Origin of the sequence: Nonomuraea sp. NPDC049649 (assembly GCF_040675175.1) — a bacterium.
Taxonomy (GTDB): domain Bacteria; phylum Actinomycetota; class Actinomycetes; order Streptosporangiales; family Streptosporangiaceae; genus Nonomuraea.
In genome coordinates this window covers 111,039-166,400 of sequence record NZ_JBFAOH010000008.1, presented here as the reverse complement: position 1 = coordinate 166,400, position 55,362 = coordinate 111,039, and the positions used below count along the sequence as shown (strand labels likewise).

The following is a 55,362-nucleotide window of genomic DNA, read 5'->3' as shown; positions in this document are numbered from 1 at the left end:
ACGCCAAGTCGCCGACGGCGCAGCGGATGCTCAAGTTCGCCTTCAACCTGATCGACGACGGGCTGGTGGGCCAGCAGGTCTTCGCCGGCGAGGCGACCCGGCTCGCCTACATGACCGACGAGGCCGCCGAGGGCCGCGACGCGTTCCTGGAGAAGCGCGACCCCGACTGGTCGCCGTACCCGTACCACTACTGATCATCGGGCGCCGGCCGTCGCGGCGATGCGAGCTCGTGGGTGCCCGGGGCGCGGACCCGGCCGCCGTTCATCACCACGATCTGGACAACCAGATGGTGACGAACCGGCAGACTGGTGCCGTGGAGATCCTGGTGCCGGACGCGCTGAGGGCGTCGCACGCCAAGCTCGCGGAGGCGGGGGCCTCGTGGTCGGCGGGGCTGCCTGCGCTGGCGCGGCGCTACCTGGAGGAGTGGGGGCTGCGTCTCGACGGCGCCGCCATGCACGGGATCGTGTCGCTGGTGCTGCCGGTCGTACGGGACGACGGGACGCCCGCCGCGCTCAAGCTGCAGCCCGTCACCGACGAGAACGAGAGCGAGCCGGTGGGGCTGCGCGCCTGGGCCGGCGACGGGTCGGTGCTGCTGCTGGAGCACGACCCGGACACCGGGACGATGCTGCTGGAGCGGCTGGACGGGCGCCGGACGCTGTCGGCGGTGCCGGACGACATGGCGGCCATGGAGATCCTGGCCGGGCTGCTGGCTCGGCTGGTGGCGCGGCCCGCGCCTGAGGGGCTGCGGCGGCTCGGCGACATCGCCGGGCGGATGCTGGAGGACGTGCCCGCGACGCTGGGGAAGCTGGGCCGGGCGGAGGACCGGGCGTGGGTGCGGCGGTGCGCGGCGGCGGTGGCCGAGCTCGTCGGCGAGCCCGGGGACCGGCTGCTCCACTGGGATCTGCACTACGACAACGTGCTGGCCGCCTCGCGGGAGCCGTGGCTGGCGATCGACCCCAAGCCGCTGGCCGGTGACCCCGGGTTCGACCTGCTGCCCGCGCTGGACAACCGGTGGGACGAGGTGGTGGCCTCCGGTGACGTGCGGCGGGCCGTGCTGCGGCGGTTCGACCTGCTGGTGGAGGCGCTGGAGCTGGACCCGGCGCGGGCGGCCGGGTGGACGCTGGGGCGGGTGCTGCAGAACTCCCTGTGGAGCGTCAAGGACGGGGAGGACCGCCTCGACGACGTGCAGCTCGCCATCGCCGAGGCGGTGACTCACCGCCAGTAGGCCGGATACTTCCGGCCCGGCAGCACCTTGCCCAGGGCCGCTCCCCCGGCGATCACCAGGACACTGGCGATCAGCACCGGGTTGAGCAGGTAGATCGGGTCCGGCGCGGTGAGGCCGATCAGGGCCGCCGTGGCCGCGGCGGGCGGGTGCGGGGCGCGGAGCAGCAGCATCGGCCCGATCGACAGGGCGGCGGCCACGGACGCCGTCCACACCGACGGGCCGGCCAGCGCCGTGGCGATCAGGGCGAGCAGCGCGGCGCTCGCGTGGCCGAGCACGATGCTGCGGGGCTGCGCGAACGGCGCCGCCGGGGCCAGCGCCACGATCCCCGCGCTGGCCACGAACGGCAGCGCGAACAGGCCGGGGTCGATGGTCCCGGCCACGGCGAGCAGCGTCAGCGCGGCCAGCGCCGCCACGGTGGCGAGAGCCGCGTCCTTGACCGGGTGGACCGCCGCACGCGAACCGGCCTCTGGGGCGACCTCGGCCCCTGGCAGGACACCGGACCTCCGGTGGCCCCCAGAGCCTGAGGGCATCCCGGACCCCGGCTGGACGTCCGGGCCCCGATGGGTCCCGGACTCCCGGTCAGTCCCAGACCCGAGGTGGGTGCGCGAGCCCCGGTGGGTCCCAGCCCCTGGATGGGGGTTTGGTGTCGGGGAAGAGTGGGGGTGGGGCATGGGTCAGTCCGAGAGGCCGTGGAGGAAGGCGCGGGTCAGGGCCGCGGTCTGGGTGAGCCTGGTCTCCAAGGGGACATAGCCGAACGCGGCGGGCGCCGAGCTGGGGCCGAACCCGGGGTAGTCCGGCGCGATCGGGTGGAACTCGTCCTGCAGTTCGCCGATCAACTCCTGGTGGGCGATGGACGAGGTCGGGAACCCGTGGAGCAGGACGAGGGTGGGCGCGGACGGGTCGCCCGCCTCGCGGTAGAAGACGTCGAGCCCGTCGATGCCGACGGTGCGGTAGCGGATGGTCACAACAAAACCCCTTAACCATCTACAAGCAATTAGACGGTTAAGTGATAACATGGTCTTCAGCAACCGGTCAAACTGATTTCAGGGGTTAAGCAGCGTGAGACTCCGTCCGCTGAGAACCGAACCCGTGGGGCTGGACCTGGTCGACACCGTGTGGATCGACAACGACACGCTGGTCGACCAGTTCGACGACCCCGACGGCGTGCGGGCCTGGCTGGCGGATCATGATCTGCCGGGCGGCGACGACCTGGAGCGGGTCCGCGACCGGCTGGTCCAGACCCGTGACGCGATGCGCGCGCTGCTGGAACGGGGCGAGGACGCGCCGCTCAACGCGGTGCTGGCGCGGGGCGCCCGCCGTCCCCAGGTGAACGGCATGGAGCCGTACGAGGTCGTCGTGCTGGACGACCCGGCCTGGCACGCGGCCTGGGTGGCGGCGGCCGATCTGGTGCGGGTGCTCGGCGAGCGCCCGGAACGGGTGCGCAAGTGCGCCAACCCGCGCTGTGTGCTCTGGTTCTGCGACGTGAGCAAGAACGGCGGCCGCCGCTGGTGCTCGATGGAGGTGTGCGGCAACCGGGCCAAGGTGGGCCGGTTCCACCAGCGGCAGCGCGCCCGCTCCTAGGAGACCGTCAGGACGATCTTGCCGGCGCCGTGGCGGGTCTCGATCTCGCGGTGTGCGTCGGCCGCGCGGTCCAGCGGGTACGTGCGACGTACCGGGAACTTCAGCCTGCCCTCGGCGTACAGGGCGGCGTAGCGGGCCAGGCGGTCGGCGCGGCGGGTGCCCCGGGTGATTTGAACGCCCAGCTCGGCCGCCCTGTCGTGCTCCACCAATGTGAGGATGCGGTCGCGGTCCTTGACCAGTTCCAGTGAGACCTCCAGGGCCTCGCCGCCCGCGCCGTCGAGCGCGGCGTCCACGCCGCCGGGCGCGAGGGCGCGCACCCGGTCCGCCAGGCCTTCGCCGTAGGCGACCGGGATGGCGCCGAGGTCGCGGAGGTAGGGGTGGTTCACCTCGCGGGCGGTGCCGATCACGGTGACGCCGCGCATCCGGGCGACCTGGACGGCCACCGTGCCGACCGCGCCCGCGGCGGCGTGCACCAGCAGCGTGTCGCCCTCGCCCACGGCCAGCGCGTCGAGGGCCGGCTCGGCCGTCTGAGCCCCCGCTGTCAGACCGCCGGCCACCTCCCACGGCATCGAGGCGGGTTTCCCCGTCACGTCACCGGCGGGGACCACGACGTACTCGGCGTAGCACTTCAGCAGCGAGAACCCGAGCACCTCGGCCCCCGCCGAAACCCCGGTCACGCCCTCCCCACCTGGTCCACCACCCCGGCGAACTCGTTGCCGGGGATGCGCGGCAGGCCGCCGGTCAATCCCTGCGGGACCCAGCCGGCCCGCACCGCGGCGTCGAACGGCTGCACCCCGGCGGTTCTCACCCGTACCCGGACCTGGCCGGGACCCGCCTGCGGGGCCGGCAGTTCCGTCACCCGCAGCACCTCGGGACCGCCGGGTTCGGCGAAGGCGGCGGCCCGCATCATCTCGTCGTTCATGCGGGCCAGCCTGGGTCCTCAAGCTCGGTTGAGGTCAAGCGAGGTAACCGGATGGAACTTATGTCTAACTATCCGGGAACTTTTCGCTTTACTTGTTCTTTATCTGTATATAGTCCGAGCTTGACGAGCACCGGGGGACGGGGCGCCGGGTATTGAGTGAGTTCTTGCGGGTCGCGCTGAGCTTCCCGACTGCCGTTTTCAGCTTCCTTCTGATCGTGGTCGTCGGGTACTGGGTCGTGGTGATCACCGGCCTTTTCGATCTGGAAGGCGACGCGCCGTGGCTCGGGTTCGGCGGGGTGCCGGCCGGAATCACGATCTCTCTGTTCATCGCCCTGGCGTGGCTGCTCACCCTGGCCGGCAGCGTGTTCGCCGCCGGTCCCCTGCTGTGGGCCGTGCCGGTGATCGCGCTCGGCGCGGCCTGGTTCGCCACCCGGGTGCTGATCGCCCCGCTGCGGAAGCTCCTGCCGGACGGACCGCAGCCTTCACGTGGGGATTTCGTCGGCCGGCGGTGCGTCGTCCGCACCGGGCAGGCGACCCCCGACTTCGGCCAGGCCGAGGTCACCGCCGCGGACGGGTCCACCGCCGTCGTCCAGGTCAGGACGACCGGCCAGGACCGGCTGAACCGCGGCCAGACAGCCCTGATCTTCGAGTACGACGCAGACGGCGAGTTCTTCTGGGTCATGCCTTACGAAAGTGAGCACTGAATGGATGTGATCTCCACCGGGTTCGGCGTCTTCGTCGTCGTCGTCCTTGTGATCGTCATCGGTCTGCTGATTCTGCTCAGCCGGCTGTTCCGCAAGGTCGAACAGGGCAAGGCGCTGATCATTTCGAAGGTCAACAAAGTCGACGTGACCTTCACCGGCGCGGTGGTGCTCCCTGTCGTGCACAGGGCGGAGACCATGGACATCTCGGTGAAGACCATCGAGATCGAACGGACCGGCCGCGAGGGGCTGATCTGCCGGGACAACATCCGGGCCGACATCAAGATCACATTCTTCGTACGGGTGAACAAGACGGCGGAAGACGTCATCAAGGTCGCCCAGGCCATCGGCACCGAGCGGGCCAGCGACGAGGTGACCCTCCAGGAGCTGTTCAACGCCAAGTTCTCCGAGGCGCTCAAGACCGCCGGCAAGCAGCTCGACTTCGTCGACCTCTACACCAAGCGCGACGAGTTCCGCGACGAGATCATCCGGCTCATCGGCACCGACCTCAACGGCTACAGCCTTGAGGACGCGGCCATCGACTACCTGGAGCAGACCGCGCTGCACCAGCTCGACAAGAGCAACATCCTCGACGCGCAGGGCATCCGCAAGATCACCGAGCTGACGGCTCTTGAGCACGTGCGGACCAACGAGTTCCAGCGCACCGAGGAGAAGGAGATCACCCGCCAGAACGTGGAGGCCCGCGAGGCCATCCTCGAACTGGAGCGCCGCCAGGCCGACGCCGAGATCAAGCAGAAGCGCGAGATCGAGACGATGAAGGCGCGCGAGGAGGCGGAGACCTTCCGCGTCCAGGCGGAGGAGCGGCTGCGCGCCCAGAGCGCCGCCATCAAGACCGACGAGCAGCTCGGCGTGCAGCAGGAGAACCGGGCCCGCGAGGTCGCCGTCGCGGAGAAGAACCGCGAGCGCGTGATCGCCATCGAGTCGGAGCGCATCGAGAAGGACCGCCTGCTGGAGGTCATCGCCCGCGAGCGGGAGACCGAGCTGTCGCGGATCGCGAAGGACAAGGAGGTCGAGACCGAGAAGCGGTCGATCGCCGAGGTCATCCGCGAGCGCATCGCCGTCGACAAGACGGTGGCCGAGCAGGAGGAGTCCATCAAGCGGCTGCGCGTGGTCGAGGAGGCCGAGCGGACCCGCCAGTCCGTCATCATCGCCGCCGAGGCCGAGGCGCAGGAGAACCTGGTCAAGGACATCAAGGCCGCCGAGGCCGCCGAGGCCGCGTCGAAGCACAAGGCCCGCGAGGAGCTGGTGCTGGCCGAGGCCAGGCAGCAGGCGGCCGAGCTGGACGCCCGTGCCAAGATCCGGCTGGCCGAGGGCCTGCAGGCCGAGGCGGCGGCCAACGGCCTGGCCGAGGTCCAGGTCAAGGAGCGCGACGCGGAGGCGATCGAGAAGGTCGGCCGCGCCGAGGCGCTGGTGCTGAACGAGCGGCTGCAGGCCGAGGCCGCGGGCGCCAGGGCGATGGCGCTGGTCGAGGGCGAGAAGCTCAAGGCGCAGGCCGAGGGCGAGCAGGCGATGGCGCTGGCGAACGCCGCCGCGGTGGGCGAGAAGCTCAAGGCCGAGGCGGAGGGCCTCACCGAGAAGGCCGCCGCGATGGCCGCGCTGGACGAGGCCAGCCGGGCGCACGAGGAGTACCGCCTGCGCCTGGAGGCCGACACCGAGGTGCGGCTCAAGCAGATCGACGTCACCCGTCAGGTGGCCGAGTCCCAGGCCGAGGTGCTGGCGGCGGGTCTGTCCAGCGCCAGCATCGACATCGTGGGCGGCGACACCATGTTCTTCGACAAGGTGGTCGGCTCGATCTCCGCGGCCAAGTCGGTCGACGGCTTCATGAACCACTCCGAGGTCGCGGGGGCGCTCGCGGCTCCGTACCTGAACGGCAACGCCAGCCTGATCGAGGACCTCAAGGGCGTGGTCGGCGCGGTCAGCAGCGAGGACCTGAAGAACCTGACCGTGTCGGCGCTGCTCATGCGGCTCATCCAGCAGGGCGGGCCGGAGTCGGGGCCGCTCGGCGAGCTGCTGGACACGGCCCGCCGCCTGGGCGTGGCCGACCAGCCGGTGGCCGCCCTGGCCGCGGCGAAGGCCTGACGCGTGACGGAGCAGGTCGACCTGGAGGCCGGCACCTACGAAGTGCTGCGGAACCGGCTCGGCGCCCAGGCCAGGGCGCTGGCCGGGGCCGCCGAGGCGGTCAACGCGGCCCGGCTGGAGGTGTTCGGCGGGGCGGAGCTGCGGCTGCTGGGCACCGAGCGGATCCGTACCGAGAACAACTGCGTGCCCAGGGACATCGTGTCCCTGGGCGGGGTGATGCTGTTCGGCTACAACGTCTTCATCGGGCTCCGGCCGGAGACGTCGGTGTCGGACGTGTTCGCGGTGCACCGCTTCGCCCGGGAGGGCGACGGGTTCCGGTTCGAGCAGGGCAAGCTGGAGGCGCTGGACGATCCGGCGTTCCGCAAGGACTTCGCCGAGCTCTACCGCTATTACAAGGAGACCCGGCTGAAGACGCTGCGGCGGGTCGAGGGCAAGCTGCTGGCGGTGTTCAGTACCGGGCCGGGTGACGTCCGAGTGCTGCGCTGGGCGGTCAGCCCCACCGGAGTCACGAAATATCTGGACAACAGGGGGGAGCGTGACCACGTCTTCCCTCCGTCCCACGACTTCGAGTGGACGCCGACCACCCGCGACGACCACGTCCTCGGCCGCCACCCGCACATCTCCATCGAGGACGAGGTCTTCGTCGAGACCATCGGCGGCAACCTCACCATCAAGATCGAGAACAACACGGAGACCGGCGAGGGCATCTACAGCGAGCCAGTCGACGAGCCGCTGCAGAGCCTGGCCGACGCCGACGTCGAGCACGCCCGCGTCGGCCCGCTCATCCTCATGCGGATCCGGCCGTACAAGGAGGACGCCTGGCGTCACCTGGTCTTCAACACCCGCACCAAGGACGTGACCAGGCTGGACGGCATCGGCCAGGCGTGCCAGCGGCTGCCCGAGGACCAGGGCCTGATCTTCCCCGGCGGCTACTACCTGACCACCGGCGTCAGCAAGACGTTCGACACGGACGTGACGGACCTGGAGTTCGAGCGGGTCGTGCGCGCCCCCAACGGCGAGGACGCGCTCTACGTCTTCCACGCCCGGGGCGACGGCCGCTCGCTGCTGCTCCCGTACAACGTGATCAGGAAGGAGGTGGCCAACCCGATCGTCTGCCACGGCTACTCGCTGTTCGACGACGGCACGATGGTGATCTTCCGGGCCACCTCCGACGAGCCGACCCGGGTCCACCCGATGCAGGTGTGGCAGACCCCGTACGTCTCCGACACGTACGCGGCCGCGCAGCCCGCCGGCACCGGCCCGCTGGAGCGGATCGGCAACGCCGAGCTGGTCCGGGGCATCTCCGACTGCCTGTCGGTCACCCGCATGGTGGAGGAGATGGCGCCGTCGGCGGCCACGTTCGAGGCGCTGATCGCCGCCTGCACGCGCGCCTTCGACAGCTACCACTGGCTGGGCGAGCACGGCCTGAGCGACCCGCTCGCCGCCGTGCGCGCCACCGCCGAGCAGGTGCTGGACGAGTACGAGCACGTCGAGCAGCTCACCGCCCAGGCCGCCGCCACGCTCGCCGAGGCCGACGCGGAGGTCACCCGGCTCGTCCGGCGGGCCCAGGCCGACGAGCCGGACGGCGCCGACGGATGGGTGAGCCTGCTGGCCACGCTCCGCCGGGCCCAGGGCCACCTGATGACCCTGCGCGAGGTCCGCTACATCGACCTGGACCGGCTGGACGAGCTGGCCGACGCCCTGACCTGCGAGCTGGACGAGGCGGGCAAGCGAGCGGTGGCGTTCCTGGAGGACGCCGAGGCGTTCACCGGCTACCACGCGGCCGTCGAGGCGCTGGCCGCCGAGGCCGCCGCGATCACGACCGCCGCCGAGGCCGAGCCCGTCGCCGACCGGCTCGCCGAGCAGGCCGAGGGCCTGGAAGTGGTGACCGAGGTGGTCGGCTCGCTCGACATCGCCGACGCCACCGTGCGGACCGCGATCCTGGGCCACATCGCCGAGGTGCTCGGCGGGGTGAACCGGGCGCGGGCGGTGCTCGACGGCCGCCGCCGCGAGCTGCTGAGCAGCGAGGGCCGGGCCGCGTTCGCCGCCGAGTTCGCGCTGCTCGGCCAGGCCGTCACCGGCGCGCTGGCGATGGCCGACACCCCCGCCCGGTGCGACGAGCAGCTCGGCCGGCTGATGCTGCAGATCGAGAACCTGGAGTCGCGCTTCGGCGAGATCGACGACTTCGCCGAACAGCTGGCCGGCAAGCGCGACGACGTGTACGAGGCGTTCTCGTCCCGCAAACAGAGCCAGCTCGACGCGCTCGCCCGCCACGCCGACCGGCTCTTCGCCTCCGCCGACCGCATCCTGGCCGGCGTCACCCGCCGGATCGGCACGCTCGGCTCCCCTGACGAGATCAACACGTACTTCGCCACCGACCCGATGGTGGCCAAGCTCCGCGCGGTCGCGGCCGAGCTGCGCGAGCTCGGCGACTCCGTACGGGCCGAGGAACTGGACGGGCGGGTCAAGGCGGCGCAGCAGGAGGCCGGGCGGGCGCTGCGCGACCGGCTCGACCTGTTCGCCGACGGCGGCGAGACGATCAGGCTGGGCCGCCACCGGTTCGCGGTGAACACGCAGCCCATCGACCTCACGCTGGTGCCCCATGACGGCGCGATGCAGCTCGCCATCACCGGCACCGACTTCCGCTCCCCCGTGCCGGCCTCGTTCGCCGACACCCGGCCCTACTGGGACCAGCTCCTGGTCTCCGAGACGGCCGAGGTCTACCGGGCCGAGTACCTCGCGGCCTCGCTGCTCGACCGGGCCGCGCCCGGCGACGACCTGGCCGAGCTGGTGCGGCAGGCCGCCGGGACCCGCTACGACGAGGGCTACGAGCGGGGCGTGCACGACCACGACGCCGCCGCGATCCTCGACGTGCTGGTCCGGCTCCGCGACGGCGCCGGGCTGCTCCGCTACCTGCCCGAGGCGCGGGCGGCGGCGCAGCTCTTCTGGGCGCACGGCGTCGACGAGGTTTCACGTAAAACATTGGCCACCAGGGCCGCGTCGCTGGTGCGGGCCCGCGAGGTCTTCGGGCCGGGACCGGCGCTCGCCGCGCTCGCCGCCGAGCTGGGCGCGCTCATCGCCGCCTTCCTGGCCACGGTCGGGCTGCCGGACACCGACGCCGCGCTCGCGGGCGAGTACCTGGTGGAGGAGCTGGCCGGTCAGCCCGCCGGATTCGTCACCGCCAAGGCGGCGCGGGAGCTGCTGGACGGCTTCCACGACACGCTCGGGCCGGCCAGGTCGCGCGAGTTCGCCGCCGACCTCAAGGCCGTCGCCCTGCCGGAGCGGGTGCAGCTCGCCCGCGCCTGGCTCGGCTCGTACGCGCGAGGCCCCGAGCTGGACGAGGCCGTGGCCGTACAGCTCTGCGAGGACCTCGGCAGGTACGACTCCAGCGCCGCGGTGACCGCGACCGTGGAGGGCCTGCTGGGCATGCATCCGCGGATCTCCGACCGGAAGCTGGAGATCCGGCTGGACGAGCTGCTGGCCAGGACCCGGCGCTTCGCGGCCGAGCGGATCCCGGGCTTCCGCGCGTACCAGAAGCGGCGCACCGAGCTGGTCGCCGCCGAGCGGGAGCGGCTGCGGCTGGAGGAGTACAAGCCCAAGGTGATGAGCGCGTTCGTGCGCAACCGGCTGCTGGACGAGGTGTACCTGCCGCTGATCGGCGACAACCTGGCCAAGCAGCTCGGCGCGTCGGGCGAGGGCAAGCGGACCGACCAGATGGGGCTGCTGCTGCTCATCTCGCCGCCCGGCTACGGCAAGACGACGCTGATGGAGTACGTGGCCAGCCGGCTCGGGCTGCTGCTCGTCAAGGTGAACGGGCCCGCGCTGGGGCACGACGTGACCTCGCTGGACCCGGCCGAGGCGCCCAACGCCACTGCCAGGCAGGAGGTGGAGAAGATCTCGTTCGCGCTGGAGTCGGGCAACAACACGCTGCTGTATCTGGACGACATCCAGCACACCTCGCCGGAGTTGCTGCAGAAGTTCATCTCGCTCTGTGACGCGCAGCGGCGCATCGAGGGTGTCTGGAACGGCCGTACCCGGACGTACGACCTGCGCGGCAAGCGGTTCGCCGTCTGCATGGCGGGCAACCCGTACACCGAGTCGGGGCAGCGGTTCCGGATCCCGGACATGCTCGCCAACCGGGCCGACGTGTGGAACCTGGGCGACGTGCTGTCGGGCCGCGACGAGCTGTTCGCGCTCAGCTACATCGACAACGCGCTCACCTCCAACCCGGTGCTCGCGCCGCTCTCGGCCCGGGACCGGTCGGACGTGGAGCTGCTGGTGCGGCTGGCCAAGGGCGACGCGACGGTCCAGCCGGACCAGCTGAAGCACCCGTACACCGGCACCGAGCTGGACCAGATCCTCAGCGTGCTGCGGAAGCTGGTGCGGGTGCAGGAGGTGGTGCTGGCCAACAACCGGGCCTACATCGCCTCCGCGGCCCAGGCCGACGCCTCGCGCACCGAGCCGCCGTACCGGCTGCAGGGCTCGTACCGGAACATGAACAAGCTGGCCGAGCGGATCGTCCCGGCGATGAACGACGACGAGCTGGAAGCGCTCATCGACGACCACTACCTGGGCGAGGCGCAGACGCTCACCGCGGACGCGGAGGCGAACCTGCTCAAGCTGGCGGAGCTGCGCGGCCGCCTCACCCCGGAGCAGGCGGCCCGCTGGGCCGAGATCAAGGCCGCCTACCTGCGGGAGAAGGCGCTGGGCGGCGACGCGGACGACCCGATGGGGCGGGCGGTCGGCGCGCTGGGCCTGCTCGCGGACCAGGTGCGGGACGTGGGCTCGGCGATCAGGGATCGCTGACGGCTTCCTGCCGGGTCAGGGCGGCGGTGGCGTCGCGCTGAATCGCCGTGGCCCGGTTCAGGAAGTCGAGGATGACCTCCAGTTGCTCGTCGGTGTAGCGCTCGTACAGGGCTTCCAGGCCGGTCACCATGGGCGCGAACAGCTCGTCGAAGCCGGCCAGCCGCTCCCAGTCGATCTCCACGATGACGCGGCGGCGGTCCTTGGGGTGACGGGCCCGCCGTGCCAGCCCTTTGGCCTCCAGCCGGTCGATCAGGTTGCTGACGGTGGCGGGGGCCAGGCCGGTGTGCCTGCCGATCTCCCCCGCCGTCAGCGGGCCGAGGCGTTGCAGCAGGTCGATGGTCTTCTCCTCGCTGGGGCCGAGGCCCATCCGCTCGCCCATGGCCGTGTGGTACATGACGGCGGCGTTGCTGTTCTCCCGCCCGGCCGTGGTCAGCGCGGCGAGCAATTTCTTTCGATGCTCCGAAATATCTCTGGACACGCGTCCCGTCCCCGCATATATTTCGTTCGGTCGAACGAAAGGTTATCACGATGAAGGCTCTCATCACAGGGGGCGGGATCGGCGGCCCCGCCGTCGCCGTCGCGCTGCGCGAGGTGGGCATCGACGCCGAGATCTACGAGGCGTACGGTGCCGGAGCCGAGGGCATTGGAGCGTTCCTCAACGTCGCCTCCAACGGGATGGCCGCGCTCCGCGTGCTCGGGCTCCACCAGGAGGTGGCGCGGGCAGGCATCCCCACCCCCGACATGGTCATGTGGAACGGCGCCGGCAAGCGCCTGGGCCGGGTGCCCAACGGGATGGCGCTGGACGACGGCACGGTGAGCCACACGATCCTGCGCTCCGACCTCTACCGGATCCTGCGGGACGCGGCCGCCGTTCCGATCTCGTACGGGAAACGCATGGTCTCCTTCGACGACAGCGGCTCCCAGGTCGTCGCGCGGTTCGAGGACGGCACGAGCGCGGCGGGCGACGTGCTGATCGCGGCCGACGGCGTGCACTCGCGCGCCCGGCGGCTGCTCGGCGGGCCCGAGGCCCGGTATGTGGGCCTGTACAACTGCGGCGGGATCGTCAAGGACCCGGACATCACCGGAGAACCCGGTGTTTATCACATGGTGTTCGGCAAGCGGGCGTTCTTCGGCTACACGGTGACCGGCGACGGCGAGACGTGGTGGTTCGCGAACCTGCCGCGCGGCCTCGGCGACGAGCCGGCGGACTGGCGGCCGGTGCTGGCAGAGGCGTTCGCGGACGACGCCGGGATCGCCGCCGGGCTGGTCCGGCACGCCGAACTGGGCCGGGTACTGCCTATCCACGACCTGCCGCCGGTGCCCACGTGGCACCGCGGCAGGGTGGTGCTCATCGGCGACGCCGCGCACGCCACCTCGCCCAGCTCGGGGCAGGGCGCGTCGCTGGCGCTGGAGGACGCCGTGGTGCTCGCTCGCTGCCTGCGCGACGTCCCCTCCCATCGGGAGGCGTTCCGCCGGTACGAGAGCGAACGGCGCGAACGGGCCGAGCGGGTGGTCGCCTACGCCAGGAGGATCAGCGACAGCAAGGCCGCCGGGCCGGTCGGCCGGATCGTCCGGGACGCGCTGCTGCCGATCATCCTCAGGCGTCAGGCGAGCCGGGAGTCACTGGCCTGGATGTACCGCCACGAGGTCAGCCTGTGACACCGCTGCCGACACCGCCTCCGGGCTCGCCGGGAGCAGCGGGAGGCGCACGCCGGGGGTCGGGATGAGGCCGCGGGCGTGCAGCACGCCCTTGATCACGGTCGGGTTGGGCTCGGCGAACAGCGCGGCCGACAGCCGGGCCAGCCGGTGTCCCAGCGCCCTGGCCCGGGGCACGTCGCCCTCCCGCCAGGCCGTGACCAGCTCCGCGAAGGCGTCCGTGGCCAGGTGCGCGGAGGCCAGGATGCCGCCGGACGCGCCCAGGGCCAGCAGCGGCGAGATGTACGGGTCGTCCCCGGCGAGCACGTCGAACCCGCCCGTCACCCTCACCCCCGCCGGACGCCTGCTCGTCGAGCACGCCCAGGCCGTGCTCGAACAGCTCGAACGCGCCTCCGCCGCGCTCGCCGCCGTCCGCGGCGGCCCCTACGGCCCGCTCCGCGTCGGCGCGTTCCCCTCCGCCGCCCGCGTCCTGCTGCCGCCCGCGCTCACCCGGCTCGCCGCCGCCCACCCCGGACTCGTGCCGATGATCTCCGAGATCGACCCCGCCGACGTCTCCGCCGCCCTGCGCGCCGGGGAACTCGACGTGGCGCTCGTGCACGAGTACGACTTCGTGCCGCCGGTCACCGACGACTCCCTGGAGACCGAGCCGCTCTTCGCCGAGACCATGTACCTCACCGACCGGGCCGGGATCGCGGAGGCCTCCGGCGACCCGTGGATCGCCGCCACGCCCGGCACCCTCTGCCACACGATGACGATCCGGGCCTGCCAGGCGGCCGGGTTCGAACCCGACGTGCGGCACCACATCGACGACTTCGACACCGTGCTGGCGTTCGCGGCGGCCGGGCAGGGCGTGGCGCTGGTGCCCCGGCTCGCCGCCCGCACCCCGCCGCCCGGGGTGCGGCTCACGCCGCTGCCGATAGAGCGGCGTACGCTGGCGGCCTTCAGGCGGGGGTGCGGGGAGCATCCAGCTGTTCGGGCGGCCATCGCCGCCTTCCACCAGGCCATCAACGCCTGAGTACGGCCGGCGCGATCCCGTACAGCACACGCTCTTCGCGATGCGATGACGACCTCCAGCGCCCAACTGTGTCAGAGCCCAGCGGGTGGGTAGCTGCACTCGACGCGCGCGCGAGCAGTCAGGCGAGGCGACATGCAGAAAACAGACCCCTTTCCCTTCGAACTCTCCGTCACCGTCAGCGAACGGAACCCGGCGGCCATCGAAGCGGCGGCCTACCCACTGGCGGAACGGTTCTTCGGCGCGGACGCCGAAGTCCACGTGGTCAGCGCCAAAGTCCACCCGGACCCGGACCACGTCGGCCACTTCACCGCCACCATCGTCTTCCGCCAAGTAACCACCTGAGAAGCCCCTCCCCGCAGGAACAGCGCTTACCCCCTCACTCACGGCACTCCGCTACTTCCGGTGCTCCGCTACAGCGCCGGCCGTGGGCGGTAGTCGGCGCCACCGCTTCGCTACTTCCGGCGCTCCGCGCAAACACAGCGCTCCGCGCAAAGGGCTCGCCCATACAGGCGCTTCGCGCACACGCAAGCTCGGCGCGCTCCCCGGGCCTCCGGCCCTCCTATGTGCGAGGGCAAGCCCTCGCGCTCCCGCTTCGCCGCACTGTTGAGCAGGGAAGATAGGGCCCACGAAACGCAGGAACATCGGCAGAACGCCCACCAACCCACCAGCAGACCACCCACGCCCCCATCGGCAGAACGCCCACGGAGATATCGGCAGATCGCCCACGAAGGTGTCGGCAGAACGACCACGGACCTATCGGCAGAACGACCACGTAACCGCTCTGAGCTGCACCGATGTATAACGACAACCATGATCTCACCTCAGCGACCTGGAGTCGTGACAGACTGAGAGACGTTCGGCCTGCGCAAGTCCCTCTTAATGATTGAGGAGGCAGCAAATCAATGGAGCCGGAAAATTTTACCGCTAAAGATCTCGCCGGAGCTGTGTGGAAGAAGAGCTCCCGTAGCGGCGGAAACGGCGGGAATTGCGTCGAGGTAACCACCGACTTCCCCGGCTTCATCGCCGTCCGGGACAGCAAAAACCCCCACGGCCCAGCACTTATCTTCACCCCAGGCGAGTGGCGAGCCTTCCTCAGCGGCGTCAAGCTCGGCGAGTTCGACGAATAGTCCCACTACCGGACTGCCCGGCGGGCCATACAAGTTCTCCGGACCTCATAAAAGCACTATCCAGCGGACGGCCTGCCGCCCCATAGTGCGCCTGCCTGTCGGGCCAACGAGCGGCGAAGCGGGAGCGCGAGGGCTTGCCCTCGCACAAAGAGGGCCGGAGGCCCGGGAAGCACGCCGAGCTTTCGAGTGGCGCGGAGCGCCTGGACGAGCGAGCCCTTTGTCCAAGCCCTGGACGTTCCGCATAGGAGCGTGGAACCCGGATGGCGACCGGTTGCTACAGCTCGGGTGACCGTGGATCCAGGCCCGCGCCCCGTACAGAATCTCCCGACATATCCGGATGCGGACCCAGCGATACCCCGGCCAGAATCGTCCGCATGACAGCGAAGATCACCCGAATCAACCCCGACGACCTCCACGAAACGGCCGGCTACCACCACATCACCATCGTCGAAGCCGGACGAACCGCGTACCTAGCAGGCCAGTGCCCCCTCGACCCCACCGGCGCCCTCGTCGGCCCCGGAGACCTCGACGCCCAGATCGACCAGGTCGCGGCCAACGCCCTCGCCGCCCTCACCGCCGTCGGCGCCCGCCCCGAGCACGTCGTCCGTTCCGTCATCTATGTGGTCAGCGACGAGAACCCGATGCTGACATCCGCCTGGGATCGCCTCAACAAGTCGGTCATCGCCCCGGCGTTCACCACAGCGAGCACCCTCCTGGGCGTCGCCCGGCTCGGCTACACCGGCCAGCTCATCGAGGTGGACCTGACGGCGGCGCTCCCCGACTGATCGGGCTTGCGATTCCCAAAATGATGTGCACGAAGAGTAATGACTTCGGTACGGTGCCATGACGTGCGGCCCTTGTGGCGCCGCCGGATATCAGGTTGATCCACTTCGTGACGTTACGGTTGAGCAGGGTCCACCGCAGGAGGAGGGAGCGCCCTATGTACTCGACAGCGCTGGCCGCAGCGCTCTCCGGCGCCTCGGTGGGCCAGCTGCGACACTGGCGGCGCCGGCCACCGGTGTTCTCACCGGAGTATTCGACCCCTCACAAGGTCCTGTACTCCTACAGGGACGTGGTCGCGCTCCGGTCGATCGTCTATCTGCGCGAGAACGACGTGACGTCGCTGCAGAGCATCCGCAAGTCGATCAAGAACTTGCGGGCTTTGGGCAAGAGCGAACACCTGTCGGAGTACAAACTGGTGCGGAGTGGAAGCACCATCATCCTCGTGGACGGCGCCGAAGCCATCGACCTGCTGCGCCGGCCGGGCAACACCATGCTGGCTCGCATGGTGGACGTCTTCGGCGAGTTCGACGGGCGGGTGGGGCGCGTCCTGCCCTTTCAGCAGCCGGTGCCGGGCGTGGTCGTCGACCCCGAGATCCGCGCCGGCTTTCCCGTGGTCGAGGGCACCCGGGTCGGCTATGACCAGGTGGCGGGGCTCATGGCCGACGACGTTCCGGCCGAGGACATCGCACGCTTCTTCCCCTCGGTCAACGCCGAAGGCGCCCGCGCCGCCCAGCGGTTCGCGACCTACGTCAGCCAGTACGCCGTCTCCGGGTCGAGCGACCGAGTCGCTTGATGAGGATTCTCCTCGACGAGAACGTCCCCGAACCACTGTCCGAACCGCTGACGTGGCTCCTGCGCGGACACCCGATGTCGCACGTCAACAAACAGTGGAAGAGCATCAAGGACCAGCAGCTCTACGAGAAGGCGAAGCGGCACGGCTACGACATCGTCATCTCCAACGACAGCCGGCAACTGTACGACTGGGAGATCTGCAGAGCGATCCAGCGGTCCAGCAGGCACGTGGTGTTCGTGGAGACCAGCAACGGCGGCCTGCGCTCCCTGTCCTCCGCTGCGGGCGCGCTGATTCACTGCATTCGTGACATCGTCGCCGAGTTGGAGAAGGCGGAGACACAGCGCATCGTCATCGTGCCGATGCTGCACGGCGAGCCCCGATTCAAGCCGTACGATCCACGTAAGGAAGCCCCTTCTCCGATGTGGCCCCGAAAGCAGCACGGCGACCACAAGCCAAGCCGCACAACCCGTTGAGCGCTCTCATGAAGAGAACCGCCTGTTCAGGATGATTCCTGCAAACCGGCCGCCGACAACGGCGCGGCGATGTCTTCGAGGCCGCGCCGTTCCGCCTTCACCCCGAAGATCAACTCGACGATCCCGCCGAGGATCATCAGGGTGGCGCCGATGGTGAAGGCGAGAGCCGTGTCGCCCGGCACCCCGCTCGACACCAGGCTGGCGAAGATCAATGGCCCGGCGATGCCGCCCGCCGCCGTGCCGATGGCGAAGAAGAAGGCGATGGCCATCGCCCGCGTCTCCATGGGGAAGATCTCGCTGACCGTCAAGTACGCGGAGGCGGCCCCCGCCGACGCCACGAACAGCACCACGGACCAGCAGGCGGTCAGGGTGACGGCGTTGAGCATGCCCTGGTTGAAGAGCCAGGCGGTGCCGAGCAGCAGCACGCCGGACCCGATGTAGGTGCCCGCGATCATCGGAACTCGCCCGACCGTGTCGAAGAGGGGCCCGAGGATCAGCGGGCCGAGGAAGTTGCCGACGGCGATGACGGCGAAGTAGTAGCCGGTGTGGGTGTCGATCTGGAAGAACGTCGAGAGGATCTGCGCGTACCCGAAGGTGATCGCGTTGTAGAGGAACGCCTGCCCGATGAAGAGGGAGAGCCCGAGCACGGTCCTGGTCGGGTAGAGGGCGACCATGGTGTGCGCGATGCGGACGAACCCGATGGATTTGCGGGTGTGGATCGTCATGGCCTGCCCAGCCGCGGGCAGCGGGCGGCCGGTTTCGCGTTCGACCTCGTTCTCGACGCCGCGGACGATGGTCTCCGCCTCGTCGCCGCGCCCGCGGATGAAGAGCCAGCGCGGGCTCTCCGGTACGTGCCGGCGGACGAGCAGGATGGCGAGCCCGAGGACGACGCCGAGCCCGAAGGCGACGCGCCAGCCGATGTTGACGGGCAGGTCGTTGAGCAGCGGCACGGTGAGCAGGGCGCCTCCGGCGGCGCCGAGCCAGTAGCTGCCGTTGATGAGGATGTCGATGCGGCCGCGGTGCTTGCTGGGGATGAGTTCGTCGATGGCGGAGTTGATGGCCGCGTATTCGCCGCCGATGCCGAACCCGGTCAGAAACCGGAACAGGAAGAACCACCACACGCTGAACGAGAACGCGGTGGCGAGGGTGGCCGCCAGGTAGACGACCAGGGTGATGATGAAGAGTTTCTTCCTGCCGTACCGGTCGGTCAGCCAGCCGAAGAAGAGCGCGCCGGAGCAGGCTCCGGCGACGTAGAGGGCGGCGGCGAGGCCGGCGACCTGTTCCTGGGTGATGTCGAGGCCGCTGCCGGGTTTGGCGAGCTGGGCCGAGAGGTTGCCGACGATGGTGACTTCGAGCCCGTCGAGGACCCAGACGGTGCCGAGACCGATGACGATCATCCAGTGCCAGCGTGACCAGGGCAGCCGGTCCAGGCGGGCCGGCACGCGGGTGGTGATGGTGCCGGTCTCGACGTCGCTCATGAGCACATCGGGTTTCCCCGCGGCCGGCGCTCAAACCTTGTGGACTTCCACCATGCGGGTCCGGCCCCACGGCCCGCCGTGCCAGTAGCGCCAGCCCAGTTCGCGGCCGTGGACGTCGCGGGCGCCGAGCTTACGGAGTACGGCTTCGTACGCGTGGGTGTGTTCGACGTCGGCGATGAGCAGCAGCCCGCCGGGGCGCAGGACCCGGAACGCCTCGCTCAGCGCCTGTTCGCGTTCGCGGGCGCCGCGGAGGCGGTGCAGGGCGAGCGCGGACACGACGACGTCGAACCGTTCGTCGTCGAAGGGCAGTTCGGTCAGGTCGGCGCTGACCAGGTCGACGCGGTCGGAGACGCCTTCGGCTTCGGCGTTGGCCCTGGTGGCGGCGTCGGTGCCGCGCCAGCGGTCCACTCCGGTGGCCCGCCCGGTGGTCAGCCGGGCGGCGGCGAGGAGGAGGACGGCGCCGCGCCCGCAGCCGAGGTCGAGCACGTCCTCGCCGCCTTCGAGCCGGTCCAGTTCGGCCCGCCAGACGGCGAACCGGCCGCGCCGGGTGGTGTAGAGGTGGCTGGCCACGCTGGCGAGCGTGTAGACGGCGCCGGCGAGGAAGGCGACGCCCGCGGCGAGGATCTCGTTGGCGAAGGCGACCGCGGCCAGCGCGAGCAGCAGGATGGTCCCGAGGATGAGACCGGTCAGCGCCCACGGCGCGTCCCACTCGTACTTTCCGCGTCGATCGCCCACATAGACGTTATAACGCACACGATCTCTTGACTTCATGTTGAAAGAGTCGAACCCCCAGGTGAGGGCAATCGACCGCGCCGCTGATTAGCGTTGGTGGGATCTGCGTACTCCGGGGGGTTTGACCAGGGATGACAGACAGGAAACGCAGCTTCGGACTCGGCGCCAGCCTCGGGCTGACGCTGGGGTCCGCCCTGTTGTGGGGAGTCGCCCATTTGGCGACTTATCGGCATCGGACCGCGTTCGTCCTTATGGGTGCGCAGATCGTGCTGATCGGCGCGATCCTCACCGTGGTGACCGCGTTCAGCACGCAGTTGCTGTCGCTGGCCGTGCAGCCAGGATGGATGACGGTGCTGGCGCTGATCCTGGCCGCCGTGGCGATCGCCTGGACGACCGTGATCATCTGGTCGTACATGCTGGTCCGGCCCGCCGCCTCCGGCGTGCCGGGCCGCGCGCTGTCCGCGGCTCTGACCGTCGCGCTCTGCGCGCTGGTGCTGGCTCCGACGGCGTACGCGGCGCGGCTGGCGTACGTGTCGCGCGACCTGGTCCAGCACCTGTTCGCCGGGAACTACGGCCCGGTCCTGGCCGAGGACCCGTGGAGCGGCGCCCAGCGGGTGAACTTCCTGCTCATCGGGGCCGACTCGGCGCCGAACCGGCCCGGGGTGCGCACCGACAGCATGACCGTGGCCAGCGTGGACACCGCCACCGGCGCCACCACGCTGCTCGGCCTGCCGCGCAACCTGGAGGAGGTGCCGCTGCCGCCCGGCCCGGCCCGCGACCGGTTCCCGTACGGCTTCACCGGCGACGGCACCATCAGCAGCCCCGGCCTGCTCAACGAGGTCTTCCAGTACGCGGAGAACCACCCGGAGGTGGTGCCGGGCGTGCCGGACGGCCAGCGCGGCCCGACGCTGCTGAAGGAGACGGTCAGCGGCGTGCTCGGCATCCCGGTCCGCTACTACGCGATGGTCGACATGGCGGGCTTCGCCGCGATGATCGACGCCGTGGGCGGCGTGCGGATCACCGTCACGGAGCCGATCGTGTACGGGAAGTACCGCGAGGGCCTGCTGCCCGCGGGCACCCGGGTGCTGAGCGGCGAGGAGGCGCTCTGGTACGGCCGGTCCCGCACCGACAGCGACGACTACGTGCGCATGGGCCGCCAGAAGTGCCTCATCAACGCGGTGGCCAGGCAGGCGGACCCGGTCACGCTGCTCAACAGCTTCGAGCAGCTGGCCTCGGCCACCAAGCGGGCCATCTCCACCGACGTCCCGGCGGACCTGCTCCCGGCCCTGGTGGAGCTGGCGGAGAAGGTGCGCGGCAGCCGCATCAAGAGCCTGAACTTCGTCCCGCCCCTGATCAACACCGCGGCTCCGGACTGGCGGTTCATCAGGCGCAAGACCGCGGAGGCGCTCTCCCCGGCGCAGCGCAAGCCACCGCCCGCGGCGGCCTCCGCCGCGACGCCGGCCGCGCCCACGGTGGACCCGGTGACCCTGGACAAGACCTGCGGCTAACCGGGTGACACCGCCGGCGCCTCGCGGCGGATGTGCATGCGCAGCCGGGAGTTCTCGACGGCCACCTCGTCGCAGATCCTGCGGATGATCCAGAGCCCGTAGCCGCGCGAGGCCGCGGGCGGCGGGTCGGCGCCGTACCGGTAGAGGTGGCCCGCAGTCAGCGTCCCGGCCGTGTCGGCCACGTCGATCCAGATGCCCCGGTCGTCGGCGCGGGCGCTCAGCGTCCCGGCCCCGCCGCCGTGTTCGAGCACGTTGTCGGCCGCCTCGTTGACGGCGATCACCAGATCGTCGAGCCGTTCGCCGGTCACCCCCGCGGCGGCGGCGAAGGAGCGGACGCGGTCGCGCAGCAGGCCGAGGTCGGCGGTGATGGGGCAGCGCAGCGCTGTCTCCTCGCCCATGATCATCTCCCGGCACGGTTCCCGGCCCGGCTGCGTGCTTCCCGCTTCCCGGCGGGTGCATACCTCAGACCACAGCGGAAGCTACACGCTCCGCCCCGGGATTACCCCCCAATGCCGGAGAACGCGGTCGTATCGACACATTCCAGAGACCCGACACGGGGTCGCCGATTGCCCCGTCCCACCGGCCTCTCCTGTGGCATGATGGTCACGCCAGATGGAAATGGTTTTCATAATCGTACTCAGAAGGGACAAAACGTGAGAGTGGCGTTCGTCGGCAAAGGCGGCAGCGGGAAGACCACGATGTCGGCGCTGTTCGCGAGATACGTGGCGAGCCGCGGCGCCCCGGTGGTCGCCGTCGACGCCGACATCAACCAGCACCTGGCGCTGGTGCTCGGCGTGGACCGCCCGCCCGAGCCGCTGGGCGCGCACCTCACCGAGATCAAGGACCTGCTGCGCGGCGACAACCCGCGCATCCCCTCCGCCGACGTCATGGTCAAGACCACCCCGCCCGGCCGCGGCTCGCGCCTGCTGCGCTTCCGCGACCTCGCCGCCTACGAGCACGGGGTCACCACCGCCGAGGGCATCCGGCTCATGGCCACCGGCCCGTTCGAGGAGGACGACCTCGGCGTCGCCTGCTACCACTCCAAGGTCGGCGCGGTCGAGCTGCTGCTCAACCACCTGGTCGACGGCCCCGGCGAGTACGTCGTGGTCGACATGACCGCCGGTTCCGACTCGTTCGCCTCCGGGCTGTTCACCCGCTTCGACCTGACCTTCCTGGTCGCCGAGCCGACCCGCCAGGGCGTCGGCGTCTACAAGCAGTACCGCGACTACGCCGCCGACTACGGCGTGGCCCTGGCCGTCGTCGGCAACAAGGTGCACGGCCCGTCCGACGTCGAGTTCCTGCGCGAGCACGTCGGCTCCGGCCTGCTCACCTGGATGGAGCACTCCGCGGCGGTGCGGGCCATGGAGCAGGGCCGCCCGTTCGCCCTCGACGACCTGGAGCCGGCCAACTCCGACGCGCTCACCGTGCTGCTCAAGCACCTCGACGAGCAGGAGAAGGACTGGGAGCGGTTCGGCAGGCAGACGGCCGAGTTCCACCTGCGCAACGCCCAGGCGTGGGCCAACGCCAAGACCGGCGCCGACCTGGCCGCGCAGATCGACCCCGAGTTCGTCTACGGGCCCTGACCACACGACTGTCGCCCTCGGGCCATCTGGAGCGTTTCCGGATGTCCACCTAGCGTCAACAAGGCGATGTCCTTCCTGAAAGGAGACAGCATGTCGCTGACCGTTCCGAACGATCTGCTCGACCGGGCCCAGGCGGGCGACGTCGACGACGCGGCCTTCGTGGCCTGCGTGCGCGACTCCCTGCCCTACGCCTGGTCGGTGATCAGCGAGCTGGTCGAAGAGCGAGACAAGACGGGAGCCGAGTTCGCCGACAACCAGGTGCCGCCACCTGACGAGAAAGCCCGCGGGGAGCTCCTGCGGTGCCTGGCCAGCGACGCCATGCGCGGCGCGCTGGAGCGCCACTTCGGCGTCCGCCTCGCCTTCCAGAACTGCCATCGGGTGGCCGTGTTCGCGCCGTCCGCCGGTGAGGCGCTGCGCGAGTTCGTCACGCCACGCGCGCAGATCCTCAACCAGAAGCCGGAGCTCGTCGACTGCTAGCTCCGCTCACGGCCACCCGTCGCGCCTGAGGGCGGGTGGCCCCGGAGGCGGGGCAGCACCTCCGCGCCGAGCCTCCGCACGTTCTCCAGCACCCGCTCCGGGTCCCCGGCGCCCTCCACCATGAGCAGGAACCGCTCCACCCCCGTCGCCGCCGCCGTGCGGGTCAGCCGCTCGACGCACAGGTCGGGCGAGCCGACCGGATGGATACGGGTGAGCAGGTCCACGTACGCGGCCACGTCCCGAGGGGGCCGCGCCCGGCCGTCCACCGGCACGTAACCGGCCAGCCCCGGCTCCAGCCAGGCGGGCATGGCCCGTTTCAGCTCCCCGGCCGCCTCCGCCGTGCTGTCGGCCACGTGCGCCACCGCCGCCGCCACATGCCCCGGGTCCGCTCCCCCGGCGCGCTCCGCGTAGCCGCGGACCATCCCGGCCTTCTCCTCGTCGCCGACGTGCAGCCCGAGCAGCATGGGCAGTCCCCGGTCGGCCGCGAGCGCGGCGGTCCCCGGCGAGGTGCAGGCGACGACGGGCCGCATCCGGGCGGCGGGCACCACGGTCACCTCGCGGAAGGCGAAGAACTCGCCGCCGGCCTTGACCGGCCCGCCGGACAGCGCGGCGACGAGCAGGTCCAGCGACTCGGGGAAGCCGCGCTCGAACCGCGCCAGGCCGGTGCCGAACACCTCCAGGTCCACCCACGGCCCGCCCCTGCCGACGCCCAGCGTGAACCGGCCGCCCGACAGGTGGTGGAGCATCGCCGCCTGCTCGGCCAGCGCGATCGGGTGCTGGGTGGACAGCACGCTCACCGCCGTGCCGAGCCCGATGCGGGAGGTCCGGCCGGCCGCCACCGCGGCGAGCGTGGTGGGCGACGGGCAGACGCCGTAGGACATGAAGTGGTGCTCGGCGATCCACGCCTCGTCGAAGCCCGCCTGCTCGGCCGCCACGATCAGGTCCACCGTGTCGGTCAGGACGCGGCCCGGTTCCCGCCCGGGGAAGCCGGCCGCGATGAGGAAGATGCCGATGCGCACCCCTCCGATGATGTCAGCCGAAGAGGCTGACCTGACCCTCTCCCACGGCGGGATCCCGGTGTCGTCTCAGATGCCGCCACTGCGGCAGGTCGTCGAGGTAGGACCAGGAGAGCCGGTGGTGCGCTGTCGGCCCGAGCCGGGCCAGCGCCTCCTGGTGGAGCGGCGACGGGTAGCCGGCGTTCTCCGCGAACCCGTACTCCTCGCACCCCAGCCCCGCCATGTGGGCGTCCCTGCGCACCTTGGCCAGCACCGACGCGGCGGCCACCGACACACTGGCCGCGTCGCCCCGGACCTCCAGCCGCACCCGCCAGGGCGGGCCGATGTAGTCGTGCTTGCCGTCCAGGATCACCGCGTCGGGCCGCACCGGCAGCGCCTCCAGGGCCCGCCGGGCGGCCCGGCGCAGCGCCTCGGTCATGCCCAGCTCGTCGATCTCCCGGTGGGACGCCTCGCCGAAGCCGACGCCCGCCGCCCACGACCGGAGCTCGGCCGACACCGCCTCGCGCTTGGCGGCGGTGAGCTTCTTGGAGTCGGTCAGCCCGGACGGCGGCGGCTCCGCGCCCGCGACCACGGCGCACACGGTGACCGGGCCCGCCCAGGCGCCCCGGCCCACCTCGTCGACGCCCGCGACCGTGCGGATGCTCGGCTGGGACAGCAGCAGGTGCTCGATCTCGTACGAGGGCGGCATGGCCCCAGACGTTACCGCGCGGCGAGCCGTACGGAGGGGTGGTCCGCGGCGATGAGCCGGGCGGCGACGTGCATCGCGCGGAGCGTCACCGAGACCGACGGCCGGTTCACGCTGGAGGCGCGGGCCACGGCCAGCACCTCGCGGCCGACCGGATTGCCGGGGAAGTGGCGCACCGCGATCCCGCGGACCCCGGCGGCCAGCGCCAGCGCGGGCACGGCCGCGATGCCGATGCCCTTGGCCACCAGCGACAGGATCGTGCCCAGGCCCTCGAACTCCCACGGGACCGGTTTGGTGCCGCCCACGTCTATCAGCAGCCGGTCGACGGCCAGCCGGGACGGTTCGCCGTCGGGGGTGGCCATCCACGGCTCGTCCCGGAGTTCTTCCAGGTTGAGCGGCACCTCCGGGTCGGCGAGCGGGTGCTTGCGCGGCACCACGAGCACGAGCGGGTCGGACAGCAGCGGGAAGACGCGCAGGTTGTCGCTCTCGGAGGCGCGGCCGTACCAGTCGTCGACGAGCGCGATGTCGACCTCGCCCGACTGGACTTCTCTCATGCCCCTTCCGGAACGGCTCTGCCGCAGGCGGAGCGTGAGTTCGGTGTGGCGGCGGAGCGAACGGGCGAGCGCCGGGGCGAATGCCACCGCCGCTGTGGGGAAGGCGGTGACGACGACTCGCCCGGCGGGGCTCCCCGCGTGGGCCGACAGGTCCGATTCCGCCTCTTCGACCAGGGAAAGGATGCGTTCCGCGTGGGAGACGAGCCGCCGTCCGGCGTCGGTGAGTTCGGCGCTTCTGGCCGTCCGGTCGATGAGGGCGACCCCGGCCTCGCGCTCCAGCGCGGCCAGTTGCTGGGAGACCGCCGACGGACTGTAACCGAGAGACTCGGCGGTCGCGGCGATACTCCCCCGACGTGCGAATTCGCAGATCAACACCAATCGCCGCAAATCGAGCATCAGACTTCCTTACGCCTACCCACAACAAGCCTCGCTTGTGCTGATGCCTTCATCCAACCACTCTGGGAACGTGACAAACATGGCTGTGAATCTCTCCGCAACGCTCGCTGCGAACGAAGACATCGAGCGAAGACGCCGCGCCGGGCAGCACGTGGTGAACCTGGCCTTCGGTGAGGCCGGTCTCCCCGTCCACCCGGCGCTGCGCGAGAAGCTGGTCGCCGCGTCAGGACGCAACGGCTACGGGCCGGTCGCGGGGGCGGCCGAGCTCCGCGACGCGGCGGCGGGCTACTGGACACGACGGAGGCTCATCACCGAACCCGCACAGGTCGTCTGCGGACCCGGCAGCAAGTCGCTGCTCTACGGGCTGCTGCTGGCGATCGGCGGCGACGTCGTGCTGACGAAGCCCAGTTGGGTCAGTTACGCCGCGCAGGCCGATCTGGTCGGCTCCAGCCCGATCCTGGTCCCCCCGCCCCCCGGCGAGGGCGGCACGCCCGACCCCGAGCTGGTCGCCGAGGCCGTGCTGGCCGCGCGCGCACTGGGCCGGACCGTGAAGTCCGTGCTCGTGACGCTGCCCGACAACCCGACGGGGCTGCTCGCGCCCGAGCGGACTCTCCGCCGCCTGGTGGAGGTCGCCCGCGAGCTGGACCTCTACATCATCTCCGACGAGATCTACCGCGACCTGCTCCACGACCCCGGCCTGTCGTACACCTCCCCGGCCGACCTGGCGCCGGAGCGCGCGCTGCTCACCACCGGGCTCAGCAAGAGCCTGGCGCTGGGCGGCTGGCGGATCGGCGTGGCCAGGCTGCCCGACGGGGCCGACGACCTGCGCCGCAGGCTGCTCGCCGTGGCCAGCGAGATCTGGTCCGCACCGGCCGCACCGGTGCAGGAGGCCGCCGCGTACGCCTTCACCGACCCGCCCGAGCTGACCGAGCGCATCGCGATGAGCCGGCGCCTGCACGGGACGCTGGCGAACGCGGTCCGCGACCGGTTCCTGGCGATCGGCGCGTCCGTGCCGGCCCCGCACGGTGGTTTCTACCTCTACCCCGACCTGGGTCACCTGGGGCTCGGCGGCGCGGCGGAGGTCACCCGGCTGCTGCTCGAAAGGCACGGCATCGGCGTGCTGCCCGGCCACGCGTTCGGCGACGATCCCGCCGCCGCCCGCGTCCGCGTCGCGGTCAGTCTCTTGTACGGGGACACCAACGAGGAGCGGACGGCCGCGCTGAACAGCACCGACCCGCTCTCGCTGCCGTGGGTCAAGGCCAGCCTCGACCATGTGGCCCTCGGCCTGGCCGAGCTGGCGGTGAGCTTCCCCGAGCCCAGCCACGCCCTGGCCATCTGATCCTCCAGACCCCGAGACGTACGAAGGCCCCGCCCTGTCCCCCCAGGGCGGGGTCTTCGGCGTCTCGGCGGTGTCCCGGATGTGGCCGCCCCCGCGTGCCACGTCCCGGCTATCTACAGAGTCGCCTGCCGTGCTCAACGGGGAATCAACGCCGGATCAACGGAACAATTAACGAATCCGCGCGTTCCTAGGTACGAGCAGAGGTTGGACCTATCATTTGGTAACAAATCGTTCCATTGCTGTGGGGACTGGCGGCATGGCTGGTGAGGGCGTCGAGGCTGGATTACGGTTCGCCGTGCTGGGTCCTGTCCGGGCCTGGCGCCACGGACAGGAGCTCGACCTGGGCACCCCGTTGCAGCGTTCCATTCTCGGGATGCTGCTGCTCAAGGAGGGGCACGCGGTCACCCCGGCCGAGATGATCGACGCCGTCTGGGGCGAGGAGTCGCCGCCTCGCGCGCTCGGCGCGCTGCGCACCTACATCTCCCGCCTGCGTACGGTCCTGGAGCCGGACCGGCCCGCCCGCACCCGCCCCGAGCTGCTGACCTCCGTCGGCAAGGGCTACGCGCTCCGGCTGCCTCCCGGCTCGCTCGACCTGACCCGGTTCGAGCAGGCCGTCGCCGACGCCGAGACCGCCCGCCGGGCGGGCCGCCTCCCCGTCGCCGCCGAGCGCATGCGGGCCGCGCTCGCCCTGTTCGAGGGCGAGCCGCTGGCCGGAGCCGTCGGCCCCTACGCCGAGCACCAGCGCGACCGCCTCGCCGAGCGGCGGCTGGGCGTCATCGAGGCGCTGATGGACGTCGACCTGGAGCTGGGCGGCCACGCGGCGGTCGTCTCCGAGCTGGTCGCGCTGGTCGCCGACCATCCGCTGCGCGAGCGGCTGCGGGCCCAGCTCATGCTCGCGTACTACCGCTGCGGGCGGCAGGGCGACGCGCTGGCGGTGTTCACCGAGACCCGCCAGGCGCTCATCGACGAGCTCGGCGTCGAGCCGGGGCCTGAGCTGGCCGCCCTGCACCAGCGCATCCTGGCCGCCGACCCCACGCTGGCCGCGCCGCCCCAGGCCGAGACCGCGCAGGAGACCCCGGAGCCCGGGGACGAACCGGCCCTCGACCTGCCCAGGCCCGCCCAGCTCCCGGCCGCGGTGAACGACTTCACCGGACGCGAGGAGGTCGCCGGGTGGCTGCGCTCGCTGCTGTCGGCCCCGTCGTCGGCCGAGGGCGTGCCGGTCGCGGCGATCTGCGGCATCGGCGGCGTGGGCAAGACGACCCTGGCGGTGCACGTGGCGCACCTGCTGGACGAGGTCTTCCCCGACGGCCAGCTCTACGCCGACCTGCGCGGCTACACCGACGAGGCCACCGACCCGGCCACGACGCTCGGCTCGTTCCTGCGCGCGCTGGGCATCCCGGCCGACGTGATCCCGGAGAGCCCGGCCGACCGGTCGGCGCTCTACCGGTCGATCCTGGCCGAGCGGCGCATCCTCGTGCTGCTCGACAACGTCCGCGACGCCGCCCAGGTGAGCCCGCTGCTGCCGGGCTCGCCGGGCTGCGCGGCGATCGTGACCAGCCGCTCCAAGCTGGCCGACCTGCCCTCGGCCAAGCTCGTCGACCTGGACGTGATGGAGCCCGACGAGGCGCTGTCGCTGTTCGCCGCGGTGGCCGGTCCCGAGCGGGTGGCGGCCGAGCACGGCGCCGCCATGGACGTGGTGGCGGCCTGCGGGTTCCTGCCGCTGGCGGTGCGGATCGTGGCCGCCCGGCTGTCCGCCCGGCCGTCGTGGACCGTGGCCTCGCTGGTGCCCCGGCTGGCCGACGAGCAGCGCCGGCTGGACGAGCTGCGGGTCGGCAACCTGGCCGTGGAGGCCACCTTCGCGCTCGGCTACGGCCAGCTCGACCCGGTCCAGCAGCGCGCCTTCCGGCTGCTGTCGCTGCCCAACGGGCCGGACATCTCGGTCGGGGCGGCGGCCGCGCTGCTGTCGACCACCGAGATCGAGGCCGAGGACGTGCTGGAGTCGCTGGTCGACGCGAGCCTGGTGGAGGCGCCCGCGCCCGGCCGCTACCGCTTCCACGACCTGCTCAAGCTGTTCGCCCGGCGGGAGCTGGAGAAGGCCGAGCGGCAGCAGGCGCGCACGCTCGCGCTCCGGCGGCTGCTCGGCTTCTACCTGGCCTCCACCCAGTCCGCGCACCGGCTGGCCTACGAGGGCAGCATGATCTCCGACAACCTCGTGGTGGTCGGCAGCGGGCGCACGTTCGCCACCGCCGAGGAGTCCGTCGCCTGGCTGATCGTGGAGGGCGACGCGCTGTTCGCCACCATCAACCAGGCCGCCGCCTCCGCCCGCGCGGGCGACGAGCTGCTGCCCGCCGGTGACCTGCTGGTGGCGATGGAGCCGCTGCTGGAGTCCGGCACCCACACCCGCGAGTTCGACCACGGCACCCGCGCCGTGCTGGCCGCCGCGCTGCGGCTCGGCGACCGGGCCTGTGAGCTGCGGGCCCGGTACGTGCTGGGCCGGGTGCTGTTCGCGGGCAACCGGCTGCCCGAGGCCGAGGAGCAGTTCCTGCGGGTGCACGAGCTGTCGGCCGAGCGCGGCGAGAAGATCGTCACCGGCGAGGTGCTGAACGCACTGGCCGTCGTGGTGGGCCGGCAGCGCCGCCACACCGAGGCGCTGTCCTGGTTCGACGCGGCCATGCGGTGGTACCGGGAGAACGGGGTGCCGGCCGGGGAGGCGCTGGTGCTCAGCTACTCGGCCCGCGAGTACCTCGGCCTGAACCGGCCCGAGGACGCCATCGCGGCGGCCGAGAAGGGCCTGGCCCTGTTCACCGAGATCGGCAGCGGCGCCGGCACCGCCAGGGCCCGCTACCACCTGGGCATCGTGCTGTCACGGGTCGGGCGGCTCACCGAGGCCGTCCACCACCACGCCGAGTGCCTGGCCTTCTTCCGCGCCGGCAAGCAGCGGGTGTGGGAGCAGCGGGTCTGCTCGCGGCTGGCCGAGACGTTCATCGCCGCCGAGCGCTACGAGGACGCGGTCCGCCACGCCGAGCAGGCGCGGGCCGTCGCCCGCGAGATCGGTCATCCGTACGGGGAGGCGCTGTCGCTGACGGTGCTCGGCCGCGCGCTCAAGGAGCTGGGCAGCACGGACCGGAGCGCCGACTGCCTACGGCAGGCCCTCGGGATCTTCACCCGGCTCGGCGCGCCCGAGGCCGGCGACGTCAGGACCCTGCTCGACAGCCTCCCCGTCGGGGGGAAGGTCGTCGAGACCTGAGTACAGCTCGTCGTCCAGACGGGTCATCCACACATGGTTGAACACGGCTGTCCTTCGGGAGTCACGAAGGTCGAGTGGACGGCCCGACCGGCCGCCTGACCACCGCGCGTCGCTAGGGGGCCCGGTTATCCGGATGCTCCGCGCGGCGGCTAGCCGCCTCACAACGGCGGCCGGCCGGACCTGACACGGTCCCTCGAACCCCCCAGGGCCGTGCCGTAGTCAGCAGCTTCCACCCTGGGGATTGACAGCCAATCAACGCCCGATAAACGGCCTCACAGGAGGAAAAATCCCTCGGCGATGAGCGGGCGGATCGCCTCCGTCTGCAGTGCCGCGCCGTCGCCGACCAGCTCGGCGATCACGTTGAGCAGCGGCCCCAGCGCCAGCTCGCCGTCGCAGACGCCGGCCAGCGCCGCCTCGACCGTGCCCACCTCGCGGGTACGGCGCAGCCCGGTGGTCTGGCGGAGCACGATGCGCATCGGATCCTCGGCACCGGGCAGTCCCACCCGCTCGTCGAGCAGCCCCTCGGCGGTGCGCAGCCGGGCCGAGGCGAGGTCGCGGACACGGTGGGCAGCGGCGATCGCGTCGAGCACCCCGTCGACGTACTCGCCGACCGGCAGCGCCACCTGATGGGTGAGCTGCTCGACGCGGATCACCGGGTCGAGGCTGCCGGAGTTGCGCATGCTGATCCAGCCGAAGCCGACCGCCTCGACCTTCTGCTCCTCGAACCAGGCCAGCCACCGGTCGTAGTGCCCGGCGTATCCGGGGGTGCCCTGCTCGGCGGCGTCGCGCAGCCACAGCTCGACGTACTCCGCCGGGTCCTGGACGTCGCGCTGGACCACCCAGGCGTCGCAGCCGCCGTCGCGCAGCCAGCCGCCCACCCGGTCGCGCCAGTCTTCGCCCTCCACGTGCAGCCAGCTGGCCAGGAAGTGGGCCTGGCCGCCGGGGCTGAGATGGCGCGGGGTCGCCCGTACGAGATCGCGGCAGAACGCGTCACCGCCGGCGCCCGTCTCGCGGTAGGTCAGCCTGCCGCCGGGAGAGATCACGAACGGCGGGTTGGCCACGATGAGGTCGTACTGCTCGTCCTCGACCGGCTCGAACAGCGAGCCCACCCGGGCGTCCACGCCCGGGAGCCCGGAGAGCCGCCAGCTCAGCCGGGCCAGCTCGATCGCGCGCGGGTTCACGTCGGTGGCGGTCACGTGCTCGGCCCGGCCGCCCAGCGACACCACCTGCACGCCGCAGCCGGTGCCGAGGTCGAGCGCCCGGCCGACGGGGCGGCGGGTGACGAGCTGGGCGAGGTTGGCGGAGGCGCCGCCCGCGCCCACCACGTGGTCGGGGCGGAGCGCCGGGTCGCCGGGGCGCACCTTGCGGTCGGAGACCACGTAGCCGTCGGTCTCCCACGGCTGCAGATGCACGTCGGCCCGGACCGTGTCACCGTCGGCGGTGACCAGCCCCGACTCCAGGACCGCCGCGGGCAGGCGCCCGGCCTCGACGGGGACGCCCAGCCACCAGAGCCGGATCAGCGCGGCGAGCGGGTCGCCGTCGGCCGTGGCACGCAGCGCCGGGACCAGCTCTTCGCGGGAGAGCGCGGTGGCGGCGACGTCGCCCAGCCGCTCGCGTACGCCGTCGACGGTGTAGCCGGTCTCGAGGAGATGATCGCGCAGTCGTTCCACGACCCCATCCTTTCACCGCGTAACCACATTCATGATCCGATACCGTAAGTGATCATACTGTTACCGAGATGAACCGGCATTCTTCAAGCGAAGGACAAGTAAGCGCGATATCTCTTGTCCTGCCCCCGCCGTTCGAAGAGGAGCGGATCCCCGTGCTCATCCCCTGCCTGGCCTGTGAGGCGCGTTTCCTGCCCGACGAGTACTTCGGGGCCTGCTCCGACTACGACCGGGGCCTGGACCGGGTGTCGTGGACGTGCCCGAGCTGCGGCAACCACGACGATCTGCGGGTGCTGCCCGGCGAGCTCGGGTTCGGCTATCCGCACGGCCGCCGCTTCCACGTGCAGGACCGGGTGCGCGTGCCGGGGCTGCGGCGGCAGCGGGGAGAGCTGCGGCTCGACATCACGCTCGACGCGGGAAACTGGAAGGTGCGCTCGCGGCCGCGCCAGCCCGTCTAGTCGTCGTCGCGCTGGCGCAGGCTGTGCCAGGCGGCCTCGGCCAGGCCCTTGACCTCTTCGTCGGTGGGGGTGTGCGCGCCGGCGAACCAGAGCCGGCAGATCTCCTGCGCCGGGCCGAGCCAGAGCACGTAGCACATGGTCGGGGAGACGGGCTGGAGGCGGCCGTTCTCGATGTGCGGGCGCCACCAGTCGGACACCTTGCGGAAGAACTCGCGGCGGGCGTCGGCCACCTCGGCGCCGCCGGGTTCGTGCTTGCGCGGCGGGCGCTCGCTGACGAGGAGCCTGGCCCGCTCGGGGTGCTCGCCGGACCAGCGCATGTGGAAGGCGACGACCGCCTCCACGCCGGCGCGGGCGTCGTCGTGCCGCATGAGCTCGGCGAGGAACTCCTGCTGGTAGGCCCGGAGGGTCTCGGCGTAGAGGACGCCGAAGACGTGCTCCTTGCTGGCGAAGTGATGGTAGAAGCTGCCTACGCTCACTCCGCTCTCGTCACGGAGGCTGGCCAGGGTGGTGGCCGACACCCCATCCTGGCTGAACCGCCGGAGCGCGCCTTCGATGATCCGGGTCCGGCCGTCGCGTCCGTTCTTGGCACTCTTCACACTGTCAATGGTGAGCCACCAGAACCTTGTTCCGCAAATATCAGGGCCTCTCGGATCATAGCGGTCACCTCCACCGTTCCGGCGGATACTTTCATTTTCGCGTCCGGCCAGAATCTGCGGATCATGCCGAGCGCCCGGCGATTATCACCCAGGACGTCCATCCCGACCGTGCGCGCCCCGCGGGCGGCCGCCCGGCCCAGCAGCGCGTCGACCAGCCGGGTCCCGAGCCCGAGCCCCTGCCACCGGTCGGTGACCACCACCGCGATCTCCACGTCTGCCGGGCCGCCCCGGTAGCTCATGGCATGCCCGACGATCTCTCCCCCGTACACGGCGACGAGCGCGTCCTTGACGTCGTCCACCTCGACCAGCGCGCGCACCATGCTCGCCGCGGGACGGCTGACGCCGGTGAAGAAGCGCAGGGTCTGCGTGCCCAGGGAAAGGCCCGTGAGAAAGCTCCGGACGCGCTCGGCGTCCTCGCACGCGGCGGTACGGATCAGCACCCCGCTCAGGGAATCCCCCTGGGTTCCAGACATGAACTCAGCTTGCTCTCGAACGCCTGAGTCTGTCAAATGAACTCAGGTAGACTATTCGCATGAGAGTGCCTTTCCGGGTGAACAACTGCTCGATCGAGCGCACCCTGGACGTCGTCGGGGAGAAATGGACCTTCCTGGTGCTGCGTGAGGCATTCAGCGGCGTGAGACGCTTCGCCGACATGCAGGCGAACACCGGCGCGCCGCGCCAGGTGCTCAGCGCCCGGCTGGCGCGCCTGGTCAACGAGGGGCTGCTGCGCAAGGTGCCCTACCGCGAGCCGGGCCAGCGCCAGCGCGACGAGTACCGGCTGACCGAGAAGGGGCGCGACCTCTACCCCCTGCTGGTCGCGCTGATGCACTGGGGCGACAAGTACCTCGCGGGCGAGGAGGGCCCGCCCGTGCTGCTGACCCACCGCGACTGCGGCGCCCTGGTCGAGCAGCACTTCCGCTGCGCCGAGGGCCACGAGGTCGGCGGGCCCACCGAGATCACCCCGCTGCCGGGCGTGACCGGCAAGACCGCCTGAGCCGCGTGCGGGAGCACCCCACGCGGTGCCTACCCTTGAAGCGTGTACCGGTTCCTGCTCACGCCCCGGTGGATCGCGCTCCACATCGTCGTGCTGCTCGTGATCCCCGCCTTCGTGCTGCTGGGGCAGTGGCAGTTCGGCCGCTTCGAGGAGCGCTCGGCCAACAGCGACGTGGTCACCCGCAACCTCGAAAGCCCGCCGGTGCCGCTGGACACCCTCGTCCAGCCGGGCAGGCCGGTCGCGGAGTCCGACCGGTTCAGGAACGTCACGGTCTCCGGCACGTACGACCCCGCGCAGGAGCTGGTCGTCCGCAGGCGGCCGCAGAGCGGGCGGCCGGGCTACTACGTCCTCACTCCCCTGGTCACCGGCGGCGGCCACGCCGTGCTGGTGAACCGGGGCTGGGTCAAGGCCGGCGCCACCGCCGACGAGCATCCGGAGGTGCCGCCGCCGCCCACGGGTGAGGTAACTGTCACCGGAAGGCTACGGCTGAGCGAGACCACGGAGAACAGCGGCATCCGGGAGCGGCCCGGGCTGCCGCCCCGGCAGGTGCTGCTCATCAACCCGGCCTCGATCGGCCCGAACCTGCCGTACCCGCTGCTCGACGGGTTCGTGGAGCTGACCGGGCAGGAGCCCGCGAGCGCCACCGCCCCCGAGCCGGTGATCGAGCCCGACGTGGGCTCCGGCGGCGGGCTCAACCTGGCCTACAGCGTGCAGTGGTGGCTGTTCATCGGCATCGCGGTCGGCGGCTGGGTGCTGCTCATCAGGCGCGAGGTGGCCGACCGGAAGGCCCAGCAGGCGGAGGCCGGGCAGGAGGAGGTCCCCACCGCTTAAGGTGTGGACGTGATCAGGCATATCAAGTTCGCCAACATCCACAATTTCCGTGACCTTGGCGGGTATGCCACCGCCGACGGCCGCTCGGTCCGCTGGCAGCGCCTCTACCGCGCCGACTCCCTCGGCTGGCTGGCCGGCGACGACGTCGAGAGGTTCCGGGCGCTCCGCGTCCGCACCGTGATCGACCTGCGCCACGCCTACGAGACGGAGAAGTACGGCCGTGTCCCCGACGACCACGGGCTGGCCTACCACAACCTCCCCATCGAGGGCCGCCGGTGGGACGTCGACGTCTTCGACGCGGACCAGGGCGTGGCCCGCTTCCTGGCCGACCGCTACCTGGAGACCGCCGAGGACGGCGTGGAGAACCTGCGCGTCGCCCTGGAGACGATCTGCCGCGCCGACAGCGCCCCCGTGGTCGTCCACTGCGCCGCGGGCAAGGACCGAACCGGCCTGCTCTCGGCGCTCGTGCTGTATCTCCTGGGCGTGTCCGAGGACGACATCGTCGCCGACTACGCCCTGACCGGTCTGGCCACCGACCGGTTCATCGCCGACTGGCAAGCCCGCCACCCGGGCGCCGAGGCGTGGACCGGCTTCGGTCAGGCCCCCGCGGAGGCGATGCGTCTCTTCCTCGCCGACCTCCGCGCCCGCCACGGCTCCGTCGAGTCGTACGTGACGGAGAAGATCACCCTCTCGCCGGAGGCCGTCGCCGCCCTCCGCGCCCACCTCCTGACGGACCCGGAAACCGCTCACCAGGCGTGACTCCGTGATCACGCAACCCGCAGGATCGCCATGGACACGCCATAAGCGCTCAATTAGATACACCGCAGCTTGTTAGCCGTTATGCAGGCGTCGTACGGTTACCAGCGTGACTACGCCGCTGCTTCCCGACCCAGAGCCGAGGCGGCGCGACTACGTGATCATTTCCGCCGACGATCACCTGATCGAGCCTCCGGACCTCTTCGAGGACAGGGTGCCGGAAAAGTACGCCGACGTCGCGCCGAAGGTGGTGGAGACCGAGGCCGGTCACCAGGTGTGGCGCTACGGCGGCGCCACCTATCCGTGCGCGGGGCTCGACGTCGGTGCCGGCCTGCCGCGCGAGCAATGGACGCTCGACCCGGTCAGGTTCGAGCACATCCGCCCCGGCTGCTACGACATCGACGCCCGCATCAAGGACATGGACGCCGCCGGCATCTGGGCCGCGCTCTGCTTCCCCGGCATGGTGGCGGGCCAGGCCGGCATCGCCTTCGCCAGGACGCGCGACCAGGAGCTGGGCCTGGCCCTGGTCAAGGCCTACAACGACTGGCAGATCGACGTCTGGGCCGGCACGTTCCCGGAGCGGATCATCGGGCTGCAGCTGCCCTGGCTGCCCGACCCCGACCTGGCGGCCAAGGAGATCAGGGCCAACGCCGCGCGCGGCTTCAAGGCCGTGGTGTTCCCCGAGTTCCCGACCCGGCTGCGGCTGCCGTCGATACACAGCAACCACTGGGACCCGTTCTTCGCGGCCTGTGAGGAGACCGGCACCGTCGTCTGCCTCCACACGGGCGCGTCCAGCTGGTCGCCGGTGCCGTCGCCCGACACCCCCATCGAGGCGATAACGACGCTGATGCCGGCCAGCGCCATGTTCGCCTGCGCCGACTGGCTCTGGTCCGGGCTGCCGCTGCGCTTCCCGAACCTGCGCATCCTCATCGTGGAGGGCGGGGTGGGCTGGCTGCCGATGCTGGCCCAGCGGGCCGACTACGCGCTCGACCATCCGGTGTCGAGCGGGGAGACGACGTGGGAGGGCGGGCTCAAGCCGAGCGAGGTGCTGCGCCGCAACTTCTACTTCGGCACGCTCAACGACCACTCGCTGTCGGGCGTCAGGCTCGCGGTCGGGCTCGACCACGTACTCCAAGAGAGCGGTTACCCGCACTCCGACTCGACCTGGCCCGACACGCAGCAGGCGGTCGCGCGCAACCTGGGCCCGCTGCCGCCCGCCGACATCGCCAGGGTCGCGTACGGGAACGCGGCCCGCCTGTTCGGTCACCCGCTCCCGTCACGGGCCTGGCTGCGGATGGAGGAGATCTAACTTTCCTGGGGCCGCGCCTCGACGCGGCCGTCGATGACCTTGCGCTGCCAGTCGACGTACCGGCCGCTCTCGCCGAGCAGCGACGCCATCAGCCAGAGGAACACCCCGAAGTCGTCGGCGACCCCGATGAGGACGAGGAAGTCGGGGATCAGGTCGATGGGCGAGATGATGTAGACCACGCCCATCGCCATGAGCCCGAGCTTGCCCTTGCCGAGCCCCGCGTACCGGCCGCGCATCACGTCGCCGATCATGCACGGGATCGCCCGTACTCTCGTCATGAGCGGCGGCGAGCCCGGCTTGCTCACCTCGCGGTAGGTCCGCCAGGCCGCGGCGGCCCGTGCTGCTTTCGGCTTCATGAGATCCCCTTTACCCCGATCCACACGACATAACGTGTTACCGGAGGGGATTCGTTCCTAGCGATCACATCGCCGGGTGCGCGAACGGCGCGGCGGCCTCGATCTGGGCCGCCACCCTGACCAGCAGGTCCTCCCGGCCGGGCGCGGCGACAAGCTGGACGCCGACGGGCAGCCCGGCGGCCGTCCGATGCAGCGGCAGCGAGATCACCGGCTGGCCGGTGGCGTTGAAGGGCGAGGTGAAGGCCACCACGTGCGCCGTCCGCTCCATGGCGAGCCCCGGATCGCGGGACGGGATCCAGCCGAGCGGGAACGGCTCCACGGCCATCGTGGGGGTGAGCAGCAGATCGTGCTCCGCCCACCAGGGCGCCATCCGCCTGCGGAAGGCGTCGATCCACTGCGCGGCCAGCAGGTAGTCGGTGACGCTGTGCCGCCGCGCGGCGTCCACCAGGGCGGCGTTGTGCGGCTCCAGCTCGTCGAGCCCGACCTCCCGGCCCCTGATCCGGCCGGCGTTCTCGACCGTGGCGGCCACGTGGGCGGCCACGACCGCGCCGAAGACCCGCGGGAACCGGGGATCGCCGAGCGCCTCGGGGAAGCCCGGCTCGACCTCGTGCCCCAGCGTCTCCAGCAGCGCCGCGGCCCTGGTGACCGCCTCCGCCGGTGCGGCGTCCACGGCCACGTCCGGCCGGGGGTGGGCGGTGGCGAACCCGATCCGCAGCCGCCCGGGGTCGCGGCCCGCCTCGGCCGCGAGCGGCCCCGGCAGCGCGGGCGCGTCGTACGGGTCGCCCGGCACGAAGCCCGCGATCAGGTCGAGCGCCGCCGCCGCGTCCCGGACCGTACGGGTGACGAAGCCGGACGTGGAGAACCCGTTCCAGGAGTCGCCCAGCGCCGGCCCGCTGCTGACCCGCCCGCGCGACGCCTTCAGCCCCACCAGCCCGCACGCCGACGCCGGGACGCGGATCGACCCGCCGCCGTCGCTCGCCGTGGCCAGCGCCACCATCCCGGCCGCGACGGCCGCCGCCGACCCGCCGCTCGACCCTCCCGCCGTGTACGCGGGGTCGTACGGGTTGCGGGTGGGCCCGGTCGCGGCCGGCTCGGTGGTGATCGTGGTGCCGAACTCGGGGGTGCTGGTCCGCCCCAGGAAGACGAACCCGGCCTCCCGCAGCCGGGTCACCCCGTAGGAGTCCCGCCGCATCGGCACGCCCTCGTACACCCGGGAGCCCGCCGCGTACGGCTCGCCCGCCTGCTCCCAGCCGAGGTCCTTCAGCAGGATCGGCACGCCCCGGAACGGCGCCCCGGCCGGGACCGCGTCCGCCTCCGCCAGCGCCCGCTCGAACCTGCGGTGCACGACACAGTTCAGCGCGCCGTCGCGGGCCTCGATGGCGGCGATGGCGGCCTCGGTCAGCTCGCGCGGCGACACCCGGCCGTCGCGGACCGCCTGGGCCTGCGCCGTCGCGTCCAGACTCAGCAGATCCATCTCAGGCCTTCGGCGCCAGCTCGCGGACGGCCTGGTCGATCGGGGTCTCACCGGGCAGGGGCGCCAGCACGGGCGTGTCGAGCCCGTTGTCCACGTACTCCTGGATCCTGGCCCGGCAGGTGGCCGCGTCGCCGTGCACGATCAGCGCGTCCACGACCTCGTCCGGGATGGCGCGGAGCGCGGCCTTGCGGTCGCCGGCGGCCCACGCCTCGTGCATCGGCCGCAGCACTTCGCCCCGGCCCAGCCAGTCGTGGAAGGCCGCGTAGGCGGGGACCGTGAGGTAGCTGGCCAGCATCCAGCGGCCCCGCTCCCGTACCGCCTCCGTGTCCTCGCTGACGCAGACGAACAGGCGCGCGATCAGCTCGGTGTCCGGCCCCAGCTCGGCGCGGACCTTCCGCACGTCGGCGGGCGAGAGCCAGTTCGTGATCGCGCCGTCGGCCTCCTCGGCGGCCAGGCGCAGCATGCGCGGCCGGAGCGCGGCCAGCACGATCTTCGGCGCGGCCTTCGGCGCCCGCTCCAGCTTGAACCCCTTGACGGTGAACGTCTCGTACGTCTCCGACACCTTCTCCCCGGCCAGCGCCTTGCGCAGGAAGCGGAGCGTGTCGCGGGTGCGCGCGAACGGCTTGGTGAACTCCATCGCGTTCCAGCGCTCCACGATGGCGGGCGAGGACGAGCCGATGCCCAGCACGAACCGCTCCGGCGCCAGATCGGCCAGCGTCGCCGCCGACATGGCCAGCAGACCGGGACCGCGGGTCGAGACCGGCACGATCGCGGTGCCGAGCCGGGTCCCGGGGGCCCACTGGGCGGCCAGCGCCAGTGGCGTGAACCCGTCGATGCCGTTCACCTCGGCCGACCACAGGTCGGTGTAGCCGAGCGACGGCAGCTCTTCCATGAGCTCCCGCGACGCCGCGAGCGAACGGTCGTAGAAGGGGATGGTCATGCCCCAGTTCTGCGTCATGCTCCGCACCATACCAACCGGTATGTCGTCCGCCTACGCCCGGAGCTCCTGCACCGCTGCCAGGAAGTCCGTGGTGATCCCGCGCAGCCCCGGCAGGTGCGAGAGCCCCACCAGCCGCTCCACCAGCGGCACGGTCACCTCGATCAGCCGGTAGGTGCGCGCGCACCCCGGCGAGGTGTCGTGCACCCAGAACAGCACCATGCCCATCGACAGCAGCCACAGCAGCTCGGGCAGCTCCTCGCGCAGCTCGGGGTCCATGCGGTCGGCCGACCCCTCCACCACCTGCCGGTAGAGGGCGATCGACGCCTCCCGGGCCGGGGAGGACTCCGCGCTGAACGGGCTGAGCGGGTTCGTCGGCTCGGCCGCGTGCTTGAAGAACTTCACCGCGAACGCGTGATACGGCTCCGACACCCGTACCCACTCCCGCAGCACGCCACTCAGGCGGGCGCCGAACCCGCTCTCGGCGGCCAGCAGCGCCCGGCACGCCTCCTCGTGCTCGGCCTGCGCGCGGTCGTAGTACGTCTGGATCAACGCCTCCTTGCCGGAGAAGTAGTAGTAGGCGTTGCCCACGGACACCCCGGCCTCGGCGGCGATGGCCCGCATCGTCGTCGCCTCGAAGCCGCGCTCCCGGAACAGCCGCAGGGCCGTCGCGACGATGACCTCCCGGGTGCTCTCCGCTCCACTGTTCTGGGCTTCGGACACGTTCGTCACTTTACGGCTTGATGCGAGTTAGGTCATGGACCCGCACGTTGATCGCAGAAGCACGGCAAAGATGCGGGTGCGACAGGGGTCATCTGGTGTGAACCGTGGGATTGATGATTCCAGAGCGGAAGGGCTATTCCGCGAATAGGCACAGACATGTGGATACGTAGGACAGTGCGGCTCTGCGTGGTCGCGCTCTTTGCTATCGAGATCTCCATAATCGCCATGGCAACCGCCGCCTCGGCCACTCCGATCACACCAGGAGAGGACCCGGAGGACGAGCAGGTGCCGATCACCTACTTCGAGGACGACGTCGAGGCTCCCCGCTGGCTCGTCGTGCTCGAACACACCCTGGACGAGGCGTACGGCGACATCCGCCCGTACGACGAGTACCAGGACTACGACGACGAGGGCCCGGCCTACGAGGCCGACGAGCCCCGGCCGTCCCGCGAGTACCGCGCGTACGAGCTGTTCGACGCCACCGGCAAGGCGGACAAGCGGAAGAGCAAGAAGGCCAAGGTGAAGCTGCGCCGGGCCAGGCCCAGGCACGCCACCCTGCACCTGACGCACCGCGCCGCCACCCGCTGGCTCAAGGAGGCGGGCCTGCGCTGGACCTCCTCAGGAGGCTGCACGAACCGGAGCGTGCGCCACTGCACCTCGCTCGACTCCGTCCGCACCGGGACGGTGGAGCGCATGGTACGGCTCAAGAAGCGCAGCGGCTGCCCCGTCACCGTCACCGGCGGCACCGAGACCGGGCACGCGCACGGCCGCTTCAGCCACGGCAACGGCTACAAGCTCGACATCGGGCACAACAAGTGCATCGACCGCTACATCAAGAAGAACACCAAGCAGGCCGGGGTGCGGAGCGACGGCTCGCGGCTGTACCGCTCGCCGTCAGGCACCGTCTTCGCCGACGAGGGTGACCACTGGGACATCCTCTTCAAGTGACGGCGCCCGCACCCCGGCCGCTTGATCAGAACTCGGCGGCCACCAGCTCCGCGATCTCGGCCGCGTTCAGCGCGGCGCCCTTGCGGAGGTTGTCGCCGCAGACGAACAGGTCGAGGGTGTTCGGGAAGTCGAACGCCTGGCGAATCCGGCCCACGTAGGTGGGGTCGGTGCCGACCACGTCGGACGGGGTGGGGAAGACGCCGTTGGCGGGGTCGTCCATCAGGACCACCGTCGGCGCCGCCTCCAGCAGCCGGTGCGCGTCCGCCACGGTGATCTCACGCTCGAAGCGGGCGTGCACGGCCAGCGAGTGGGTGGTGACCACCGGCACCCGGACACAGGTCGCGGAGACCTTCAGCCCGGGGATGCCGAGGATCTTGCGGGACTCGTCGCGGAGCTTCATCTCCTCGGAGGCCCAGCCGCCGTCCCGGTAGGAGCCCGCCCACGGCACCACGTTGAACGCGATGGGCGCCGGGAACGGCGACTCCGGGGGCAGCTTGTTGGCCAGCGCCTTGCGGACGTCGCCCGCCACCTGCCCGACCGACCGGTCGCCGGCCAGGGCCTCGACCTCGTCGTAGAGCCTGGCGGAGCCCGCCACGCCGGCGCCGGACACCGCCTGGTAGGAGGCCACCACGAGCTCCTGGAGGCCGTACTCGGCGTGCAGGGCGCCCATGGCCGCCATCATCGACAGCGTCGTGCAGTTGGGCGTGGAGATGATGTTGCGCGGCCGGTTGCGGGCGTCCTGCGGGTTGACCTCCGGGACCACCAGCGGGACGTCCGGGTCCATCCGGAACGTGCCGGACTTGTCGATCACGATCGCGCCGCGCTCCGCCGCGATCGGCACCCACTCGGCCGACACCTCGTCGGGGACGTCGAAGATGGCGATGTCGATGCCGTCGAACACCTCGGGCGCGAGCGCCCGCACGACGACGTCCTCGCCGCGGACCTGCAGCGTCTTGCCCGCCGAACGGGGGGAGGCCACCAGGCGGATCTCGCCCCAGATGTCGTCACGCGCCGACACGATGCCGCGCATGACGGTGCCCACGGCGCCGGTCGCGCCGACCAGGGCAAGGTTGGGCCTGCTCATCGTCCAGTACCTCCATACACAACGGCTTCGACCTGGTCGGCGTCGAGATCGAAGGCACGGTGGGCGGCGGCGACCGCCGCGTCCACATCGTCCTGCCCGACGACGACGGAGATGCGGATCTCCGAAGTGGAGATCATCTCGATGTTGACCCCCGCGTCGGCGAGCGCCGCGAAGAACGTGGCCGTGACGCCGGGGTGGGAACGCATGCCCGCGCCGATCAGCGACACCTTGCCGATCTGGTCGTCGAAGAGCAGCGACTCGAATCCGATCCGGGACTGAATCTTCTTCAGCGCCGTGAGCGCGGCCTGGCTGTCGGCGGTGGGCAGCGTGAAGGAGATGTCGGTGCGGCCCGTCGCCGCCGCCGAGACGTTCTGCACGATCATGTCGATGTTGATCTCGGCGTCAGCCAGAGTTTTGAAGATCGCGGCAGCCTCACCGACCTTGTCGGGAACCCCGACAACAGTGATCTTGGCCTCGCTCCGGTCGTGTGCCACGCCGGAGATGATCGGCTGCTCCATCTCGGTTCCTTCGGAGTAGGGGTCGGAGACGACCCACGTGCCTTCCCTGTTGCTGTACGAGCTGCGTACGTGAATCGGCAGGCCGAACCTGCGCGCGTACTCGACGCACCGCAGATGCAGGATCTTCGCGCCGCAGGCCGCCATCTCCATCATCTCGTCGTACGAGATGCGCGGGATCCGGCGCGCGGCCGGGACGATGCGCGGGTCTGCGGTGAAGATGCCGTCGACGTCGGTGTAGATCTCGCACACGTCGGCCTCGAGCGCCGCCGCCAGCGCGACCGCGGTCGTGTCGGAGCCGCCCCGGCCGAGCGTCGTGATGTCCTTCGTGTCCTGCGACACACCCTGGAAGCCGGCCACGATCGCGATGTGGCCCTGGTCGATGGCCTCCTGTATGCGGCTCGGCGTCACGTCGATGATGCGCGCCTTGCCGTGGATCGAGTTGGTGATCACACCCGCCTGCGAGCCCGTGAAGGAGCGCGCCTCGTGGCCGAGGTTGGCGATCGCCATCGCCAGCAGCGCCATCGAGATGCGCTCGCCCGCCGTCAGCAGCATGTCGAGCTCACGGCCCTGCGGCAGCGGCGACACCTGCTCGGCCAGATCGAGCAGCTCGTCGGTGGTGTCGCCCATCGCGGAGACGATGACGGCTACGTCGTTGCCGGCTTTTTTGGTCGCCACGATCCGCTGCGCCACGCGTTTGATGGAAGCAGCGTCAGCGACGGACGAACCACCATACTTCTGCACAACGAGGGCCACGAGAGTCTCCCGGTCTGGACTGTGAAAGGCCAGTCTACTTGGGACTTCTCATGCCATGGATGCGCCAACCACTATGTGGACACCTAAACGGTCGGGGCCTCTTCCGCCACGTCGAGCCGCGAATGCGCGGCCAGGGCCTGCAGCGCGCGCATGGCCGCGCCCGCGTGGTTGCCCCAGGTGTTGAAGTAGGAGTACTGCCACCACCACAGCGCCTCGTGCGGCCGGCCCGCCTGATAGTGACGCAGCCCGTGGATGAGGTCGGCCGCGACCGCCGTCAGGTCGTCGGAGAGCCGGTAGTGCGTCACACCCGTGTCCTTGTACGGGTCGAACACCTCGGCGTAGTCGTCGACCGGGCCCAGCCGCTCGGACAGCGCCGTGCGGACCTCGTCGATGTCGGGCCCCTCGCTCAGCGGCGGCTCGTAGTTGCCCGACAGGATCACGTCGCGGTTGGCGCCCAGCTTGGCGCCCGCCAGGCTGACCTGGGCGACCTCGACCAGGAGCAGCGACCACATCGCGTCGCCCCCCTCGCCGCCGGCGACCCTCGCCAGGCCGTCCACGTAGTTCTGCACGTGGCCGGCGATCTCCTCCGCCAGCGCTCCCCAGTCATCAGACATCCAGCAGCCTCCGTCCTTCGAACGCGCGGCCCAAGGTCACCTCGTCGGCGTACTCGAGATCGCCGCCCACCGGCAGACCGCTGGCCAGTCGTGTCACTTTCACGCCCATCGGCTTGACCAGACGGGCGAGGTAGGTAGCCGTCGCCTCACCCTCGAGATTGGGGTCCGTGGCGAGGATGAGCTCCGTCACCCGGCCGTCGGCCAGCCGGGTCATGAGCTCGCGGATGCGCAGGTCGTCGGGGCCGACACCGTCGATCGGGCTGATGGCCCCGCCGAGCACGTGGTAGGTGCCGCGGAACTCGCGCGTCTTCTCGATCGCGACGACGTCCTTCGACTCCTCCACCACGCAGATCACGTGAGTGTCGCGGCGCGGGTCGCGGCAGATGCGGCACTCCTCCTCGGAGGCCACGTTCCCGCACACCCGGCAGAACCGGACCTTCTCCTTGACCTCCAGCAGCGCGTGCGCCAGCCGCTTGACGTCCGCCGGATCGGCCGACAGCAGGTGGAAGGCGATGCGCTGCGCGCTCTTGGGACCGACGCCGGGCAGCAGGCCCAGCTCGTCGATCAGATTCTGGACGACCCCTTCGTACATCGCTAGAACCCTGGCAACTGACCGAGACCGCCGCCGCCCAGCCCCTGGGCGAGCGGCCCGAGCTTCTCCTGCTGCAGGTCGCCGGCCGCCCGGACGGCGTCGCGGACCGCGGCGATCACCAGGTCGGCGATCGTGTCGGCCGTGTCCTGCGGGTCACCGGCGTCGATGACGTCCGGATCGATCTTGAGTTCGAGCAGCTCGCCTGAACCGTTGACGACGGCGGTGACCACCCCGCCGCCGGCCGAGCCCTCGATCTGCGCGTCGTTGAGCTCCTGCTGGGCGCTCACGAGCTGCTGCTGCATGAGCTGGGCCTGCTCCAGCAGCTGCTGCAGGTTGACATCCCCTGGGTTCACCGTCGTGCGCTCCTCGTGGCTCCGCGTTCTTGACTGCCACGAGCCTACGGTGTTTGGGCGTCGGCATGTACTGGCGGCATACAGGTGTTCCGTGATTCAGAGCACGATCATGGCCGGGTCCCGGCCCCCCTCCAGCGTCCAGGACCCGGCCAGACGCGCCGGCCGGAGCGGCCGCACCACGCCGACGCGATACAGGGAAACGCTATGCGCCGGGACGTTGCACACAGGTTGCGACCATTCAATCACCCTCGGCAATCCCCCGAACGACTTGCGCGGGCGCACCCCAGCACGGATGCTCGCCCCTAGGGGACGACTACTTGGAGTGTCCGATGAGTTACGCTCACCTTGACGCATACTCCCGCCGGTTGCGGGCCGCCCACGAGACGGCGACGGCTGACGCCCCGATTCCCGCAGGGCCGCGCAGACTGATCCGCGACTCCTGGCGCCGCTCCCTCGACGCCGGCATCGACCCCGACGCCCCGGGAGCGCCATCCGGCGCCGACCCCGTGCAGGTGAGGGACGCGTTCGAGACCCACCCCCTGCGCCCCCTGCTCCCGATCATCACGCGCACCCTGCGCGCCGTCGCGGACGAGGGCGAGCACATCATGATCCTGACCGACCGCGAAGGCCGGATCCTCTGGCGCGACGGCCACGCCGCCACCCTGCGCCACGCCGACGAGGTCGGCCTCGCCGGCGGCCACCTCTGGGCCGAGGAGGCCGCCGGCACCAACGGCATCGGCACCTCGCTCGCGCTCCGCCGCCCCGTGCACGTCTACTCCGAAGAGCACCTCATGCGCGTGCTGCACGTCTGGTCCTGCAGCGCCGCCCCCATCACCGACCCGGAGAGCGGCCGGCTCCTCGGCTGCGTCGACATCAGCGGCACCGCGCCCAGCCTGCACCCCGCCACCGTCGCCCTGGTGACCGCCACCGCCAAACTGGCCGAGACCCAGCTCGCGCTCCGCATGCACGAACGCGACGAACGCCTGCGCCGCCGCTACGAAGCGCTGCGCGCCCGCCCCGCCATCCTGCTCTCCGCCACCGGCCGGGTCATCGCCGGCGACCCCGGCGGCAGCCTCGGCACCCGCATCCAGCTCCCCGCCTTCGGCGAGCACATGATCCTGCCCGACGGCCGGGTCGCGATGCTGGAACCCTTCTCCGACGGCTACCTGCTCCGCGCCACCGGCACCCCCGCCCCCGCCGCGCTCGCGCTCACCTTCCTCGGCGACGGGCCGCCCACCGCCATCGTCGGCGGCCGCAAGGTGCTGCTCTCCCTCCGCCACGCCGAGATCCTCGCCATCCTGGCGCTCCACCCGCGCGGCCTCACCGCCGAGCAGCTCTCCTTCTATCTGTACGGTGACGACGGCAATCCAGTCACCATCCGCGCCGAGATGCACCGCCTGCGGACCCAGCTCGACGTCCCCATCGGCGCCAAGCCCTACCACCTGGCCTGCCCCGTCGAAGCCGACTTCCTGGACCTGCGCCGCCTCCTGACCGGCGGCGACCCCGCCACCCTGGCCCGCGCCTACCCCGGCCCGCTGCTGGCCCGCTCCGAATCCCCCGAGATCCGCCGGGAACGCGACGAACTGGAAGTCCTCGTACGCACGTCCCTCCTGCAACGCGGCGCCCCCGAAGACCTGTGGACCTACGCCCAGACCATCAACGGCCGCGAGGACTTCCAGCTCCTCGAACGCCTCACATCCAGCCTCCCCCAGGCCGACCCGCGCGCCGCCGCCGCCCGCGCCCGCCTCCGCGCCCCATGACCTTCAAGCCCCCTCCCCACACAGGCACCCTCATGATTCACACCCCCGCGAACACACATGGGCGAGCGCCGCTTGGATCGGAGATCGAACCGGCCGACACCAGCGCAGACCACGCGGACCGAGCCGCCGAAGAATCCCCACCGACACCCAGCATCAGCCCCGCGGACCAGGCATCAGGTCGGCGGACCATCAGCTCCGCGAACCGACATCAGCCCCGCGGACCATCCGCTCCGCAGCCACCAGTTCCGCGGACCGACATCAGTTCCGCCCCGGCATCAGCCCAGCGGACCACCAGCTCCGGCCCCGGCATCAGCCCGGCGGGAAGGCCTCCTGCCACTGACCTGATCACCTTGAGAGGCTTCCAGGACCCGAGCGTCAGGAGTGGTCGATCTCCTCGATGACCTGAGCACCCAGCTCCCGCTGCAGCAGTGCCATCCCCGAGAGCTCGTCCACGTCCGCGTCGGCGTCGTTCAACGGGTCGACGTCATCGGCGTCGGGAGCACTGCCCCGCCTCGGGACGGCACTCGGCCACCCGGCCGCACCACCACCCGAACGCCCGGCCGCACCGCCTCCCGAACGCGAGGCCGGAACCCGGGGCCCGGCCTGAGCCGCCGCCCGCGCCGCCGAACGAGCCGCCGCCAGCCCCGCCCCGGCCGGGGCCGCCTGCCCCGGATCCGGCATCGGCGGAGACCCCAGCCCGGCATCGTCAGGAGCGGACGGCCAGGACTCATCCGTAGTAGGCCGCCCAGCCACCGCCTGACCGCCACCGGCGCCCGGCTCACCCGCCGCTCCCCCGTACGCACCCGAGCGCCCGTCACCATCGGAAGAGCCCTGAGCACCCCCGCTCTGAGCCCCCGGCGCGCTTCCACCCTGAGCTTCCGGCCCGCCGCCCTGCACTCCCGCAGACGCGCCACCCTGCGCCACCGCAGACGCGCCCCAGCCCTGTGCTCCCGCCGGCGCACCTCCACCCTGAGCTCCCGCGGGCCCACCTGAAGCCCCGGCAGGCGCACCGCCTTGAGCCCCCGCAGGTGCGCCCCCACTCGGAGCCCCGGCAGGCGCACCGCCTTGACTCCCCGCAGGCGCACCCCCGTACGTCCCCCCAGGAGAACCAGCAGGACCAGAACCACCGGAAGGCCCAGCGGACCCCCCACGGGACGGCGGAGGCCCATTACCGACCACGGCCTCAACCCGCCACGTGCCTCCCAGCACGTCGGCGAGCGCCGTAGCCACGACGGTGTCCTTGCCACCGCCGGTGAAGTTCTTCATCGCGCCGATCTGGGTGAACCCGAGCGTCACCAGGTTCCCCTCGACCCCGACCACCTGCGCGTTGGTGCTGACGTTCGCCCACACGACGATGCTGCGCTGCTTGAGCGCCGCCAGCACAGCAGGCCACTGCTGATGCAACGCCGCCGCCCCACCGGCCGCACCACCCCCGTGAGCCGGGGCACCGTGAGCCGGGGCACCGTGCGCGGCGGGACCCCCAGCGGCCGGGCCGCCGTGGTCCGGGGCGCCGGGGCGGGTCTGGCCCCCGGACGGGCCGCCCGTGCTCGCGGCGCCTGGCCGGGCGGGCTCCGGCCAGTCGTCTGCGGCCTGCTCACTCGTACGCCCTGATTCGGGCTGGGCCTGGCTCCCAGGGGCGTCCAGCGCGCGGCCACTGGGTGTCGGGACAGTGCCCGGAGCCCCAGGCTGTCCAGGAGCCGCGGACGGCGCGGAAGCCACGTGTCCCGGGACCGCGCGGGCGGCCATCCCGGCGACGGCGCTGCCGCGTTCGAGACGCTCCAGGCGGGCCAGCAGCGCGGCCTCCCCCTGTTCAGCGGCGGGAAGGAGGACCCGGGCGCACATCAGCTCCAGGAGCAGCCGCGGCGAGGTGGCCCCGCGCATCTCCGTAAGGCCGGCGTTGAAGATCTCGGCGGCGCGGGTCAGCTCGGCGGGCCCCATCGAGGACGCCTGCCGGACCAGCCGCTCCAGCTCGTCGGCGGGCCGGTCGAGCAGGCCGCTGGAGGCCGCCTCCGGCACGTTGGCCAGGATCACCAGGTCGCGGAAGCGTTCGAGGAGGTCGGTGGCGAACCGGCGGGGGTCGTGGCCGCCCTCGACGACCCGGTTGACCGTCTGGAACACCTGGGCGCCGTCGCGGGCGGCGAACGCCTCGACCACCTCGTCCAGCAGGTCGCCGTCGGTGTAGCCGAGCAGGGAGACGGCGCGGGCGTAGGTGATGCCGTCGTCGTCGGCGCCGGCGAGGAGCTGGTCGAGGATGGACAGCGAGTCACGCGCCGACCCGGCTCCGGCGCGCACGACGAGCGGCAGCGCGGCGGGTTCGTACGGGACGTTCTCGGCGGAGAGGATCTCCTCCAGCAGCGCGCGGAGCGTCGCCGGCGGCATCAGCCGGAACGGGTAGTGGTGGGTGCGCGACTTGATCGTGCCGATGACCTTCTCGGGCTCGGTCGTCGCGAAGATGAACTTCAGGTGCGGCGGGGGCTCCTCGACGAGCTTGAGCAGCGCGTTGAAACCCTCGCGGGTCACCATGTGCGCCTCGTCGATGATGTAGATCTTGTAGCGCGCGGACACGGGGGCGAAGAACGCCCGCTCCCGCAGGTCGCGCGCGTCGTCGACACCGCCGTGGGAGGCGGCGTCGATCTCGATGACGTCGAGGTGGCCGGGCCCGGTCGGGGAGAGCGCCACGCACGACTCGCACGTGCCGCACGGGTCGGGGGTCGGGCCCTGCTCGCAGTTGAGCGAGCGGGCCAGGATGCGCGCGCTGGACGTCTTGCCGCATCCGCGCGGACCGCTGAAGAGATAAGCGTGGTTGATGCGGCCGGTGCGCAGCGCCTGCCGCAGCGGGTCCGTTACGTGTTCCTGACCCTTGACCTCCGCGAAGGTCCCGGGTCGGTACTTGCGGTAAAGCGCAAGACTCATGCGACCATCCCGCCTGCGAGGGGCTCCCAACGAAGGAACCCCTCGCACACCCGCCAGAGCCCGCTTATCCTTGCTGCCTTCCGGCCCTGGGGAGGTTCACAGGATGACGCCGCGCGAGGGGTCCGTGGACAGTCTATCCACACCCGGCGGTGCTCGGGGCCATCGGAATGCGACCGGCCTGATGGTCACGGTACCCCGGCAAGTCCGGTAAGCTCTTCGGCGGAGGATTCGCCTAGTGGCCGAGGGCGCACGCTTGGAAAGCGTGTATAGGGCAACCTATCGGGGGTTCAAATCCCCCATCCTCCGCGCTTGGTACAACGCGAAAGGGCCGACCCGGACAGGGTCGGCCCTTTCGCTGTTCTCCGCCTCGTGTTGATAGAACTCGACGGTGCTCACAGGGAAGCTTGTCCGCCTGCGCCCCGTCGAACCTGCGGACTTCGAATGCCTCTGGCGCTGGGGCCAGGATCCGGACGTGGTGCGCTGGATGAGCAGCGGATACCCAGAGTCGCTGGAGCAGGCACGGCGACGCCTGGCGGAGGCGCCGCGCAACGGCTACGAGAACTGCCGGTTCATCATCGAGTCGCTCAGTGATCGGCGAGCCGTCGGGTTCGTCCGGCTCAGGGACGCCAAGCCGGAGGTCGGCAACGCCGAGCTGGACATCCAGCTCGGCGAGAAGGACGTCTGGGGTCGCGGGTACGCCACCGAGGCGATGCGGCTGGCGTGCAGGTACGGCTTCGACGAGATGCGCCTGCACCGGATCAGCCTGGACTTCGTGGCGGAGAACACGGCGGCGCGGCGCGTCTACGAGAAGGTCGGCTTCGTCGAGGAGGGCCGCGTCCGCGAGTGCTTCCGCCGTGACGGCAGGTGGCACGACATGATCCTCATGGGTCTCCTCGAAGGCGAACTCCGCGACTGAGCACACCGGTCAGGATTCGAGAAGTGTTCAGGGCGTCGCCGCACGTAGCGTGGAGGCCATGGACATCAGCATTCATGCGAGTTTCCTGCCCCATGACGATCCCGACGCCTCCGTGGCCTTCTATCGGGACGCTCTCGGGTTCGAGGTCCGCAACGACGTCGGGTACGACGGCATGCGCTGGATCACGGTCGGTCCGAAGGGCCAGCCCAGCACGTCCATCGTCCTGCAGCCGCCCGCGATCGATCCCGGCGTCACCGAGGAGGAGCGCCGCACGATCGTGGAGATGATGGCCAAGGGCACCTTCGCCGGCATCGTCCTGGCCACGCCGGATCTCGACGGCGTCTTCAGGCGGGCGCGCGACTGGGGCGCCGAGGTCATCGAGGAGCCGACCGAGCAGCCGTACGGGGTGCGCGACTGCGCGGTGCGCGACCCCGCGGGGAACATGGTCCGCATCCAGGAGCTTCGCTGATCTTCCGCGAAGCCGGCCCAGGCGACGAGACGCAACACGATGGAGAACCGATGACGCATGCCGCCGACACCCACGACGTGATCCGCGTGCACGGCGCGCGCGTGAACAACCTGAAGGACGTCAGCATTGAGATTCCGAAGCGCCGGCTGACGGTGTTCACCGGGGTTTCGGGCTCGGGCAAGAGCTCGCTGGTGTTCAGCACGATCGCGGCCGAGTCGCAGCGGCTGATCAACGAGACCTACAGCGCCTTCGTGCAGGGTTTCATGCCGTCGCTGGCGCGGCCCGAGGTCGACGTGCTCGACGGGCTGACGACCGCGATCATCGTGGACCAGCAGCGGATGGGCGCCGATCCGCGTTCCACCGTCGGCACGGTCACCGACGCCAACGCGATGCTGCGCATCCTGTTCAGCCGGCTCGGGGAGCCGCACATCGGCTCGCCGCAGGCTTTCTCCTTCAACGTTCCGACCGTACGGGCGAAAGGGGCGATCACCGTCGAGCGGGGCGCCCGCAAGACGGAGAAGGCGACGTTCACCCGCATCGGCGGCATGTGCCCGCGTTGCGAGGGCCGGGGTTCGGTGTCGGACATCGACCTCACGCAGCTGTACGACGACTCGAAGTCGCTGTCGGAGGGCGCGTTCACGATCCCGGGCTGGAAGTCCGACAGTTTCTGGACGGTACGGGTCTACGCCGAGTCGGGTTTCGTCGACCCGGACAAGCCGATCCGCGACTACACCGAGAAGGAGCTCCACGACTTCCTCTACAAGGAGCCCGTCAAGGTCAAGGTCGACGGCGTCAATCTCACGTACGAGGGCCTGATCCCGAAGATCCAGAAGTCGTTCCTGTCGAAGGACCGGGAGGCGATGCAGCCGCACATCCGGGCGTTCGTGGACCGGGCGGTCACCTTCACGGCCTGCCCCGACTGCGACGGCACCCGGCTCAGCGCGGAGGCGCGCTCCTCGAAGATCAGGGGCATCAGCATCGCCGACGCGTGCGCGATGCAGATCACGGACCTGGCCGAGTGGGTACGGGGGCTGGACGAGCCGTCGGTGGCCCCGCTGCTCGGCAAGCTGCTGCACACGCTCGACTCGTTCGTGGAGATCGGGCTCGGCTATCTCTCGCTGGACCGGCCGGCGGGCACGCTGTCGGGCGGCGAGGCGCAGCGCACCAAGATGATCCGCCACCTCGGCTCGGCGCTGACCGACGTGACGTACGTGTTCGACGAGCCGACGATCGGCCTGCACCCGCACGACATCCGGCGGATGAACGACCTGCTGCGGCGGCTGCGCGACAAGGGCAACACGGTCCTGGTGGTGGAGCACAAGCCGGAGACGATCGCGATCGCCGACCACGTCGTGGACCTCGGCCCGGGGGCGGGGACGGCGGGCGGCAGCATCTGCTTCGAGGGGACCGTCGAGGGCCTGCGGGCGAGCGGCACCGTCACCGGCCGCCATCTGGACGACCGGGCGTCGCTCAAGCCCGAGGTGCGCAGCCCGACGGGCAAGCTGGCGATCCGCGGCGCGAACCGCCACAACCTGCAGAACGTGGACGTCGACATCCCGCTCGGGGTGCTCTGCGTGGTGACGGGCGTCGCCGGGTCGGGCAAGAGCTCGCTGATCCACGGCTCGATCCCGGCGGAGGCGGGCGTGGTGTACGTGGACCAGAGTCCGATCAAGGGCTCACGACGGAGCAATCCGGCCACGTACACAGGTCTGCTCGACCCGATCCGCAAGGCGTTCGCGAAGGCGAACGGCGTGAAGCCGTCGCTGTTCAGCGCCAACTCGGAGGGCGCGTGCCCTGGCTGCAACGGCGCGGGCGTCGTCTACACCGACCTGGGCATGATGGCGGGCGTCGCCACCACCTGCGAGGACTGCGAGGGGAAGCGGTTCCAGGCGGCGGTGCTGGAGTACCGGCTCGGCGGCCGTGACATCAGCGAGGTGCTGGCGATGCCGGTGGTGGAGGCCGCGGAGTTCTTCGGCGCCGGCGAGGCGCGCACGCCGGCCGCGCGCACCATCCTGGGCCGGCTCGCCGACGTCGGGCTGGGCTATCTGAGCCTCGGCCAGCCGCTCACCACGCTGTCCGGCGGCGAGCGGCAGCGGCTCAAGCTGGCCACCCACCTGGCCGACAAGGGCGGCGTCCTGGTGCTCGACGAGCCGACGACCGGTCTTCACCTGGCGGACGTCGAGCAGCTGCTCGGCCTGCTCGACCGGCTGGTCGACGCGGGCAAGTCGGTGATCGTCATCGAGCACCACCAGGCGGTCATGGCGCACGCCGACTGGATCGTGGACCTCGGCCCCGGCGCCGGTCACGACGGCGGCCGGATCGTCTTCGAGGGCACGCCCGCCGAGCTGGTCGCGGCCCGCTCCACGGTCACCGGCGAGCACCTTGCGGAGTACGTCGGCGCCTGATCAGGCGGGCAGCACGTCGACGTCGCCGGAGTCGCTGCGCACGTCGATCGTGCGCGGGGCTCCGGCCTCGTGCGCGGCGTCGATCCGCCTGCCGCCCGAGTCGGTGGTGGCGGTGATGTCGTACGGGCCCTCCGGCACGCGCACGACGCTCGACCCGGAGTCCGAGCGGGTCTCGACCTTCTCCGGCGGTGCGGCGAAGGTCAGGGCGATGCCGCCGGAGTCCGTCCCGGCGACGACGCGCCCGCTCGACAGCCCGGTGGCCTCGATCCGGCCGGAGTCGGAGCTCGCCTCCACCTCGCCCGACAGGTCGCGCAGCGTCACCGCGCCCGAGTCGGTCTCGGCCTTGACCCGCAGCCCGCGGGGGATCTCGACCGTGTAGTCGACGTCGCAGTGGACCAGGGCGCCCCACCCGCTCGGGCAGGTGTAGGCGAGCACGAGCGTGCCGCCCTTGACCTCGTGGCTCGCCTGGGGCGGCCGGTCACCGCTCCAGGTGTGCTTCTCGGTGACGCGCACGCCCTGCCGGTCGGACTCGATCACCTCGATGGTGCCGTCGTCGGCCGCGACCTGGAGTGCCGTCACCGTGCCGGTGACGTCGTAGGAGTCCGTCTTCGCGTGCTCCGGCGCGCCGACGCCGCAGGCCGTCGTCATCGCCAGCAGCCCCGCCAGGCCGGCGATCAGTCCTGTCCGCCTCACTTTCATGCGCTCAAGTGTGGTGGCTCGCGGCCCGCCGGGCCTCAGGTGACTTCCCTGAGCTTTCCCTGAGTACGGGTCACGCGGTCGTCAGGGCTCGGGACCGGTCCGCCGCCAGGTGTACGGCCATGCCGCCGAGCACGGTGCCCATGAAGTAGCGCTGGATCCGTACCCAGATCGGACGGCGGGCCAGGAAGGCGGCCAGAGCCCCGGCGGAGATGACGATGAGCCCGTTGACCAGCGTGCCGATGGCGACCTGCACGGAGCCGAGCAGGAGGCTCTGCATCATGATGTGGCCCATCGAGGGGTCGATGAACTGCGGCAGCAGCGACATGTAGAGGATGGCGATCTTGGGGTTGAGCAGGCAGGTGAACAGCCCCATCGCGAAGAGGCGGCCGGCGGGCTCGGCCGGCAGCTCGCGGGTCTCGAAGGCGGACAGGCCGCCGGGCTTGACGGCGTTCCAGGCGAGGTAGAGCAGGTACGCGGCGCCCGCGAGCTTGAGCGCGGTGTAGGCGGCCGGGACGTAGACGAAGATCGCGGTCAGCCCGAGACAGGTGGCGACCAGGTAGACGCTGAACCCGAGGAAGACGCCGGTCAGCGAGATGAGCCCGGCCCGGCGGCCCTGGGTGATCGACCGGGACACCAGGTAGATCATGTTCGGCCCGGGAGTGAGGACCATCCCCAGGGAGACCAGTGCAATTCCTACTAATCCGGTCATCATAGGGGGAAGACTAACCGAGCGCCGAGGCGTCATGATTCACCCCAGGGGAAGCACTGATGTACCCCCACGGAAGGAACTCTGGGCGATGGACTTCAGGGACGACGTCAACCTCGACTCATCGCAGGTGGAGGACCGCGGCTACGGCGGTGGCGGCGGGTTCCCCGGCGGCGGCGTGGTCATCGGCGGCGGCGGCGGGATCGTCGGCCTGATCGTGCTCGTCCTGATCTTCGTGCTCAACAACGTCGGCGGCGTGGGCGTCCAGCCCGGC

At 71.1% G+C, this 55,362-nt stretch carries 56 protein-coding genes, 1 tRNA gene and 1 other RNA gene (2 of these 58 running past the window's edge); 30 read left to right on the top strand and 28 right to left on the bottom strand.

The window, feature by feature from the left end:
- Both AB0J42_RS13850 and AB0J42_RS13845 read left to right on the top strand, forming a co-directional pair.
- Nucleotides 1–194 carry the final stretch of a 1,4-dihydroxy-2-naphthoyl-CoA synthase gene (locus AB0J42_RS13850; RefSeq protein ID WP_364293073.1) on the top strand. 685 nt of this gene lie to the left of the window's left edge, so the window shows 194 of its 879 coding nt (coding positions 686–879); its start codon lies off the left edge, out of view; its stop codon occupies nt 192–194.
- A gap of 119 nt (nt 195–313) precedes the next feature.
- Nucleotides 314–1,225, top strand: a complete 912-nt coding sequence (locus AB0J42_RS13845) for an aminoglycoside phosphotransferase family protein (protein ID WP_364293070.1) — start codon at nt 314–316, stop codon at nt 1,223–1,225.
- On the opposite strand, the gene AB0J42_RS13840 is transcribed toward AB0J42_RS13845, so the two are convergent.
- Together AB0J42_RS13840 and AB0J42_RS13835 are read right to left on the bottom strand one after the other, a co-directional pair.
- Complete coding sequence (locus AB0J42_RS13840) at nt 1,213–1,755, bottom strand: HPP family protein (protein ID WP_364293067.1); 543 nt, start codon at nt 1,753–1,755, stop codon at nt 1,213–1,215. The genes AB0J42_RS13845 and AB0J42_RS13840 overlap by 13 nt on opposite strands.
- 144 nt (nt 1,756–1,899) lie before the next feature.
- A complete protein-coding gene (locus AB0J42_RS13835; protein WP_364293064.1) occupies nt 1,900–2,190 on the bottom strand; it encodes an alpha/beta fold hydrolase in 291 nt (96 codons plus the stop codon).
- A 94-nt stretch (nt 2,191–2,284) separates the two neighbouring features.
- On the opposite strand from AB0J42_RS13835, the gene AB0J42_RS13830 reads away from it, so the two are divergent.
- Nucleotides 2,285–2,806 (top strand): CGNR zinc finger domain-containing protein, encoded by a 522-nt coding sequence (locus AB0J42_RS13830; protein ID WP_364293061.1) that lies wholly within the window; start codon nt 2,285–2,287, stop codon nt 2,804–2,806.
- On the opposite strand, the gene AB0J42_RS13825 is transcribed toward AB0J42_RS13830, so the two are convergent.
- Complete coding sequence (locus AB0J42_RS13825) at nt 2,803–3,483, bottom strand: zinc-binding dehydrogenase (protein ID WP_364293058.1); 681 nt, start codon at nt 3,481–3,483, stop codon at nt 2,803–2,805. The genes AB0J42_RS13830 and AB0J42_RS13825 overlap by 4 nt on opposite strands.
- Entirely contained in the window at nt 3,480–3,728 is a 249-nt protein-coding gene (locus AB0J42_RS13820; RefSeq protein WP_364293055.1) for an alcohol dehydrogenase catalytic domain-containing protein, read from the bottom strand. The genes AB0J42_RS13825 and AB0J42_RS13820 overlap by 4 nt, the downstream gene beginning before the upstream one ends.
- Before the next feature lie 215 nt (nt 3,729–3,943).
- Between AB0J42_RS13820 and AB0J42_RS13815 the strand changes: the two genes are divergently transcribed.
- Genes AB0J42_RS13815 through AB0J42_RS13805 form a run of 3 tightly spaced genes read left to right on the top strand, consistent with a single transcriptional unit; the run spans nt 3,944 to nt 11,335 of the window.
- Nucleotides 3,944–4,432: a hypothetical protein gene (locus tag AB0J42_RS13815; RefSeq protein ID WP_364293052.1), complete on the top strand. Its 489-nt coding sequence runs from the start codon at nt 3,944–3,946 to the stop codon at nt 4,430–4,432.
- Nucleotides 4,433–6,529 (top strand): flotillin family protein, encoded by a 2,097-nt coding sequence (locus AB0J42_RS13810; protein ID WP_364293050.1) that lies wholly within the window; start codon nt 4,433–4,435, stop codon nt 6,527–6,529. It begins immediately after the preceding gene.
- Nucleotides 6,530–6,532: 3 nt separating this feature from the next.
- Nucleotides 6,533–11,335, top strand: coding sequence for a DNA repair ATPase (locus AB0J42_RS13805; RefSeq protein WP_364293047.1), 4,803 nt, complete (start codon nt 6,533–6,535; stop codon nt 11,333–11,335).
- On the opposite strand, the gene AB0J42_RS13800 is transcribed toward AB0J42_RS13805, so the two are convergent.
- On the bottom strand, nt 11,322–11,780 hold the full coding sequence (locus AB0J42_RS13800; protein ID WP_364293044.1) for a MarR family transcriptional regulator: 459 nt from the start codon (nt 11,778–11,780) through the stop codon (nt 11,322–11,324). The two genes, AB0J42_RS13805 and AB0J42_RS13800, sit on opposite strands and share 14 nt — an antisense overlap.
- Nucleotides 11,781–11,863: 83 nt before the next feature.
- Between AB0J42_RS13800 and AB0J42_RS13795 the strand changes: the two genes are divergently transcribed.
- The gene (locus tag AB0J42_RS13795; protein WP_364293041.1) at nt 11,864–12,994 is read left to right on the top strand and encodes an FAD-dependent monooxygenase; all 1,131 of its coding nucleotides are present in this window, start codon (nt 11,864–11,866) and stop codon (nt 12,992–12,994) included.
- Here the strand turns inward: AB0J42_RS13795 and AB0J42_RS13790 are convergent.
- The gene (locus tag AB0J42_RS13790) at nt 12,956–13,315 is read right to left on the bottom strand and encodes a dihydrodipicolinate synthase family protein (protein ID WP_364293038.1); all 360 of its coding nucleotides are present in this window, start codon (nt 13,313–13,315) and stop codon (nt 12,956–12,958) included. The two genes, AB0J42_RS13795 and AB0J42_RS13790, sit on opposite strands and share 39 nt — an antisense overlap.
- On the opposite strand from AB0J42_RS13790, the gene AB0J42_RS13785 reads away from it, so the two are divergent.
- From AB0J42_RS13785 to AB0J42_RS13760, 6 genes are all read left to right on the top strand, one after another.
- A complete protein-coding gene (locus AB0J42_RS13785; protein WP_364293035.1) occupies nt 13,272–14,006 on the top strand; it encodes a LysR substrate-binding domain-containing protein in 735 nt (244 codons plus the stop codon). The genes AB0J42_RS13790 and AB0J42_RS13785 overlap by 44 nt on opposite strands.
- 132 nt (nt 14,007–14,138) lie before the next feature.
- Nucleotides 14,139–14,348: a hypothetical protein gene (locus AB0J42_RS13780; protein ID WP_364293032.1), complete on the top strand. Its 210-nt coding sequence runs from the start codon at nt 14,139–14,141 to the stop codon at nt 14,346–14,348.
- A 560-nt stretch (nt 14,349–14,908) separates the two neighbouring features.
- On the top strand, nt 14,909–15,133 hold the full coding sequence (locus AB0J42_RS13775) for a DUF397 domain-containing protein (RefSeq protein WP_364293029.1): 225 nt from the start codon (nt 14,909–14,911) through the stop codon (nt 15,131–15,133).
- Nucleotides 15,134–15,507: 374 nt separating this feature from the next.
- On the top strand, nt 15,508–15,918 hold the full coding sequence (locus tag AB0J42_RS13770) for a RidA family protein (protein WP_364293026.1): 411 nt from the start codon (nt 15,508–15,510) through the stop codon (nt 15,916–15,918).
- A 155-nt stretch (nt 15,919–16,073) separates the two neighbouring features.
- Complete coding sequence (locus AB0J42_RS13765) at nt 16,074–16,709, top strand: DUF433 domain-containing protein (protein WP_364293023.1); 636 nt, start codon at nt 16,074–16,076, stop codon at nt 16,707–16,709.
- Nucleotides 16,709–17,182, top strand: coding sequence for a DUF5615 family PIN-like protein (locus tag AB0J42_RS13760; RefSeq protein ID WP_364293020.1), 474 nt, complete (start codon nt 16,709–16,711; stop codon nt 17,180–17,182). Before AB0J42_RS13765 ends, AB0J42_RS13760 begins: the two co-directional genes overlap by 1 nt.
- 26 nt (nt 17,183–17,208) lie before the next feature.
- Here AB0J42_RS13760 and AB0J42_RS13755 read toward each other — a convergent pair whose 3' ends face one another.
- Both AB0J42_RS13755 and AB0J42_RS13750 read right to left on the bottom strand, forming a co-directional pair.
- Nucleotides 17,209–18,660: an MFS transporter gene (locus AB0J42_RS13755; protein WP_364293017.1), complete on the bottom strand. Its 1,452-nt coding sequence runs from the start codon at nt 18,658–18,660 to the stop codon at nt 17,209–17,211.
- Between the two features lie 30 nt (nt 18,661–18,690).
- Nucleotides 18,691–19,395, bottom strand: coding sequence for a class I SAM-dependent methyltransferase (locus tag AB0J42_RS13750; protein WP_364293014.1), 705 nt, complete (start codon nt 19,393–19,395; stop codon nt 18,691–18,693).
- A 248-nt stretch (nt 19,396–19,643) separates the two neighbouring features.
- On the opposite strand from AB0J42_RS13750, the gene AB0J42_RS13745 reads away from it, so the two are divergent.
- On the top strand, nt 19,644–20,900 hold the full coding sequence (locus tag AB0J42_RS13745) for an LCP family protein (protein ID WP_364293011.1): 1,257 nt from the start codon (nt 19,644–19,646) through the stop codon (nt 20,898–20,900).
- Here AB0J42_RS13745 and AB0J42_RS13740 read toward each other — a convergent pair.
- Nucleotides 20,897–21,298 (bottom strand): ATP-binding protein, encoded by a 402-nt coding sequence (locus AB0J42_RS13740; protein WP_364293008.1) that lies wholly within the window; start codon nt 21,296–21,298, stop codon nt 20,897–20,899. The genes AB0J42_RS13745 and AB0J42_RS13740 overlap by 4 nt on opposite strands.
- Before the next feature lie 255 nt (nt 21,299–21,553).
- Between AB0J42_RS13740 and AB0J42_RS13735 the strand changes: the two genes are divergently transcribed.
- A complete protein-coding gene (locus tag AB0J42_RS13735; protein ID WP_364293005.1) occupies nt 21,554–22,483 on the top strand; it encodes an ATP-binding protein in 930 nt (309 codons plus the stop codon).
- Nucleotides 22,484–22,573: 90 nt separating this feature from the next.
- On the top strand, nt 22,574–22,960 hold the full coding sequence (locus tag AB0J42_RS13730; RefSeq protein WP_364293002.1) for an SCO5389 family protein: 387 nt from the start codon (nt 22,574–22,576) through the stop codon (nt 22,958–22,960).
- On the opposite strand, the gene AB0J42_RS13725 is transcribed toward AB0J42_RS13730, so the two are convergent.
- From AB0J42_RS13725 to AB0J42_RS13715, 3 genes are read right to left on the bottom strand one after another with little or no spacing between them, the layout of a single operon-like run.
- Complete coding sequence (locus AB0J42_RS13725) at nt 22,957–23,979, bottom strand: LLM class flavin-dependent oxidoreductase (protein WP_364292995.1); 1,023 nt, start codon at nt 23,977–23,979, stop codon at nt 22,957–22,959. The genes AB0J42_RS13730 and AB0J42_RS13725 overlap by 4 nt on opposite strands.
- 13 nt (nt 23,980–23,992) lie before the next feature.
- Complete coding sequence (locus AB0J42_RS13720; protein ID WP_364292992.1) at nt 23,993–24,664, bottom strand: ribonuclease HII; 672 nt, start codon at nt 24,662–24,664, stop codon at nt 23,993–23,995.
- 11 nt (nt 24,665–24,675) lie between these two features.
- Nucleotides 24,676–25,611, bottom strand: coding sequence for a LysR family transcriptional regulator (locus AB0J42_RS13715; RefSeq protein WP_364292989.1), 936 nt, complete (start codon nt 25,609–25,611; stop codon nt 24,676–24,678).
- A 79-nt stretch (nt 25,612–25,690) separates the two neighbouring features.
- Between AB0J42_RS13715 and AB0J42_RS13710 the strand changes: the two genes are divergently transcribed.
- Nucleotides 25,691–26,950 carry a pyridoxal phosphate-dependent aminotransferase gene (locus AB0J42_RS13710; RefSeq protein ID WP_364292986.1) on the top strand — a complete coding sequence of 420 codons (1,260 nt, stop codon included), beginning with the start codon at nt 25,691–25,693 and terminating at the stop codon, nt 26,948–26,950.
- 256 nt (nt 26,951–27,206) lie between these two features.
- Nucleotides 27,207–30,197 carry a BTAD domain-containing putative transcriptional regulator gene (locus AB0J42_RS13705; protein WP_364292983.1) on the top strand — a complete coding sequence of 997 codons (2,991 nt, stop codon included), beginning with the start codon at nt 27,207–27,209 and terminating at the stop codon, nt 30,195–30,197.
- A gap of 272 nt (nt 30,198–30,469) precedes the next feature.
- Here AB0J42_RS13705 and AB0J42_RS13700 read toward each other — a convergent pair whose 3' ends face one another.
- Nucleotides 30,470–31,867, bottom strand: a complete 1,398-nt coding sequence (locus AB0J42_RS13700) for a methyltransferase (protein ID WP_364292980.1) — start codon at nt 31,865–31,867, stop codon at nt 30,470–30,472.
- 152 nt (nt 31,868–32,019) lie between these two features.
- On the opposite strand from AB0J42_RS13700, the gene AB0J42_RS13695 reads away from it, so the two are divergent.
- Nucleotides 32,020–32,322: a hypothetical protein gene (locus AB0J42_RS13695; protein ID WP_364292977.1), complete on the top strand. Its 303-nt coding sequence runs from the start codon at nt 32,020–32,022 to the stop codon at nt 32,320–32,322.
- Here the strand turns inward: AB0J42_RS13695 and AB0J42_RS13690 are convergent.
- Nucleotides 32,319–32,918: a TetR/AcrR family transcriptional regulator gene (locus AB0J42_RS13690; protein WP_364292974.1), complete on the bottom strand. Its 600-nt coding sequence runs from the start codon at nt 32,916–32,918 to the stop codon at nt 32,319–32,321. The genes AB0J42_RS13695 and AB0J42_RS13690 overlap by 4 nt on opposite strands.
- Nucleotides 32,915–33,451 carry a GNAT family N-acetyltransferase gene (locus tag AB0J42_RS13685; RefSeq protein WP_364292971.1) on the bottom strand — a complete coding sequence of 179 codons (537 nt, stop codon included), beginning with the start codon at nt 33,449–33,451 and terminating at the stop codon, nt 32,915–32,917. The genes AB0J42_RS13690 and AB0J42_RS13685 overlap by 4 nt, the downstream gene beginning before the upstream one ends.
- A gap of 59 nt (nt 33,452–33,510) precedes the next feature.
- Between AB0J42_RS13685 and AB0J42_RS13680 the strand changes: the two genes are divergently transcribed.
- From AB0J42_RS13680 to AB0J42_RS13665, 4 genes are all read left to right on the top strand, one after another.
- Nucleotides 33,511–33,972: a helix-turn-helix domain-containing protein gene (locus tag AB0J42_RS13680; protein ID WP_364292968.1), complete on the top strand. Its 462-nt coding sequence runs from the start codon at nt 33,511–33,513 to the stop codon at nt 33,970–33,972.
- A gap of 42 nt (nt 33,973–34,014) precedes the next feature.
- The gene (locus AB0J42_RS13675) at nt 34,015–34,803 is read left to right on the top strand and encodes an SURF1 family protein (RefSeq protein WP_364292965.1); all 789 of its coding nucleotides are present in this window, start codon (nt 34,015–34,017) and stop codon (nt 34,801–34,803) included.
- Nucleotides 34,804–34,812: 9 nt separating this feature from the next.
- Nucleotides 34,813–35,562 carry a tyrosine-protein phosphatase gene (locus tag AB0J42_RS13670; RefSeq protein ID WP_364292962.1) on the top strand — a complete coding sequence of 250 codons (750 nt, stop codon included), beginning with the start codon at nt 34,813–34,815 and terminating at the stop codon, nt 35,560–35,562.
- A gap of 106 nt (nt 35,563–35,668) precedes the next feature.
- Nucleotides 35,669–36,868 carry an amidohydrolase family protein gene (locus AB0J42_RS13665; protein ID WP_364292959.1) on the top strand — a complete coding sequence of 400 codons (1,200 nt, stop codon included), beginning with the start codon at nt 35,669–35,671 and terminating at the stop codon, nt 36,866–36,868.
- Here AB0J42_RS13665 and AB0J42_RS13660 read toward each other — a convergent pair.
- The 4 genes from AB0J42_RS13660 to AB0J42_RS13645 form a co-directional block, all read right to left on the bottom strand.
- Nucleotides 36,865–37,224 carry a YkvA family protein gene (locus AB0J42_RS13660; RefSeq protein ID WP_364292957.1) on the bottom strand — a complete coding sequence of 120 codons (360 nt, stop codon included), beginning with the start codon at nt 37,222–37,224 and terminating at the stop codon, nt 36,865–36,867. The two genes, AB0J42_RS13665 and AB0J42_RS13660, sit on opposite strands and share 4 nt — an antisense overlap.
- A gap of 64 nt (nt 37,225–37,288) precedes the next feature.
- Entirely contained in the window at nt 37,289–38,698 is a 1,410-nt protein-coding gene (locus AB0J42_RS13655; RefSeq protein WP_364292954.1) for an amidase, read from the bottom strand.
- A 1-nt stretch (nt 38,699) separates the two neighbouring features.
- Entirely contained in the window at nt 38,700–39,656 is a 957-nt protein-coding gene (locus AB0J42_RS13650; protein ID WP_364292952.1) for an LLM class F420-dependent oxidoreductase, read from the bottom strand.
- 33 nt (nt 39,657–39,689) lie between these two features.
- Nucleotides 39,690–40,358 carry a TetR family transcriptional regulator gene (locus AB0J42_RS13645; RefSeq protein WP_364292949.1) on the bottom strand — a complete coding sequence of 223 codons (669 nt, stop codon included), beginning with the start codon at nt 40,356–40,358 and terminating at the stop codon, nt 39,690–39,692.
- 225 nt (nt 40,359–40,583) lie between these two features.
- On the opposite strand from AB0J42_RS13645, the gene AB0J42_RS13640 reads away from it, so the two are divergent.
- Nucleotides 40,584–41,306, top strand: a complete 723-nt coding sequence (locus AB0J42_RS13640; protein WP_364292946.1) for a hypothetical protein — start codon at nt 40,584–40,586, stop codon at nt 41,304–41,306.
- 25 nt (nt 41,307–41,331) lie between these two features.
- Here the strand turns inward: AB0J42_RS13640 and AB0J42_RS13635 are convergent, their stop codons facing one another.
- The 5 genes from AB0J42_RS13635 to AB0J42_RS13615 form a co-directional block, all read right to left on the bottom strand.
- On the bottom strand, nt 41,332–42,390 hold the full coding sequence (locus tag AB0J42_RS13635) for an aspartate-semialdehyde dehydrogenase (protein WP_364292943.1): 1,059 nt from the start codon (nt 42,388–42,390) through the stop codon (nt 41,332–41,334).
- The gene (locus AB0J42_RS13630) at nt 42,387–43,661 is read right to left on the bottom strand and encodes an aspartate kinase (RefSeq protein WP_364292940.1); all 1,275 of its coding nucleotides are present in this window, start codon (nt 43,659–43,661) and stop codon (nt 42,387–42,389) included. The genes AB0J42_RS13635 and AB0J42_RS13630 overlap by 4 nt, the downstream gene beginning before the upstream one ends.
- Before the next feature lie 83 nt (nt 43,662–43,744).
- Complete coding sequence (locus AB0J42_RS13625; protein ID WP_364292937.1) at nt 43,745–44,275, bottom strand: DUF5063 domain-containing protein; 531 nt, start codon at nt 44,273–44,275, stop codon at nt 43,745–43,747.
- A complete protein-coding gene (gene recR, locus AB0J42_RS13620; protein ID WP_364292934.1) occupies nt 44,268–44,867 on the bottom strand; it encodes a recombination mediator RecR in 600 nt (199 codons plus the stop codon). The genes AB0J42_RS13625 and recR overlap by 8 nt, the downstream gene beginning before the upstream one ends.
- Nucleotides 44,868–44,869: 2 nt before the next feature.
- Nucleotides 44,870–45,220: a YbaB/EbfC family nucleoid-associated protein gene (locus tag AB0J42_RS13615; protein ID WP_364292931.1), complete on the bottom strand. Its 351-nt coding sequence runs from the start codon at nt 45,218–45,220 to the stop codon at nt 44,870–44,872.
- 329 nt (nt 45,221–45,549) lie between these two features.
- Here AB0J42_RS13615 and AB0J42_RS13610 point away from each other — a divergent pair, with 329 nt between their 5' ends.
- Nucleotides 45,550–46,980, top strand: coding sequence for a GAF domain-containing protein (locus AB0J42_RS13610; RefSeq protein WP_364292927.1), 1,431 nt, complete (start codon nt 45,550–45,552; stop codon nt 46,978–46,980).
- Nucleotides 46,981–47,355: 375 nt separating this feature from the next.
- Here the strand turns inward: AB0J42_RS13610 and AB0J42_RS13605 are convergent, their stop codons facing one another.
- Nucleotides 47,356–49,893, bottom strand: coding sequence for a DNA polymerase III subunit gamma and tau (locus tag AB0J42_RS13605; RefSeq protein WP_364292924.1), 2,538 nt, complete (start codon nt 49,891–49,893; stop codon nt 47,356–47,358).
- A 28-nt stretch (nt 49,894–49,921) separates the two neighbouring features.
- Nucleotides 49,922–50,020, bottom strand: an RNA gene (gene ffs / locus AB0J42_RS13600) — signal recognition particle sRNA small type.
- A 94-nt stretch (nt 50,021–50,114) separates the two neighbouring features.
- Between ffs and AB0J42_RS13595 the strand changes: the two genes are divergently transcribed.
- The 4 genes from AB0J42_RS13595 to AB0J42_RS13580 all read left to right on the top strand — a co-directional run bounded on the left by AB0J42_RS13595 (nt 50,115) and on the right by AB0J42_RS13580 (nt 53,683).
- Nucleotides 50,115–50,199, top strand: a tRNA-Ser gene (locus tag AB0J42_RS13595).
- A gap of 82 nt (nt 50,200–50,281) precedes the next feature.
- Complete coding sequence (locus tag AB0J42_RS13590) at nt 50,282–50,809, top strand: GNAT family N-acetyltransferase (RefSeq protein ID WP_364292921.1); 528 nt, start codon at nt 50,282–50,284, stop codon at nt 50,807–50,809.
- A gap of 58 nt (nt 50,810–50,867) precedes the next feature.
- Nucleotides 50,868–51,278 (top strand): VOC family protein, encoded by a 411-nt coding sequence (locus tag AB0J42_RS13585; protein ID WP_364292918.1) that lies wholly within the window; start codon nt 50,868–50,870, stop codon nt 51,276–51,278.
- Between the two features lie 50 nt (nt 51,279–51,328).
- The gene (locus AB0J42_RS13580; RefSeq protein ID WP_364292915.1) at nt 51,329–53,683 is read left to right on the top strand and encodes an excinuclease ABC subunit UvrA; all 2,355 of its coding nucleotides are present in this window, start codon (nt 51,329–51,331) and stop codon (nt 53,681–53,683) included.
- On the opposite strand, the gene AB0J42_RS13575 is transcribed toward AB0J42_RS13580, so the two are convergent.
- Together AB0J42_RS13575 and AB0J42_RS13570 are read right to left on the bottom strand one after the other, a co-directional pair.
- On the bottom strand, nt 53,684–54,382 hold the full coding sequence (locus AB0J42_RS13575; RefSeq protein ID WP_364292912.1) for a DUF4097 family beta strand repeat-containing protein: 699 nt from the start codon (nt 54,380–54,382) through the stop codon (nt 53,684–53,686).
- A 70-nt stretch (nt 54,383–54,452) separates the two neighbouring features.
- Nucleotides 54,453–55,094, bottom strand: a complete 642-nt coding sequence (locus AB0J42_RS13570) for a LysE family translocator (RefSeq protein WP_364292909.1) — start codon at nt 55,092–55,094, stop codon at nt 54,453–54,455.
- 85 nt (nt 55,095–55,179) lie between these two features.
- Between AB0J42_RS13570 and AB0J42_RS13565 the strand changes: the two genes are divergently transcribed.
- On the top strand, nt 55,180–55,362 hold the beginning of the coding sequence (locus tag AB0J42_RS13565) for a neutral zinc metallopeptidase (RefSeq protein WP_364292906.1). Its footprint extends 651 nt past the window's final position; the window shows 183 of its 834 coding nt (coding positions 1–183); it begins with the start codon at nt 55,180–55,182; the stop codon falls past the right edge of the window.

Coding starts and splice junctions, on each gene's coding strand:
- AB0J42_RS13740 (WP_364293008.1), bottom strand. CDS start 21,298: ATGGGCGAGGAGACAGCGCTGCGCTGCCCCATCACCGCCGACCTCGGC.
- AB0J42_RS13585 (WP_364292918.1), top strand. CDS start 50,868: ATGGACATCAGCATTCATGCGAGTTTCCTGCCCCATGACGATCCCGAC.
- AB0J42_RS13570 (WP_364292909.1), bottom strand. CDS start 55,094: ATGATGACCGGATTAGTAGGAATTGCACTGGTCTCCCTGGGGATGGTC.
- AB0J42_RS13775 (WP_364293029.1), top strand. CDS start 14,909: ATGGAGCCGGAAAATTTTACCGCTAAAGATCTCGCCGGAGCTGTGTGG.
- AB0J42_RS13785 (WP_364293035.1), top strand. CDS start 13,272: ATGTACGGGTCGTCCCCGGCGAGCACGTCGAACCCGCCCGTCACCCTC.
- AB0J42_RS13820 (WP_364293055.1), bottom strand. CDS start 3,728: ATGAACGACGAGATGATGCGGGCCGCCGCCTTCGCCGAACCCGGCGGT.
- AB0J42_RS13840 (WP_364293067.1), bottom strand. CDS start 1,755: ATGCCCTCAGGCTCTGGGGGCCACCGGAGGTCCGGTGTCCTGCCAGGG.
- recR (WP_364292934.1), bottom strand. CDS start 44,867: ATGTACGAAGGGGTCGTCCAGAATCTGATCGACGAGCTGGGCCTGCTG.
- AB0J42_RS13810 (WP_364293050.1), top strand. CDS start 4,433: ATGGATGTGATCTCCACCGGGTTCGGCGTCTTCGTCGTCGTCGTCCTT.
- AB0J42_RS13685 (WP_364292971.1), bottom strand. CDS start 33,451: ATGTCTGGAACCCAGGGGGATTCCCTGAGCGGGGTGCTGATCCGTACC.
- AB0J42_RS13605 (WP_364292924.1), bottom strand. CDS start 49,893: ATGAGTCTTGCGCTTTACCGCAAGTACCGACCCGGGACCTTCGCGGAG.
- AB0J42_RS13610 (WP_364292927.1), top strand. CDS start 45,550: ATGAGTTACGCTCACCTTGACGCATACTCCCGCCGGTTGCGGGCCGCC.
- AB0J42_RS13770 (WP_364293026.1), top strand. CDS start 15,508: ATGACAGCGAAGATCACCCGAATCAACCCCGACGACCTCCACGAAACG.
- AB0J42_RS13760 (WP_364293020.1), top strand. CDS start 16,709: ATGAGGATTCTCCTCGACGAGAACGTCCCCGAACCACTGTCCGAACCG.
- AB0J42_RS13720 (WP_364292992.1), bottom strand. CDS start 24,664: ATGCCGCCCTCGTACGAGATCGAGCACCTGCTGCTGTCCCAGCCGAGC.
- AB0J42_RS13705 (WP_364292983.1), top strand. CDS start 27,207: ATGGCTGGTGAGGGCGTCGAGGCTGGATTACGGTTCGCCGTGCTGGGT.
- AB0J42_RS13795 (WP_364293041.1), top strand. CDS start 11,864: ATGAAGGCTCTCATCACAGGGGGCGGGATCGGCGGCCCCGCCGTCGCC.
- AB0J42_RS13730 (WP_364293002.1), top strand. CDS start 22,574: ATGTCGCTGACCGTTCCGAACGATCTGCTCGACCGGGCCCAGGCGGGC.
- AB0J42_RS13640 (WP_364292946.1), top strand. CDS start 40,584: ATGGCAACCGCCGCCTCGGCCACTCCGATCACACCAGGAGAGGACCCG.
- AB0J42_RS13755 (WP_364293017.1), bottom strand. CDS start 18,660: ATGAGCGACGTCGAGACCGGCACCATCACCACCCGCGTGCCGGCCCGC.
- AB0J42_RS13635 (WP_364292943.1), bottom strand. CDS start 42,390: ATGAGCAGGCCCAACCTTGCCCTGGTCGGCGCGACCGGCGCCGTGGGC.
- AB0J42_RS13580 (WP_364292915.1), top strand. CDS start 51,329: ATGACGCATGCCGCCGACACCCACGACGTGATCCGCGTGCACGGCGCG.
- AB0J42_RS13650 (WP_364292952.1), bottom strand. CDS start 39,656: ATGACGCAGAACTGGGGCATGACCATCCCCTTCTACGACCGTTCGCTC.
- AB0J42_RS13780 (WP_364293032.1), top strand. CDS start 14,139: ATGCAGAAAACAGACCCCTTTCCCTTCGAACTCTCCGTCACCGTCAGC.
- AB0J42_RS13745 (WP_364293011.1), top strand. CDS start 19,644: ATGGGTGCGCAGATCGTGCTGATCGGCGCGATCCTCACCGTGGTGACC.
- AB0J42_RS13710 (WP_364292986.1), top strand. CDS start 25,691: ATGGCTGTGAATCTCTCCGCAACGCTCGCTGCGAACGAAGACATCGAG.
- AB0J42_RS13575 (WP_364292912.1), bottom strand. CDS start 54,382: ATGAAAGTGAGGCGGACAGGACTGATCGCCGGCCTGGCGGGGCTGCTG.
- AB0J42_RS13660 (WP_364292957.1), bottom strand. CDS start 37,224: ATGAAGCCGAAAGCAGCACGGGCCGCCGCGGCCTGGCGGACCTACCGC.
- AB0J42_RS13655 (WP_364292954.1), bottom strand. CDS start 38,698: ATGGATCTGCTGAGTCTGGACGCGACGGCGCAGGCCCAGGCGGTCCGC.
- AB0J42_RS13625 (WP_364292937.1), bottom strand. CDS start 44,275: ATGTCTGATGACTGGGGAGCGCTGGCGGAGGAGATCGCCGGCCACGTG.
- AB0J42_RS13765 (WP_364293023.1), top strand. CDS start 16,074: ATGTACTCGACAGCGCTGGCCGCAGCGCTCTCCGGCGCCTCGGTGGGC.
- AB0J42_RS13680 (WP_364292968.1), top strand. CDS start 33,511: ATGAGAGTGCCTTTCCGGGTGAACAACTGCTCGATCGAGCGCACCCTG.
- AB0J42_RS13715 (WP_364292989.1), bottom strand. CDS start 25,611: ATGCTCGATTTGCGGCGATTGGTGTTGATCTGCGAATTCGCACGTCGG.